This window comes from Dialister micraerophilus (assembly GCF_947090205.1).
Taxonomy (GTDB): Bacteria; Bacillota; Negativicutes; order Veillonellales; family Dialisteraceae; genus Dialister; species Dialister micraerophilus.
The window spans coordinates 1-56646 of sequence record NZ_CAMUNF010000007.1 but is presented as its reverse complement, the minus strand read 5'-3'; the positions used below and the strand labels follow the sequence as shown (position 1 = coordinate 56646).

The 56646-nt window shown below is 38.0% G+C and carries 46 protein-coding genes, 3 tRNA genes and 1 riboswitch; of the genes, 33 read left to right on the top strand and 16 right to left on the bottom strand.

Going from position 1 to position 56646, the window contains the following annotated elements:
- A partial coding sequence (locus tag P6922_RS04710) for a YadA-like family protein (protein WP_276874767.1) occupies window positions 1-3120 on the top strand: 3120 nt, incomplete at its 5' end.
- Between the two features lie 549 nt (window positions 3121-3669).
- Here P6922_RS04710 and P6922_RS04705 read toward each other — a convergent pair.
- The 9 genes from P6922_RS04705 to P6922_RS04665 form a co-directional block, all read right to left on the bottom strand.
- Entirely contained in the window at window positions 3670-3933 is a 264-nt protein-coding gene (locus P6922_RS04705; RefSeq protein ID WP_007554703.1) for a Txe/YoeB family addiction module toxin, read from the bottom strand.
- A complete protein-coding gene (locus P6922_RS04700; protein WP_007554711.1) occupies window positions 3933-4190 on the bottom strand; it encodes a type II toxin-antitoxin system RelB/DinJ family antitoxin in 258 nt (85 codons plus the stop codon). Before P6922_RS04700 ends, P6922_RS04705 begins: the two co-directional genes overlap by 1 nt.
- Window positions 4191-4291: 101 nt before the next feature.
- Window positions 4292-4681 (bottom strand): hypothetical protein, encoded by a 390-nt coding sequence (locus P6922_RS04695; RefSeq protein WP_276874765.1) that lies wholly within the window; start codon window positions 4679-4681, stop codon window positions 4292-4294.
- Window positions 4682-4693: 12 nt separating this feature from the next.
- The gene (locus P6922_RS04690; RefSeq protein ID WP_007554712.1) at window positions 4694-5617 is read right to left on the bottom strand and encodes a hypothetical protein; all 924 of its coding nucleotides are present in this window, start codon (window positions 5615-5617) and stop codon (window positions 4694-4696) included.
- Between the two features lie 63 nt (window positions 5618-5680).
- Window positions 5681-6910 (bottom strand): tetratricopeptide repeat protein, encoded by a 1230-nt coding sequence (locus tag P6922_RS04685; protein WP_276874763.1) that lies wholly within the window; start codon window positions 6908-6910, stop codon window positions 5681-5683.
- A gap of 124 nt (window positions 6911-7034) precedes the next feature.
- Window positions 7035-8435, bottom strand: coding sequence for an aspartate ammonia-lyase (locus P6922_RS04680; protein WP_276874761.1), 1401 nt, complete (start codon window positions 8433-8435; stop codon window positions 7035-7037).
- Between the two features lie 334 nt (window positions 8436-8769).
- Window positions 8770-8843 (bottom strand) — tRNA-Gly (locus P6922_RS04675).
- A 70-nt stretch (window positions 8844-8913) separates the two neighbouring features.
- A complete protein-coding gene (locus tag P6922_RS04670) occupies window positions 8914-9315 on the bottom strand; it encodes an OsmC family protein (RefSeq protein ID WP_276874758.1) in 402 nt (133 codons plus the stop codon).
- Window positions 9316-9368: 53 nt separating this feature from the next.
- Window positions 9369-10679 (bottom strand): helix-turn-helix domain-containing protein, encoded by a 1311-nt coding sequence (locus P6922_RS04665; protein ID WP_276874756.1) that lies wholly within the window; start codon window positions 10677-10679, stop codon window positions 9369-9371.
- A 163-nt stretch (window positions 10680-10842) separates the two neighbouring features.
- Between P6922_RS04665 and P6922_RS04660 the strand changes: the two genes are divergently transcribed.
- The 11 genes from P6922_RS04660 to nrdE all read left to right on the top strand — a co-directional run bounded on the left by P6922_RS04660 (window position 10843) and on the right by nrdE (window position 24927).
- Window positions 10843-11277, top strand: a complete 435-nt coding sequence (locus P6922_RS04660) for a Dps family protein (protein ID WP_276874753.1) — start codon at window positions 10843-10845, stop codon at window positions 11275-11277.
- 340 nt (window positions 11278-11617) lie between these two features.
- A complete protein-coding gene (gene nrdD / locus P6922_RS04655) occupies window positions 11618-13810 on the top strand; it encodes an anaerobic ribonucleoside-triphosphate reductase (protein WP_276874751.1) in 2193 nt (730 codons plus the stop codon).
- A 47-nt stretch (window positions 13811-13857) separates the two neighbouring features.
- Window positions 13858-14412 (top strand): anaerobic ribonucleoside-triphosphate reductase activating protein, encoded by a 555-nt coding sequence (gene nrdG / locus P6922_RS04650; RefSeq protein WP_007554696.1) that lies wholly within the window; start codon window positions 13858-13860, stop codon window positions 14410-14412.
- A gap of 251 nt (window positions 14413-14663) precedes the next feature.
- Window positions 14664-15731, top strand: a complete 1068-nt coding sequence (locus tag P6922_RS04645; protein ID WP_276874749.1) for an ADP-ribosylglycohydrolase family protein — start codon at window positions 14664-14666, stop codon at window positions 15729-15731.
- A gap of 149 nt (window positions 15732-15880) precedes the next feature.
- Window positions 15881-18229, top strand: a complete 2349-nt coding sequence (gene recQ / locus P6922_RS04640; protein WP_276874747.1) for a DNA helicase RecQ — start codon at window positions 15881-15883, stop codon at window positions 18227-18229.
- A complete protein-coding gene (locus P6922_RS04635; RefSeq protein ID WP_276874745.1) occupies window positions 18230-19021 on the top strand; it encodes a thymidylate synthase in 792 nt (263 codons plus the stop codon). It abuts the gene before it with no gap.
- Window positions 19018-19497 (top strand): dihydrofolate reductase, encoded by a 480-nt coding sequence (locus tag P6922_RS04630; protein ID WP_276874744.1) that lies wholly within the window; start codon window positions 19018-19020, stop codon window positions 19495-19497. The genes P6922_RS04635 and P6922_RS04630 overlap by 4 nt, the downstream gene beginning before the upstream one ends.
- Before the next feature lie 139 nt (window positions 19498-19636).
- A complete protein-coding gene (locus tag P6922_RS04625; protein ID WP_276874742.1) occupies window positions 19637-20968 on the top strand; it encodes an MATE family efflux transporter in 1332 nt (443 codons plus the stop codon).
- A 306-nt stretch (window positions 20969-21274) separates the two neighbouring features.
- Window positions 21275-22291, top strand: a complete 1017-nt coding sequence (gene nrdF, locus P6922_RS04620) for a class 1b ribonucleoside-diphosphate reductase subunit beta (RefSeq protein WP_276874740.1) — start codon at window positions 21275-21277, stop codon at window positions 22289-22291.
- Window positions 22291-22713 carry a class Ib ribonucleoside-diphosphate reductase assembly flavoprotein NrdI gene (gene nrdI / locus P6922_RS04615; protein WP_007555915.1) on the top strand — a complete coding sequence of 141 codons (423 nt, stop codon included), beginning with the start codon at window positions 22291-22293 and terminating at the stop codon, window positions 22711-22713. The genes nrdF and nrdI overlap by 1 nt, the downstream gene beginning before the upstream one ends.
- A 21-nt stretch (window positions 22714-22734) precedes the next feature.
- On the top strand, window positions 22735-24927 hold the full coding sequence (nrdE, locus tag P6922_RS04610; protein WP_276874738.1) for a class 1b ribonucleoside-diphosphate reductase subunit alpha: 2193 nt from the start codon (window positions 22735-22737) through the stop codon (window positions 24925-24927).
- Window positions 24928-25076: 149 nt separating this feature from the next.
- Here nrdE and P6922_RS04605 read toward each other — a convergent pair.
- Both P6922_RS04605 and P6922_RS04600 read right to left on the bottom strand, forming a co-directional pair.
- A tRNA-Arg gene (locus P6922_RS04605) sits at window positions 25077-25153 on the bottom strand.
- Between the two features lie 3 nt (window positions 25154-25156).
- Window positions 25157-25232: transfer RNA gene (locus tag P6922_RS04600), tRNA-Trp, on the bottom strand.
- A gap of 326 nt (window positions 25233-25558) precedes the next feature.
- Window positions 25559-25648, top strand: a riboswitch (glycine riboswitch).
- 94 nt (window positions 25649-25742) lie between these two features.
- Between P6922_RS04600 and P6922_RS04595 the strand changes: the two genes are divergently transcribed.
- From P6922_RS04595 to P6922_RS04520, 16 genes are all read left to right on the top strand, one after another.
- Complete coding sequence (locus tag P6922_RS04595) at window positions 25743-27098, top strand: alanine/glycine:cation symporter family protein (RefSeq protein ID WP_007554691.1); 1356 nt, start codon at window positions 25743-25745, stop codon at window positions 27096-27098.
- A gap of 311 nt (window positions 27099-27409) precedes the next feature.
- Window positions 27410-28648, top strand: coding sequence for a dicarboxylate/amino acid:cation symporter (locus P6922_RS04590; RefSeq protein WP_276874736.1), 1239 nt, complete (start codon window positions 27410-27412; stop codon window positions 28646-28648).
- Between the two features lie 161 nt (window positions 28649-28809).
- A complete protein-coding gene (locus tag P6922_RS04585) occupies window positions 28810-29760 on the top strand; it encodes a magnesium transporter CorA family protein (RefSeq protein WP_007553713.1) in 951 nt (316 codons plus the stop codon).
- Between the two features lie 112 nt (window positions 29761-29872).
- Window positions 29873-30499 carry a nitroreductase family protein gene (locus P6922_RS04580; RefSeq protein ID WP_007553577.1) on the top strand — a complete coding sequence of 209 codons (627 nt, stop codon included), beginning with the start codon at window positions 29873-29875 and terminating at the stop codon, window positions 30497-30499.
- 204 nt (window positions 30500-30703) lie between these two features.
- The gene (locus tag P6922_RS04575) at window positions 30704-32743 is read left to right on the top strand and encodes an McrB family protein (protein WP_276874734.1); all 2040 of its coding nucleotides are present in this window, start codon (window positions 30704-30706) and stop codon (window positions 32741-32743) included.
- On the top strand, window positions 32727-34484 hold the full coding sequence (locus P6922_RS04570) for a nuclease domain-containing protein (protein ID WP_276874732.1): 1758 nt from the start codon (window positions 32727-32729) through the stop codon (window positions 34482-34484). The genes P6922_RS04575 and P6922_RS04570 overlap by 17 nt, the downstream gene beginning before the upstream one ends.
- The gene (locus P6922_RS04565) at window positions 34485-34754 is read left to right on the top strand and encodes a DUF1294 domain-containing protein (protein WP_276874730.1); all 270 of its coding nucleotides are present in this window, start codon (window positions 34485-34487) and stop codon (window positions 34752-34754) included. It begins immediately after the preceding gene.
- A gap of 274 nt (window positions 34755-35028) precedes the next feature.
- Complete coding sequence (gene uraA, locus P6922_RS04560) at window positions 35029-36294, top strand: uracil permease (protein WP_007553774.1); 1266 nt, start codon at window positions 35029-35031, stop codon at window positions 36292-36294.
- Between the two features lie 148 nt (window positions 36295-36442).
- The gene (locus P6922_RS04555) at window positions 36443-36865 is read left to right on the top strand and encodes a GNAT family N-acetyltransferase (protein WP_276874728.1); all 423 of its coding nucleotides are present in this window, start codon (window positions 36443-36445) and stop codon (window positions 36863-36865) included.
- A 19-nt stretch (window positions 36866-36884) separates the two neighbouring features.
- Window positions 36885-37478 carry a TetR/AcrR family transcriptional regulator gene (locus tag P6922_RS04550; protein ID WP_276874725.1) on the top strand — a complete coding sequence of 198 codons (594 nt, stop codon included), beginning with the start codon at window positions 36885-36887 and terminating at the stop codon, window positions 37476-37478.
- A gap of 317 nt (window positions 37479-37795) precedes the next feature.
- Window positions 37796-38071 carry a hypothetical protein gene (locus P6922_RS04545; RefSeq protein ID WP_276874722.1) on the top strand — a complete coding sequence of 92 codons (276 nt, stop codon included), beginning with the start codon at window positions 37796-37798 and terminating at the stop codon, window positions 38069-38071.
- Entirely contained in the window at window positions 38068-38625 is a 558-nt protein-coding gene (locus P6922_RS04540) for a hypothetical protein (RefSeq protein ID WP_276874720.1), read from the top strand. Before P6922_RS04545 ends, P6922_RS04540 begins: the two co-directional genes overlap by 4 nt.
- A gap of 129 nt (window positions 38626-38754) precedes the next feature.
- A complete protein-coding gene (locus tag P6922_RS04535) occupies window positions 38755-39108 on the top strand; it encodes a hypothetical protein (protein WP_007555900.1) in 354 nt (117 codons plus the stop codon).
- A 127-nt stretch (window positions 39109-39235) separates the two neighbouring features.
- Entirely contained in the window at window positions 39236-40636 is a 1401-nt protein-coding gene (locus P6922_RS04530) for an NAD(P)/FAD-dependent oxidoreductase (RefSeq protein WP_007555899.1), read from the top strand.
- Window positions 40629-41921 carry an adenylosuccinate lyase gene (gene purB / locus P6922_RS04525; protein ID WP_276874717.1) on the top strand — a complete coding sequence of 431 codons (1293 nt, stop codon included), beginning with the start codon at window positions 40629-40631 and terminating at the stop codon, window positions 41919-41921. The genes P6922_RS04530 and purB overlap by 8 nt, the downstream gene beginning before the upstream one ends.
- 16 nt (window positions 41922-41937) lie before the next feature.
- Window positions 41938-43227, top strand: a complete 1290-nt coding sequence (locus P6922_RS04520) for an adenylosuccinate synthase (RefSeq protein ID WP_276874714.1) — start codon at window positions 41938-41940, stop codon at window positions 43225-43227.
- Between the two features lie 118 nt (window positions 43228-43345).
- Here the strand turns inward: P6922_RS04520 and P6922_RS04515 are convergent, their stop codons facing one another.
- Window positions 43346-43774, bottom strand: coding sequence for an EamA family transporter (locus P6922_RS04515; protein ID WP_007555896.1), 429 nt, complete (start codon window positions 43772-43774; stop codon window positions 43346-43348).
- Window positions 43775-43914: 140 nt separating this feature from the next.
- Window positions 43915-44211: a YerC/YecD family TrpR-related protein gene (locus P6922_RS04510; RefSeq protein ID WP_276874711.1), complete on the bottom strand. Its 297-nt coding sequence runs from the start codon at window positions 44209-44211 to the stop codon at window positions 43915-43917.
- 153 nt (window positions 44212-44364) lie between these two features.
- On the opposite strand from P6922_RS04510, the gene hisS reads away from it, so the two are divergent.
- The 4 genes from hisS (at window position 44365) to potE (P6922_RS04490) (ending at window position 51337) form a co-directional block, all read left to right on the top strand.
- Window positions 44365-45621, top strand: a complete 1257-nt coding sequence (hisS, locus tag P6922_RS04505; protein ID WP_276874708.1) for a histidine--tRNA ligase — start codon at window positions 44365-44367, stop codon at window positions 45619-45621.
- Between the two features lie 677 nt (window positions 45622-46298).
- On the top strand, window positions 46299-47648 hold the full coding sequence (potE, locus tag P6922_RS04500; RefSeq protein ID WP_276874704.1) for a putrescine-ornithine antiporter: 1350 nt from the start codon (window positions 46299-46301) through the stop codon (window positions 47646-47648).
- A gap of 73 nt (window positions 47649-47721) precedes the next feature.
- Window positions 47722-49938, top strand: a complete 2217-nt coding sequence (gene speC / locus P6922_RS04495; protein WP_276874702.1) for an ornithine decarboxylase — start codon at window positions 47722-47724, stop codon at window positions 49936-49938.
- A gap of 97 nt (window positions 49939-50035) precedes the next feature.
- A complete protein-coding gene (gene potE, locus P6922_RS04490) occupies window positions 50036-51337 on the top strand; it encodes a putrescine-ornithine antiporter (RefSeq protein ID WP_276874701.1) in 1302 nt (433 codons plus the stop codon).
- A gap of 1483 nt (window positions 51338-52820) precedes the next feature.
- Here potE (P6922_RS04490) and lpxA read toward each other — a convergent pair.
- The 3 genes from lpxA to lpxC form a co-directional block, all read right to left on the bottom strand.
- Window positions 52821-53633 (bottom strand): acyl-ACP--UDP-N-acetylglucosamine O-acyltransferase, encoded by an 813-nt coding sequence (gene lpxA / locus P6922_RS04485; RefSeq protein WP_007553595.1) that lies wholly within the window; start codon window positions 53631-53633, stop codon window positions 52821-52823.
- 104 nt (window positions 53634-53737) lie between these two features.
- On the bottom strand, window positions 53738-54172 hold the full coding sequence (gene fabZ / locus P6922_RS04480) for a 3-hydroxyacyl-ACP dehydratase FabZ (RefSeq protein WP_007553747.1): 435 nt from the start codon (window positions 54170-54172) through the stop codon (window positions 53738-53740).
- Window positions 54169-55017, bottom strand: a complete 849-nt coding sequence (lpxC, locus tag P6922_RS04475) for a UDP-3-O-acyl-N-acetylglucosamine deacetylase (RefSeq protein WP_276874698.1) — start codon at window positions 55015-55017, stop codon at window positions 54169-54171. Before lpxC ends, fabZ begins: the two co-directional genes overlap by 4 nt.
- A 234-nt stretch (window positions 55018-55251) precedes the next feature.
- On the opposite strand from lpxC, the gene P6922_RS04470 reads away from it, so the two are divergent.
- Window positions 55252-55659, top strand: coding sequence for an Hsp20/alpha crystallin family protein (locus P6922_RS04470; protein ID WP_276874695.1), 408 nt, complete (start codon window positions 55252-55254; stop codon window positions 55657-55659).
- Window positions 55660-56646 lie beyond the last annotated feature (987 nt).

The following is a 56646-nucleotide window of genomic DNA, read 5'->3' as shown; positions in this document are numbered from 1 at the left end:
GCGGCTGTCAGCGTAGGTGTGGACGGAGTCAATAAGGCAGGAAATAGAATTATTGGAAGCCGACAGATTACCCATGTAGCTGCAGGAAGTGAAGACACCGACGCGGTCAATGTGGCACAACTTAAAGCATTGAATACTAAAGTAGATAAAGGTTCAATACACTACTTCTCCGTCAACAGCACGGATAAAGGTGAAGGTTCGAACTGGAAGAATGACGGCGCGACAGGAAAAGATGCGGTAGCCATAGGAGTTGGAGCAAAAGCACAAGGGTACTATTCCACGGCATTAGGAAGTGGAGCACAAGCAAAAACGTACCATTCCACGGCATTAGGACATGGAGCAATAGCAAAAGGGGACTCTTCCACGGCATTAGGATATGGAGCAGAAGCACAAGGGTACTCTTCCATGGCATTAGGAAAAGGAGTAATAGCACAAGGGAGCTATTCCACGGCATTAGGAGATGGAGCACAAGCTCGGGTAGATGGAAGCGTTGCTTTGGGTGAAGGAACGGTAGCCGGCAGAGAAGCAGGAACAGTCGGTTATTTGGCATCTGCCGGTGGTACGACCTTTGATGATGTACTGAATGCACTGGGCAAAAAAACGGAATATAATAACTGGAAAAATAAAATCGATGAATCAAAAGCGGAATATAACAGATTAACAAACGCATATTTTAACGCAAGTGAAAGTGGCAAAGCTGCTGCGAAGACCGCTCTTGAAACATGGAAAGTAAATCATAAAGAATTCTTAGATGCTCTGGAAAAGAAGAGCAAACTGGAAGCGACATGGAAAGCCACCAAAGCGGCTGTCAGCGTAGGTGCGGACGGTCTGGACGAAGTAGGAAACAGAATTATTGAAAGCCGACAGATTACCAATGTAGCTGCAGGAACACAAGACACCGATGCGGTCAACGTGGCACAGCTTAAAGCATTGAATAGTAAAGTAACGACCAATACGGGAGATATCACGACCCTCAAAAAAGGCTGGACCTTAGAAGACGGCAATGCGACAAAAGGAACAAAAACCGTCAAAGCCGAAGATACCGTTAAAGTCACGGATGATGACTACATCACGGCGACCGTGAATAATGACGGTCTGAAGCTCGGAATGAACGAAACCAAGCTGAATGACCAAATCAATAACCAGATCAACAACAGTACCACTGTGACAAATAAGATGAACTCCTGGGTACTCAAAGCTGCTTCAGATAAAGACGCAGAAAAAGCCGGCAAAACAATTAATAACACGGATAATGACGTTACCTTTGACGTAGAAGCGGGCCAGGGACTTACCGTAGCGAGAGACGGCGCGACCATCAAATACGGTGTGAATAACAAGCAACTGGTAGGGAATATCAATAGCGGCGATACGGCAGTTACCAATATTTTCGCAAAATTCAGCGTCACCGACGGAACCAACACGAAAGCCGTCAACCTCGGAAAAGACAAAAACAACAACGTCAAATTCCTCGGCACAGCCGGTGAAACTACCGTGACCGTAGGCGGCAATGATGATGCACCGACCGTTACCGTAGGCTTGGATGCAAAGTTCAAGAAACAGGTAACGGATAACACGAGCAATATTGACGTGAACAAGAACGCAATCGCAAAGAACGCCGGAGATATTACGACTAACAAGAACGCAATCGCAAAGAACGCCGGAGATATTACAACGAACAAGAACGCAATCGCAAAGAACGCCGGAGATATTACAACCAACAAGAACGCAATCGCAAAGAACGCCGGAGATATTACGACTAACAAGAACGCAATCGCAAAGAACACCGGTGATATCACAACGTTGACAGGTCGTGTAGATACCACGGAAACGACTATCAAGTCGAATACAGATAGGATTACTACTGCAGAAACGACTATTAAGTCGAATACAGATAGGATTACTACTGCGGAAACGATTATCAAGTCGAATACAGATAGGATTACTACTGCGGAAACGATTATCAAGTCGAATACAGATAGGATTACTACTGCAGAAACAACCATCAAGTCGAATACAGATAGGATCGAAAAGAATGCGACAGACATTGCCGGTAAGATGACCTCGTGGACCGTAAAAGCGGGCGCAGAAGACGCAGACGGACAAAAGATTGACAATACCAATAATGAAGTTACCTTCAATGCAACCGGCGCAGGACTCACCGTAGAAAGAAAGGACTCGACCATTACATATGGTATCGACGGAAGCAAGATTGACCTTTCCAACAATGCGAGCGTCAAAAAACTAAAGACAGTGGTTAAAGCGGGAGATGGCGAGAAAAATATTTCCGTTGTAAAGGATTCAAATAAAGAAGAATACACTCTTACTCTTGCTAAAGACCTTAAGGGTTTGGATTCAGTTTCCGCTACGACAGTCAATGCCGGAACGGTTAAGGCTGATACGGTTGATACAAAGACGGTCACTGTAGGGGATAAGGTAACACTTGGTACGACCGGGTTTACCATCAAAGACGGCCCGTCCGTCACCGCTGCAGGTATTGACGCAGGCAATAACAAGATTACGGGAGTTGCTGCCGGAGCTGTGTCTGAAAAGAGCACAGAGGCCGTAAATGGCGGACAGCTCTTCGGAGTAGAACAAAAGGTTAATATCAATAATCAGAACATCGCCATTCTCGGCGGTAAAGTGGGTGAATTGGGTAACCGTGTGAACAGAGTCGGCGCAGGCGCTGCCGCACTTGCCGCACTTCACCCGCTCGACTTCGACCCCTACAACAGAAGTCAAATTATGGCGGGCGTTTCAACTTACAAAGGACAAGAAGCTATAGCACTCGGACTTGCGTACTATTCAAATGAAAATACTCTTTTACATGCAGGACTTTCATATGCAGGTTCAAGCGAACTCATGGCGAATGCCGGTATTTCCTACAGATTCGGCTCAAGTTACGATCGTAAATTTTTGGAAGAAAGAAATAAACTCATGCCGCAGTATAAGGGCGGAGTAATTTCATCGGTATATGTAATGCAAGATGAAATGACAAAACTTCAGAAAGAAAACGAAATTCTCAAAGAAAAGAATGCAAAGGCCGAAGCTGAAAACAAGGAAATGAAATCCGAACTTGAAATCTTGAAAAAACAAGTTTCAAAGCTTATGGAAAAAATATAAAAATAACGCATACTTCTGAAAAGGGGTATGCGTTTTTGATTGCGATAATTACGATAAAATCCAACAGTTTTTTGTGAAATGTTTTTGAAATAATTTATTTGTTTTTATTAATGATACGGTAAAATTAATTTGTCATAACTCCGATGACAACGAGGAAACATGGAAGTTCGATTTTTTTAGGAGCGTTAAATCGGGCAGTGGCGTAAATGTAAATTACGGTGTTTTCGATTTGAGTGTGTTACTTCGATATGAAGTCGGGTACTTGCACATGTCGAAGGACTTAAAGCGGTGGAGGATGCCGAAGTGGGTGCAACTTTCCGGCAGGCAAACGGAAAGGTCGCTCTTGCAAACAATATCGACCTGAAGGCTTACCGCATTTCAACTTTAAAGAAAAAATTAAACGGTCAGGATGTCTATAATTCTCGGAAAGTTTTGGTAAATTACAAGTTCCGATAAAAAAAGAAGGACTCTTTATGAGTCCTTTTTGCTTGTAAATCAATAGTGAGCATGTAAGTGAAAAATGGTTAATTTATCGGATTTTTGCAGAATTTATTTTTCTTGGTAATGTGTTCCGCATTGTATTATTTCTATATTGTCGTTAATTATTCTGAATACAATTCGATTTTTTGAATCAATTCGAATACTGTAATATCCGGATAAATTGCCTCGAAGGGGTTCTGTTTTACCGATGCAATTATATCCGTTTCTTTCTATATCTTTTAGAAGTTTATTTATTTTTTTTAAGGTTCTTTTGTCTTGTGTTTGCCAATATACATATTCTTCCCAGGCGTTTTCTTCCCATAGTTTTTTCATCAGTCTACCTCTATAAGGTCATGCTCTTTCAAGGTGCTTTTTCCTGATTTTAAATTTGCAATACGTTTTTCGAGTTCTTCAATATTTTCTTTACTGTAAAACGGATCCGCACGCAATTCAAACGGAATTTTGTTTTCTCTTACTACAGTTTTTAAAAATATGTTTATTGCAGTTGACATATTCAGTCCTATTTCATTAAATGTTATTTCGGCATTTTTTTTAAGATTGTCATCAACACGTAAACTTATTTGTGCCATGTCGCACCTCCTTTTGATTTCATTGTATATCTAATTGCTGATTAAAGCAAGTTTTTGTATTGCAATTGAATTACATATAAAAAGCCGCATAATTTATACGGCTAATTTATCGGATTTTTGCAGAATTTACAGAGTCTTGAATTTTTGTCGATCGGTTTTCTGCAGTACGGACATGGAATTGTATCTTTATTTTCTTTTTCATTTTCGTAGGTGTTTTTCTCGTTTACGTTTTCAAAGGGATTTGTTTTTTCTTTGTAGTTGTCGAAGTTTCCTTTGAACATTTTTTCAAATATTTTTTTTGCTTCCTGAGCTTGTTTGTCTTGTTGCTTTTTGAGTTCCGTTTTTCCGAGTATCAAAAGCAGAAGTATCGACAGAGGAAACGAGATTATTCCTACTATGTACCAAAGCAGAACGCTTCTTCCGTATCTGTATGCAAGGTATGCGGTGATGCATGCCAACAGCGGTGTCAACAGCAGCATATTTTGTTCCATTTTTTTTATCCTTTATAAATGTTTCAGCGGAGGATTTGCAAATTTTGTGAGTTTTGCTTTTTCTTCGTTTCTTATTTGTTCCGCCAATGCTTTTATTTTTTGTCGTATCCAGAGATCTGTCGTGGTGTTTTCTCTGTAGTCGGCTTCCGCATACATGTGTACTCTTCCTTCTCTTCTAAGTTGTTCAACTTGGTTCATCGCTTCGACATTTCCTTTCGGATAGACTGCAAAGGTCGATCCGTTGAATTGTTTTATTACCGAGAATGCCGGTATGTCGCTGGGGCCGTCCGCTATGTAAATCATGTTTTTGAAGTGGACTTTGCGTGATGCTTCCGGTATTTTCGTGTTTACGTTTATTTCGTTGTCGGGTTTTTCGTTCATGTGTGCCACTCCTTTGTTTATTTCAAAGAGTGCACGTGTTTTGCTTGTGTTGTCGATTGTGTATCCGATTTCCGAAATTGTTTTTTCTCCGTTTTCATCGGTCGTTTCTATAAATTCGCATGCCCATGCGTCTTTTATGTATGGAAATATATTGCAGCCTTTTATTATTTCCAACAGTCCCGTACTTACTACGAAGTGTTGTACTTTTATGTCATATTCGGAGTATCTCGGGTTGTTTTCCACTTCGTCTACAGTGCGTTTGAAAAAGTCGGGGAGTCCCGGATAGAATTCCAGTTCTTCTCCGAATTTACGCATTTTTTCGTTTGTAAGTCCTTTGAATTTTCCGCTTTTTACATAGTGCAGAAAGTGGTTCAGATAGATGGTGTCACGATTTACGTGTACGTTTTGCGTTTTCCAATATTTTTCCGGAAGGTTGTTTACTTCTTCCCAGAATGTATCTCCGTCTATTTGATAGTGTTTGAATATAGGGTCTTGCATGTATCCTTGAAGCAGTGTTTTGTCGAAGTCCCATATTACAGCAATTATGTTTGCCATTTGTCCTCCTAAGTTGTCAACATATTGTGTATAAATGTGTGAATAACTTCTTTTTTCTACTATCTATTGTATGGTTATGCCGAGGTATTCTTGTATGCTTTTTATTGCTTCATGTTCTCCGCCCAAGTATGCTTTGTAGAGCCAGAAGAGTGCTGCGTCTTTGTCTTTTTCCACTCCGGCACCTCTTGCAAAGCAAAGTCCCAAGTAGTACATTGCCGGTACGTATCCTTGTTCGGCACTTTTCATAAACCATTTTATTGCAGTTTCCATGTTTTCCATTATTTCTTCGCCCGTGTAATAAATCATTCCGAGTGAGTATGCGGCTGCGGATACGTGGTTTTCGTATGCTTTTTTATACCAGTTTATCGCTTCTTGTATATTTTTTTCGCAGCCCTGTCCTGATTGCAGGCATTCTGCGGTTTTGTACATTGCATCGGGGTGTCCCAGTGTTGCAGCTTTTTTGTGAAGTTTGAATGCTTTTTCCGGATTTATTTTTGTGCCTATTCCGTTTTCGTAGCAGTCGCCCAAGTATTTTATACCGAATACGTTTCCGTTGTCGGCGGAGATTTTCATGTATTTGAACGCTTTTGTTCCGTCCGGATCGTCTATGTATCCGTTGATGCAGAGAAATCCTTTTACATATGACAGTCCGATGTCGCCGTCCGCTATTGCTTCATTTATAAATTCTACGCCTTTGTGAAGGTTTTCTTCTTGGTCTGCTTTGTTCAGATAGTATATTCCGAGTGTAGCTTTCGCTTCTTTTATGTTCATTTCCAATGCACGGTTTAAGTATTCAAGACCTTTTTTCTCGTCTTTTTCTACCATTTCTCCAGACATGTACATTTCTCCGAGTTTGAATATCGGTCGCCAAAATCCTCGTTTTGCCGCTTGTTTGAGCCAGTAGAGTCCGTATTCGACATCTTTTTCCACTCCGAATCCGTATAAGAATTGATCTGATACTTCGTTTTGTGCAAATACGTCACCTTCCAATGCTTTCATGAGTATGTCTTTGTGACATTTTTTGCATAGTGATTGGTTTACTTTTTTTGTGTTTGTCGGGTATGCACAGTTGAGTGTTGCGAATATATCTCCTTTTTTGCGTCCTTCTTTACGCCAAAAGGTTGCTTTTTTGAAGTCTTGTTTTGTTGTTCCGTATCCGTTTCCGTAAATTTCTCCTAGAAAATACATGGCACGTCCGTTGCCGTCTTGCGCCAGTTTTTCAAATATCGGTAACGATTTGTCTATTTGTCCTGTAAGATAGAGTTCTTCCGCTTTTTTCAACTCTTCGTCCATGTAATCACCTCATTCCCTTATTTTACTATTTTTCCGAGTATTATAGCAAATACTTGATTTTTGTGATTTCGTATTCAAAAACCCCAAGTTATAATTCTTGGGGTTTTGAATATTTTGTGATAATTTATTTTTTCATTCCGCCGGCAATTCCCGGGCTTGTCATTTCGTATGGTGAGAGTATTTCTTCCATGCGTTCTTTTGTCATGAGTTTTCTTGCCATGAGTATTTCTTTTACCGGTTTTTTTGTTTTGTAGGCCTCTTTTGCAATTGACGAGCATTCTTCGTATCCGATGTGGGGGAGAAGTGCGGTGATTGTTCCGACGCTTCCGTCTACCCATTTTTGACATTGTTCGGGATCGGCTTGAAGGTCTTTCAAGAGTTTTTCCGTAAATGTGTCGATTGCTGCGGTAAGGTAGCGGAACGAGTTGAAGAGGTTGTATGCAAGTACCGGTTCCATTACGTTGAGTTCGAGTTGTCCGTTTTCAACGCAAAGTGAAATTGTAAGATCGTTTCCGATTACCTGGTAGCAGGTCTGATTTAAAACTTCGGCGATTACGGGGTTTACCTTGCCCGGCATAATTGAAGAGCCCGGTTGTCTTGCCGGAAGTATTATTTCACGAAATCCGCAACGTGGACCGGATGCCATGAGTCTGATGTCGTTTGCGATCTTTATGAGTGAGAGCGCACCTACTTTGAGTGCGGAAGATACTTCTGCAAAGCAGTCCGTACTGTGTGTAGTGTCAATCAAGTTCGGTGACGTTTCAAAACGGAATCCGACAAGGTCGGAGAGTATTTGAGGATATTCTTTGAGATATTCTTTTTCCGCATTTATGCCGGTACCTATTGCCGTACCGCCCATGTTTATATTTTGCAATGCGCCGAGAGATCTTGTAAGTCGCCAAATAAATCTGCGTGTTGCCGATGCGTATGCGTTCATTTCCTGTCCCAATGTAATCGGCACCGCATCTTGAAGGTGTGTACGACCCATTTTTACGACATCTTTGAATTCGTCACCTTTTTTTTCGAATGCTTGCGCCATTCGTATGAGTGCGTCCGTAATGATTTGCGCTTTACGAAGTATGCATACTTTGATTGCGGTAGGAAATACGTCATTTGTCGATTGCGCCATGTTGGCGTGGTTGTTCGGAGAAATAATGTCGTAACGACCTTTTTCTTCTCCGATTATTTCCAATGCACGATTGCTGAGAACTTCGTTCATGTTCATATTTATTGAAGTTCCCGCACCGCCTTGAATGGGATCCAAGAAAAATTGATCTACAAATTTTCCGGCGATAATTTCATCTGCCGCCTGTTCAAGTGCCGTTCCGATTTTTTTATCCAAACGTCCCGTTTTCATGTTTGTGATAAATGTAGCTTTTTTTACGGTAGCCAAAGCTTTTATGAAATCGTGGTCAATCGTGTCGCCCGTAATTTTAAAATTTTCTTTTGCTCTTAATGTCTGTACGCCGTAATAGGCGTTATCCGGAATTTCCAATTCTCCTAAAAAGTCATGTTCTTTACGCATTGTAAGCTCCTTTGGAAATCTATTTTATATAATTATTGATAGTATAAGGATAGCATAATTATGCTTGCAGTGCAATTATATATAACACGTAAAGATAATTTAATTAAAATAGTATATACTTTTTACTTATTGTAATATATATTGTATAAAACATATAAATACATTATTTTCGGTGAATTCTGAATATTTCAAAAACAAGTATACAGATTTTTATAAATATTTTTTCTTTTCGATGAGTTTAATGATGGGTTCTATATGGATAAAAATTTTTTCAATAATCTGTAACAAAAAAAGAAAAATAAAAAAGAGGTAAATACCTCTGTAGAAAATAAATTGGAGCGGATGATGGGAATCGAACCCACGTATCCGGCTTGGGAAGCCGGTGTTCTACCATTGAACTACACCCGCATGTTCTTTTATTATTTTAACTTATCGGCGATTTATTGGCAATGAGTAAAAGGCGGAGTGTCCGCCTTTTTTATATGTCGTAGAAAAATAAAAATTCTTTCTTTATGTCTTCTCTCAAACTTCTTGATACCGTACATTCTTCTTCCGTTTGATTTTCGATTTTTTCACGAAGCGTTTGCGGTGTGGATTGAGGAAGGTGGAAGTCTATGCAAATTTTTGATATGCGGTTGTTTTTATTGTCGTATTCTTGTGATGTTTCCGCATATGCTCCTTCGATTGCTTGACCGTTTTCATTTGCGATCATATTTATTACCGACAATGCGCAGCATGCCGTTGCCGCAGTTGCAAGTTCGCCCGGAGTTGCGGATTTCTTGTTTCCGTTTTCGTCCGGTATGTCTGTCGTTGCAATTACTTTGTCGTTGAAAAGAGTTTCGATTACATATCCTGATTTTTTTAAGATTTTCAGTGCCATAAAAAACCTCCTGAATATTAATAATATATTACGTATTTTACCGTAACTGCCTTTTAATTGGAAATGTCGTAGAAATATTTCATGTCACGAAGCATGTCGGGTCTGAAACTTCTTGATACCGTACATTGTTCTTCTACGGCTTTTTCAATTTGTATGCGTATATTTTCCGGTATTGATGACGGGAGATGGAATCTGATGAAAATTTTTGACAGTCTGTTGCGTGCTTTGTCGTAGTTTTGCGATGTTTCCGCATAGGCTCCGTCTATATTCAATCCTTTTTCTTCGGTTACAAGCGTAATTACCGATAATGCACAGCATGCGATTGATGCCACTGCAAGTTGTCCCGGTGTCGGCGCTTGTTTGTTTCCGTTTTCGTCCGGAAGGTCCGTGGTGAATATTGTTTTTTTATCGAATATACCTTCAATCTTATATCCGTTCTTTTTTACTATTTTTATCGGCGGTGTTTTCATTTCGACTTCTTCTTTCTTTGCTTTCAGCTTGAATGCACGTGGTGTTATATTGTATTTCTGTGTAAACATTTTCGTAAAATAACTTTGTGTGGTAAATCCGCAGGTGGATGAAATATTCAGTATCGAGTCGTTTGTCTTTCTAAGCAGCATGCAGCTCATTTCAAGTCGATAATCGTTCAAGTATTCTATCGGAGATTGTTGCATGTATTTTTTAAATATTACACAGCATTTACTTCTCGATACGTTTCCGGCTTTCGCTATTTCATTTAATTTTATTTTTTCTCCGTAGTTTGCATTTATGAATGAAATCATTCTTTTTTGCGATTCCATGTTGATATTGTCGAGTACTATGTTTCTGTCTTTTTCGGCCGGAGAAAGTGCGTAGACTCTTGAGAGCAATATGTGCAGGAGTCCGATTATTTCAAGTTCGTATGCGGGTGATTTTACACTGTTCAACTCGTATATATTCATCAAAATCTTGCCGGCTTTTTCGCCGAGTTCATGATCGTGAGGTATATAGAAAAAGTCACGACGGTTGCCCTCCATGAGAGAAAGCAGCAATTTGGTACGTATCGTATTGTTTCCGGTAAGTATTGCAGGGTGTATCCATAGACGAAGAAAACGACAGTCGTTTCCTTTGTGCGGCGCCACACGATGCATGACTTGGGGATTTACTATGAATGAATCTCCTTTTGTGAGTTTCGTGACATTCATTCCGCAAAAAATTTCCATTTCACCGGTGAGTATGAATAGTATTTCCATATCGTCTTGCCAGTGTGAGAGTTTCTGCAATCCCGGTTGTAAATTTATTGTTTCAATAGATGAGTAAATTGCAGATTTGTTTTTTGAAAAATTTGATGAAGAATTATTTTTTACAAAATTGTTTGCAACCATGTATAAAACCTCTTGTTGAACTATTTTTATAAAATGTAATACGATTTTGCTATATAAAAAACTTTTTTTGTAATATTATTATAACATAAACATAGAAGAAATTGAATATGCTTATATTTTGTTATATAATGTTATTGAAGTAATAACAAGGGAGGATTTTAAAATGTTGCAAAAAGAATTGAATCAGTTGTTGAGTGATTTTTATGTTATGTATCACAAGCTCCAGAATTACCACTGGTATATAAAGGGTTATCATTTCTATGATGATCATGAACAGCTTGAAAAGTACTACGATGAAATGGCTGAAAATGCCGATGTAGTTGCAGAGCTTATGATGCAGATTGAAGTTCATCCGGAAGCTACAATGAAGGGCTGGCTCGCTTTGACAAAGATTGAAGAACCGACAAATGAAGAAATCAGTTCCGAAGATGCTTACACTCATGTTTTGAAGGATTACAAGTACCTTCTCGAAGAAATCATAAGCGTAAAGAGAGCTGCGGAAAAGGTTGAATGCGATCTCGTTGCAAATACAATGGATGACTTTATCGGTCAGTTCAGCAAGAATATCTGGATGCTCAGACAGGTTGTAAAACAGTAATTTATAATAAAGCCGATGTCGAATTGTTTCATTCGATGTCGGTTTTTTATTTTGCAAAAAAATAAAAAAATTTTAAATTTTTAAATATTGAGAATGTATTTGTAAATGTCGTATTTCGGGTATTTCATATTGAGAATTATCTCTTTGCATGCAAAAAAGGTATAGATTTTTTACAATTTTTATATTTCTTTTTTCATTTATATAGTGTATTATAGTTAAGGCATTATACTATATGTAGTGTAGAGATGTATATAAACAGCTATATTTTGTAGTAATATCGAATATTTTAAAACAATGAAAAGATAGATTGAAGTACGGTAAATCGTGAAAGGGGAGCATTATGGAGGATATTGTCGTAAGTAACAAGGTAATAAAGCGTAACGGTGAAGAGGTTACTTTTGATATTTCCAAAATTGTTGCAGCTATAGAGAAGGCAAACAAGGAAGTGGACGGAATTCATCGCATGAATCATTATCAGATTTGCGGTGTTGCGGAAACTATTGCCAAGTTTGCGGATAAATGTTCTCACGCCGTTCATGTCGAAGATATTCAGGATATGGTGGAACGTGGAATTATGGAGATGCGTGCATATGAAGTGGCACAGAAGTATGTGCGTTATCGTTATAAGCGTGAAATTTCACGTAAGAGCAATACGACCGATGACGGAATTCTTTCTTTGATTGATTTGAACAATGAAGAAGTAAAACAGGAAAATTCAAATAAAAATCCGATAATAAATTCCACTCAGCGTGATTACATGGCAGGTGAAGTCAGTAAGGATTTGACAAAGAGATTGCTTTTGCCCGAGGAAATCGTTCGTGCGCATGAAGAGGGTATTATTCACTTTCACGATGCGGATTATTTTGCACAGCGTGAGCATAATTGCGATCTCATAAATCTTGAGGACATGCTTCAGAACGGTACCGTAATCAGTCAGACTTTGATTGAAAAGCCGCACAGTTTCTTTACGGCTTGCAATGTAACGACTCAGATTGTCGCACAGGTCGCAAGTAACCAGTACGGCGGACAGTCTTTCACCTTGTCGCACTTGGCACCTTTTGTAGATATAAGCCGTAAAAAGATAAAGAAACAAGTTCTCGAAGAACGTGAACTTACCGGTGAAAGCAATGATGAAGATATTGTAAATAAAATTGTCGAAAAACGTTTGGATAATGAAATAAAGAGCGGTATACAGACAATTCAGTACCAACTTATTACACTCATGACCTGCAACGGACAGGCTCCGTTTGTAACTATGTTCATGTACCTGGATGAAGTTCCCGAAGGACAAATTCGTGATGATTTGGCGAAAATTATAAAAGAAGTTCTCGTTCAACGTATGCAAGGGGTAAAGAACGAAAAAGGCGTATGGGTAACACCGGCATTCCCAAAGCTTATTTACGTACTTGACGAGGACAACATACATGAAAATTCCAAGTATTACTACTTGACGAAAATTGCAGCGGAATGCAGTGCGAAACGTCTTGTTCCCGATTACATTTCAGCAAAAATAATGAAGGAAATGAAACAGGGAGATGTATATACATGTATGGGATGCCGTTCATTCTTGACAGTTGAAGACAGTCAGAGAAATCCGGACGGATCACATAAGTATTACGGAAGATTTAACCAAGGGGTAGTAACAATAAACCTCGTGGACGTTGCATGTTCTTCCGATGGAGATATGAAAAAGTTCTGGGAAATACTCGAAGATCGACTTGAACTTTGTCATCGTGCATTGCGTTGTCGTCATGAAAGACTTCTCGGCACCGTTTCGGACGTTGCACCGATACTTTGGCAGTACGGAGCATTGGCAAGACTTAAAAAAGGCGAAACGATAGATAAACTTTTATATAACGGTTATTCCACAATATCCTTGGGATATTCCGGACTTTGTGAAATGTCTTACCGCATGGTAGGTGAATCTCACACAACTGAAAAAGGAAGAGAATTTGCACTCAAAGTAATGCAGAAACTCAATGACAAATGCAGTGAATGGAAAGCCAAAGAAAATATAAGTTACTCCGTTTACGGCACACCGATGGAATCGACAACATACAAATTTGCAAAAGCATTGCAGAAACGTTTCGGTATAATCAAGCATGTAACCGACAAAAACTATATTACAAACAGTTACCATGTACATGTAGCGGAAAAAATAGATGCATTCAGCAAACTTAAATTCGAATCGGAATTCCAGAAACTTTCACCGGGCGGTGCAATCAGTTATGTGGAAGTTCCGAATATGCAAAACAATTTGCCGGCAGTTCTCATCGTAATGAAGTACATATATGAAAATATAATGTATGCGGAGCTCAATACAAAGAGCGACTACTGTGAAGTGTGCGGATATGACGGAGAAATAAAAATAGTAACCGATGACAGCGGAAAATTGATTTGGGAATGTCCGTCTTGCAAAAATCACGACCAGCATAAAATGTCGGTAGCAAGAAGAACATGCGGATACATAGGAACGCAATTCTGGAATCAGGGAAGAACTCAGGAAATAAAAGACAGAGTGCTTCATTTGTAAAAGAAAACTCAAGAAGCGAAGATTATTGAAAGTCAAGAGGAAGAAATATGAATTACGGCGGCATTAAGGAATACGATATAGCAAACGGACCGGGAATAAGATTGAGTCTGTTCGTTTCCGGTTGCCGTCATCATTGCAAAGGTTGTTTCAATGCAATGACATGGGACTTCAACTACGGTGAACCGTACACAAAAGAAGTCGAAGACGATATACTGAAAAAACTCGGGCAAGAATGCTACCAAGGACTCACACTCTTGGGCGGCGAACCGATGGAACCGGAAAATCAAAAATGTATACTTCCTCTTGTAAGACGCTTTAAAGAAATGTATCCGAAAAAAGATTTGTGGTGTTTTACCGGTTTTCTTTTCGACAAAGACCTCTTGGGCTGGATGTCGGAAGAACTCTATGAAACGCCCGAACTTTTGAAATATATAGACATACTTGTGGACGGGAAATTCATACTCGAAAAAAAAGATGTCAGACTCGTATTCAAAGGATCGTCCAATCAAAGAACGATAGACGTACAAAAATCTTTGAAAGAAGGGAAAATATGTTTCTGGAATCCCTTCGGAGTCGCAACTTCAAAAAGCGCAAGAATATAAAATCAAAACGCAAAGACCTGAAAATCTTTGCGTTTTTTATTGAATGTTTATTTAATAAAAACCGAAATTTGAATATTGAAATTTAAAGTTATGATATTTAAGAGTTATTTATTTTTTTTTATGAACGTGGTAAAATATATGTAGTCATAAATTTTACATTATATCAGAAAATTTATTCATGGTAAACAGCTTCTGTGAAATTTTTTGCAGAGGTTTTTATTTACAAGGCAAATGTATTGAGGAGTGATACTGTGTTGGAATTGAAAGAAGTTCGTGGCGCCTTGCTGGGTGAAGCGTGTGGCGATGCACTCGGGTATCCGCTTATACATTTATCGCAAGAAAAAATTTTGAGTATTTTCGGGCAATTCGGGTTGCGCTTGCTTGTTCGCACAAAAAAGAGTATAAGCAAATCCGCACCGGTTACGGAACTTACCCAACTTATGCTTTCAACGGTTGACGGACTTTTATGGTCGGATGCAAAGAAAATTGATGTCACCGAGGGTGTTTATAAAGGTTATATGCGTTGGTACTACGGACAAACCGGTGAAGAACCTCGCAGAGGGCAGAAGTCATGGATGCGACGTCAATCACATGAGCATGAAATCTGTTTGATACATAAAAAATTTATGCATGAAAGACGGGAAGGCGATGAAGATTGTCTGAATGCGCTTTCTTCAGTCAAAAGAGGTACGAAGAAACATAAATTGAACGACAGTGAAAGTTCAAGCGTTTTGACACGTGCGATACCTGTGGGACTTTTGTACTCGGACGATTTCAAGCTTGCATTTGAAAAAGCCGTTGAAATTGCGTATCTGACACATTCATCGGATATTGCTGTACTCTCGGCCGGAACGCTTGCGGCATTGGTTTCACTTTCGGTTTCGGGAAGTTCCATTCCGAAAGCTTTGGAAACCATATATGAATTTTTGAATAAAGTTGATAATTCCGATTCGATTATATCCTTGCTTTCTGCAGCACAGGAACAATCCGTTAAACATCCTGCCGGCAAGGGCGGTTCTTGGGATTATATCGACAGTATAAACTCACTCGGCAGCGGAGAAAAAGCGAATGAAGCGCTTGCTATGGCGGTATTTTGTTTTATGACCATAGACGATCCTTTCGAAGCGGTTATTGCAGCTGCAAATCATGGCGGAAATTCATCTGCAGTGGCATCGATTACAGGAGCGCTTGAAGGCATTCGTCATGGAGAAAAATTTTTACCGAATTATTGGACGGACATGCTCGAAGGAAGAGAAAGCATAGAACTTTTAGCGGAAAAGTTTTGCCATATGTGCGAAAAAAGAATTTTAAGAAAATAGTGAAAACGGAGTTGTATTTCAAAAGTACAACTCTTTTTTTATTTGAAAAATATGAATTTATATTTTGAATTAAATACGGATATATTTTTGAATTTTGGAAAATATATTTTTTTAAATGCTATAATAAAAAGATGTGGAAAGGAGAATATATGACACGTGAGCAAATATTGAAAAAATATTTCGGCTATGACGAGTTTCGTCCCATGCAGGGTGAAGTCATAGATGAAATATTAAGCGGTAAAGACGTACTTGCAATCATGCCGACAGGTGCCGGAAAGTCACTTTGTTTTCAAGTGCCTGCTTTGATGTTTCCTTACGGCAGCGTCATTATTTCTCCTTTGATTTCACTTATGAAAGATCAAGTTGAAGCATTGAACGAACAAGGCATTTCCGCCTCGTACGTAAACAGTACGGTGACATATGAAGAGTCGATAGAACGTTTGCGTGAATTATATAGAGGACATATAAAACTTCTGTACATGGCGCCGGAAAAACTCGAGGCATCTTACTTTACACATTGTCTGTCGCAAGTTCCGCTTTCAATGGTTGTTGTGGACGAGGCGCATTGTGTATCGCAATGGGGGCATGATTTTCGTCCGAGTTATCGCAAAATACGTAACTTTATAAATACACTTTCGAAAAAACCGATAATTGCAGCATTTACGGCAACGGCAACACAAGCAGTGGAAAAAGATATGCGTGAAAGTTTGGGACTTTCGGATGCACGACTTTTCAAAACGAGTCTTGACAGACCGAATTTGTCTTTTACGGTAATAACGGATACAGACAAATATTCTTTTTTGAGTAAGTATATTTCCGCACACAAAGAAGAAAGCGGAATAATTTACTGTGCGACACGCAAAGCGGCCGATGAAGTATACGAGTATGTAAAAGCTCAAGGTCATTCGGTCGGAAAGTATCACGCCGGAATGGACGATGACGAAAGAAGAAAAGCTCAAGAAGATTTTTCATTCGACAGAGTGCAAATCATGGTTGCGACAAATGCGTTCGGTATGGGAATAGATAAAAGCAATATACGCTACATAATTCATTACCAAATGCCGAAAAGTCTTGAGGCATACTATCAGGAAGCCGGACGTGGAGGACGTGACGGAGATGATGCCGAATGTATATTGCTCTACAGCGGACGTGACAGCGGAATACAGAAATTTTTGATTGAACAAAGTTTCGGTGATGAAGACAGGAAAAAGAAAGATTACAGAAGATTGCACGCAATGATCGACTACTGCAAAACCGGAGAATGTTTGCGCAACTTCATTTTGAAATACTTCGGTGAAAAACCGAAAGAGAATTGCGGACATTGCAGCCGATGCCTTACCGAATGTGCAAAAGCGGACGTGACGGACATTGCCGTATTGGCATTTCGTACGATAAAAATCGTAAATGAACATTTCGGAATGTCGGTTATAGCGGATATTTTGAAAGGGAGTCGTTCAAAATCGGTTATCGAACGAAAACTCGACAAAGTACCGACCTACGGAAGACTTTCATTTGAAAGTGCGAAACATATAAAATCCATGCTTGCACGATACATGGCGGACGGATATTTAAGACGTGAAGGCGAACCGTATCCGGTATTGAAGCTTACCGAAAAAGCACAGGAAGTACTTGACGGAACAAGGAAGGTAATGTCGATTGCAAGTGCGGCAAGTGACGTAATCGAAGATACGATAACGGAAAAGAAAGTAAAAATAAAAAATAAGGGAGCATTCTTTGAAATATTGCGTAAACTGAGAAGAGAAATAGCAAGCGAAGAAAAAGTTCCTCCGTTTGTAATATTTTCAGATGCTACACTTACGGATATGCTCATAAAAATGCCGACAACTGAAGATGAACTTGCAAAAGTAAAAGGCGTGGGAGCATTCAAATTAAAAAAATACGGAAAGCGTTTTATCGAACTTTTAAAAAGTGTAAAAGACAAAAAAGTAAAAAGCGATGAAGAAAAAAGCTTTGAAAATTTGAGAAACGACTCAAAAGAAATAAAAACAACGACAAGACAAAATAAATATGAAATGTCGGCAAAACTTTTCAAACTTCGTAAAAATATTTCCGAAAAAGAAAATATAAAACCGCACTTGATATTCAGTGATAAAATTTTGGAAGAAATTGCAAAAAAAGCTCCGAAAACTCTTGACGAACTTTCGGCGATAAAGGGGATAGGTCCTCGAAAAATCGAAAAGTACGGAAAAATATTTTTAAAGGAAATCGAATTAGTCGGAAATATTGAAAATACGGAATTTTCAGAAACCGACAAACAGGCATTTTTGTTGTATATGACAAAAGTATTGGAACGCATCGGAAGAAAAATTCATGTAAAAAAAGAATTGTACAGAATAGACGAAGATTTGATAAAATGCTTTTATTCGGATGAAAATCCGGAGAAGTATTTGAATGATGAGCAGCGAAAGCACAAGGAAGAAATAATACGTGCGATAGATGCTTATCGCAATATAGTAAATATGAGAGTGAGGAAGTAAATGAACGCAGACAAACAATATCTCGGTATTGTAAAAAATATACTGGAAAACGGTTCTTTGGGAAACAATCGTACAGGAATGCCGGCATATAAATTGCCGCATCAAATAATGCAATTTGACCTTGAAAAGGAATTTCCCATACTTACAACGAAGTTTGTAGCATTTAAAACTTCTATAAAGGAAATACTTTGGATCTGGCAAAAACAGTCCAATGACGTTCGTGAACTTCAAAAATGGAATTGCCATATTTGGGACGAATGGATGCTCAATGACGGTACAATCGGAAAAGCATACGGATACCAGCTTAAAGAATACAAGCAGGTAGATACATTGCTCGATTTATTGAAAAACAACCCCGAAAGCAGAAGAATGGTTGTAGATCTTTGGAATGTAAAAGATTTACCGGAAATGGCACTTTATCCATGTGCGTTTCTTACCATGTGGGACGTGACAAGTGACGGCAGACTCAACTGCATGCTCGTACAAAGAAGCGGAGATATGGGCTTGGGTGTACCTTTCAATATGGCTCAATATGCCGCACTTACTCATATGATTGCGCAAGTGTCCGGACTTAAAGCGGGACTTTTTACACATGTAATAAACAATGCTCATATTTATCAAAATCATGTAGAAGCACTCAAAGTGCAACTTGCAAGACTTGATGAAGCATATGAAGCACCGAAAATTGTTTTGAATAAAGACGTAAAAAATTTTTACGACTTCAAGCCGGAAGACATCGTACTGGAAAATTACAAGCATCACGGTAAACTACCTATGGCGGTGTCGGTATGATATCTATAATTGTCGCAAGAGCTAAAAACGGAGTAATCGGGAAAGACAACAAACTTATTTGGCACATTTCAGACGACCTCAAATATTTCAAAAAATGTACTACGGGTCATCCGATTATAATGGGAAGAAAAACATTTGAAAGCTTTCCGAAGTTACTTCCCAATCGTACTCATTACGTGCTTACAAGAGATAAAAATTACAAAGCGCAAGATGAAGTGAAAGTTTTCAATGATGTGGAAACTCTCGTGAAATCATTGCCGGAAGGCGAAAATTTCGTAATCGGCGGCGGACATATTTATAAAGCGTTTTTGGAAAAAGCGGACAAACTTTACATAACGGAAATTGAAAAAGAATATGAAGGCGATACATATTTTCCGGATTTAGACATGAACAAATGGGAAATAGAAAAAGAAATTGAAAGCGAAGACAAAACGATTCCGCACAAGTTTGTAGTGTACAAAAGAAAAAATATATAAATTTAAAAAGTACGAAAATGAATTCGTACTTTTTAAATTTGGAACGGAAATATTATTTATAAATTAAAACAAAATATAAAAAATATTACTTTACATATTTTTGTATGATACTATTAATATATTGAAAAGGAGGTGTAGCATGACCGTACGTGAAGAAATTTTGACACAAACACCTTTTGAACTCATGATGAAATTGTCTTTGCCGGCAATTTTGGGAATGGTTGTAATTGGACTTTATCCGCTTATGGACGGTATTTTTGCCGGACGTATTATAGGCGAAGCCGCACTTACAGCTTGCGGTATTGCAGTACCTCTTTTGATGATAAACAGCGGAATTGCGACTCTGATAGGAGTGGGATCGGCATCCGTTCTTTCACGTGCGTTGGGTAGAGAAGATTACAAAACCGTAGATTTGATTATGGGGAATTTACTTTTCTGGTCAACAGTCACTTCACTTATAATTACAATTGCCGGAATTTCGGTAAGTTCATACTTCTTGGATATGATCGGTGCGACCGGAATAATAAAAGAATACGGTATAAGATACCTGCGTGTGCTTTTCATAGGTTCTTTATTTGCAAATTTTTCACAATGCTCAAACATGGTAATGCGTGGCGAAGGACTTATTCGGCGTGCAATGATTATTATGGCGGGCGGTGCGATATTCAATATAGTTTTCGATCCGATACTTATGCTCAATATGGGAGAATACGCAATCGAAGGCGCTGCAATTGCAACGGTGCTTGCAGAAATTTTACAGGCGATATTCACATTGCACTACTTTATGAAAAAAAGTGAAATCGTACAAATAAAAAGTTTTTTGCCGGACACGGAAATAACGAAAGAAATGTTTTCCGTCGGAGTTTCCGCAATGCTTATGTCGCTTCTTTTCATGGTACGACAAATATTTTTATACAAAGCGGCATTTCAATACGGCGGAGATATGCATGGAATACTTATGTCGGCGGTACTTCGTGTTTACGGATTTGCATTCATACCCTTGTGGGGAATGAGTCAAGGACTTCAACCGATAGTAGGTACGAACTACGGTGCAGGAAAAATGGAACGTGTAAGAAAAGTAATGTACACATTTCTCGGTGCATCCACACTGCTTGCAGCGGTATTTTGGCTGCCGATAATGATATTTCCGAAAGAAATACTTCTCATATTCGGAGTATCGGAAAGTTTGGCAAGTGTCGGTGTACATTACAGCAGAATATTTTTTGCGGCATACGCATTGAACGGAGTCATGATAACCGGTATGACCTACTTCCAATCAATCGGTGACGGAAAATCCGCAACATGGTTTGTAGTGGCCGATCAATTGCTGCTCTTTATCCCGATGGTGCTGGTACTGCCTTTGTACATAGGCATAGAAGGAGTGTGGTCGGCATCTTCGATAGTTGACTTTTCGGTAATATTCATATCACTTATATTCATACTTCGCTCGCTGAAAAAATTGAAAGTTTGAAAAATAAAATTTAATGAAGAAATAAAATATATTTACTTCAGCAGAGATTTGTAAAATGAAAACAACGCATACTTTTTAAAAAGAGTGTGCGTTGTTTTATTTCCTATGCTTTTTTGTAAAAAATAAATAAAATTTTTATATGCAAAAATTTATGAAACTGCAAAAAGTACGATAATTCATGGATATTTTAAAATTATTTCACTACTATATATAGATTTATGGTATTTGATTTGTACTATATATTGTGTTAATCTAAATGTATCGAAAATAAGCGATAAGGTTTGAAAAGCTTTTATGAGGTGAAATATGTCAAAAGAAAATTATTACATGAAATCGCAATCTCCTGTCGAATATGCGTATGCAAAAGACAAGAAAAATATGCGTTCAATAAATTGGAATGTAATGAATGACGATAAAGATTTGGAAGTGTGGAATCGTGTAACTCAAAATTTCTGGCTTCCTGAAAATATTCCCATGTCGAATGATATACCTTCTTGGAATACTCTTTCCGACGACTGGAAACAACTTGTTACACGTACATTTACCGGACTTACATTACTTGATACCGTTCAGGCGTCAATCGGAGATATAGCTCAGATAAAAAATTCTGTAACCGATCATGAGCAGGTTATTTATGCAAATTTCGCTTTTATGGTAGGTGTGCATGCACGTTCGTACGGAACGATTTTTTCTACACTTTGTTCAAGCGAGCAAATCGAAGAGGCGCATGAGTGGGTTGTAAATAACGATGCACTTCAGGCACGTGCGAAGTTGCTCATACCTTACTATACGGGTGACGATCCTTTGAGGTCGAAGGTTGCGGCGGCTCTTATGCCGGGATTTTTGCTTTACGGAGGATTTTACTTACCTTTCTACTTGGCGTCACGTGCAAAACTTCCGAATACTTCCGACATGATACGTCTTATATTGCGTGATAAAGTCATACATAATTATTATTCGGGCTACAAGTATCAGCAAAAAATCTCAAAGGAAAACGATGCAAGAAAAGCGGAAATGAAGAAGTTCGTATTCGACTTGATGGAAGAGGAAATAGAACTTGAGAAAATATATTTGCGTGACCTTTACAAGGGATTCGATATTGCGGATGACGCTATAAGATTCAGCGTGTACAATGCCGGAAAATTCCTTCAGAATTTAGGTTACGATTCACCTTTCAGTGAAGAAGAAACGCATATCGCACCGGAAGTATTTGCACAACTTTCGGCAAGAGCGGACGAAAATCATGATTTCTTCTCCGGCAGCGGCTCATCGTACGTTATCGGTACAACTGAAGAAACAACAGATGAGGATTGGGATTTCTGATGAAACCATATGTAGTATACTTTTCGACAAAATCAAACAACACACACAGATTTGTAGAGAAACTTGATTGTGAGAAATCACGTATACCGATAGAGCTTGACGAGGAACTCCATGTAAATCGTGATTATGTGCTTATAGTACCGACTTACGGAGGCGGCGGACATACGAAAGACGGTAAAGTCGACACTCACGGTTCGGTAAAAAAACAGATTATACATTTTTTGAACAATGAAGAAAATCGTAAACATTGTTTGGGTGTAATAAGTTCGGGAAATACGAATTTTGCAGAATCATATGCAATAGCCGGTCCGATAATAGCGAACAAACTCAAGGTGCCGTGGCTTTATAAATTCGAGCTTTTAGGCACGAAGTACGATGTGGAAAAAGTACAGAATATTTTAAATGAAATGTTTAAAAAATAAAAAGTAAAAACGAGGGAAAAAATGTCAAAAACATCATCCGAAAAATATATTTCCTTGAATGCACTTACAAAGTTCAAGGACGAAGACGGCAAGTACCACTTTCAGTCGGACAAGGAAGCCGTTCAAGAATACATAAAAACTCAAATCGAACCTTCAATGATGAAATTTTCTACACTTGAAGAAAAATTGAAATACTTGGTTGACAACAACTATTATGATGAAGAAATATTGAACCGATACAGTAAGACTTTCATCCGTGAAATATATGCGATAGGTAAGGAATACGATTTCAAATTCAGAAATCTCATGGGAGCGATGAAGTTTTATACGTCATACGGACTTAGAACGGACGATAAAAAATATTATCTTGAAACATTTACCGAACGTGCGATAATGAATGCGCTTTTCCTTGCAAACGGTAGTGAAGATCTTGCAAAAAAGCTTGTCGGAGATATACTTTCAAACAGATTTCAGCCGGCAACTCCTACATTTTTGAATGCGGGTAAAAAACGTAGAGGTGAATATATTTCCTGTTATCTTTTAAGACTTGAAGACAATATGGAATCTATTGCAAGAGGTGTGGCTACAAGCTTGCAACTTTCAAAAAGAGGCGGCGGAGTTGCGCTTTGTCTTACAAATTTGCGTGAAGGACAAGCGCCGATAAAGGGTATAAAAAATCAGTCAAGCGGAGTTGTTCCGGTGATGAAACTTCTGGAAGATACTTTTTCCTATGCGAACCAGCTCGGACAAAGACAGGGTGCCGGTGCAGTATACCTTTCCGCACATCATCCCGAAATTTTGAAGTTTTTGGATACGAAACGTGAAAATGCGGATGAGAAAATACGTATCAAATCTTTATCTTTGGGTGTGGTAATACCCGATATTACATTCCAACTTGCACAAAAGGGTGAAGATATGGCACTTTTCTCACCTTATGACATATACAAAGTTTACGGAAAGCCGATGACGGATATTTCCATAACAAAAGAATATGAAAATCTTTTGAGAAATGACAAGGTAAGAAAAACGTACATAAATGCACGAAAATTTTTCCAAACTTTGGCGGAAATACAGTTCGAGTCCGGTTATCCGTACATTCTTTATGAAGATACGGTAAACGAAAGAAATCCTCATAAAAAAGCCGGACGTATAGTAATGTCCAATCTTTGCAGCGAAATAGCACAGGTATCTACTGCAAGTACATACACCGAAGACATGAGTTACTACCATGTAGGTCAGGATATTTGCTGCAACTTGGGTTCGATAAATATTGCCGAAGCGATGAAAGACGGTAAAAATTTCGGAGAAATGATCGGACGTGCGGTAGAAGCGTTGGACAGAGTGTCACGTGCATCCGATTTGAATTGCGCACCTTCGATAAAAAGAGGCAATGAGGAAAATCATGCGATAGGCTTGGGAGCGATGAATTTACACGGATTTTTGGCAACACATCATATTTACTACGATACTCCGGAAGCTGTAGACTTTACCGATATGTTCTTCTATGCAACGGCATATTACGCATTCAAGGCATCACATTACATGGCGATGAAAAAAGGTGCGTTTACCGGATTTGCGGACTCCGAATATGCGGACGGTTCATATTTCAAAAAGTACACCGAAGAATTGAACGCACCGAAAACCGAAAAGGTAAAAGAATTGTTTGAAAAGTACAATTTTTACATACCTACACAAGAAGATTGGAAAGTGCTTGTGGAAGATATAAAGAAAAACGGACTTGCAAATGCGCATCTTTTGGCGGTAGCGCCGACCGGTTCGATTTCTTACTTGTCATCATGCACACCTTCATTGCAACCGGTAGTATCTCCGGTAGAAGTACGTAAGGAAGGTAAACTCGGAAGAGTATATGTTCCGGCGTATGAGATAGATGATGAAAATTACAAATATTATGAAAAAGGTGCATATGAAGTCGGTCCCGATGCGATAATAGACGTGGCGGCAGCGGCACAAAAACACGTGGATCAGGCGATAGCTATGACACTCTTTGTCACATCGCAAGCAACCACAAGAGATTTGAATCGTGCATACATCAGAGCATTCAAAAAGAAATGTTCATCGATTTATTATGTGAGAATAAGACAAGACGTTCTTGAAGGAAGCGAAAAATTTGAAGAAGATTCAATAATCAAAAACGAAAACAAAGAAGTACGAAATTGTGACGGTTCCGAAGAATGTCAAACATGTATGATATAAAAAATAGGGCAACACTCGGTTGCCCTTTTTGCATGCATTATGAAATTTTGCAAATGCTTATAACTGCAAAAAGACCTTCATTAGAAAGTCTTTTTACAGTGTTTGGGGTTTTGTGACAAAAAAAGAACGGTACTATAGTACCGTTCTTCTGGTGACCCAAGAGAGATTCGAACTCCCGACACCTTGATTCGTAGTCAAGTGCTCTATCCAGCTGAGCTACTGGGCCTCATGGCAGGGGCAGAGGGACTCAAACCCCCAACCTACGGTTTTGGAGACCGTTGCTCTATCAATTGCGCTATGCCCCTGCGCCGTAGGTAAATACCCACGTGACTTATACATAATAGCAAATAAAAATAAAAAAATCAAGTCTTTTAAATGAAAAATTAAAATCTTGAAAGTAATGCAATTAAAATTTGTAAATTTGTAAGAACTTCGATTTGGACTATAAAAACATTCGGTAATTTTTGAATTTAATTTGCATAAAAAATAAAAAATGCTTGCAAATTTTTTTATATAGCGTTATAATTATTCTCAACAATTTAACATAGTGGATGAAGGTTACGTGAGAAAGCGAAAGCTTACCGAAGGAGTTACACTCTCAGGTGTCTTGAAAAAGATGGGTAACGTATCCGGACACGTCTCTGGAGAGTCCCGACGGGCGCCGAAGGTGTAAAAGGTCGTAAGGCTTTAATCTCTCAGGCAAAAGGACAGAGCAATTTACAGGATATTTTTATATTTGTGAAAATTTCCTTTAAATTCTTTTGAATTTTTACTCCGGAGTTGTGAACATCCGGAGTTTTTATTTGGAGGTATGTATGAATTTATTGGAAATATTGAGCAGTATAAACTCATTTGTCTGGGGACCGCCGCTTTTGATTTTGCTGGTGGGAACAGGTATATTTTTGACTTTGCGTCTTAAACTTTTGCAAATACATAAATTGCCGAAAGCGTTGTCACTGATTTTCTCGGCGAAAAACGAAGGCAGCGGAGATATAGATTCGTTTAAAGCACTTTGCACCGCACTTTCGGCTACTGTCGGTACCGGTAACATAGTAGGTGTTGCGACAGCGGTTCACGCCGGAGGCCCCGGAGCGATTTTCTGGATGTGGATAGCTGCATTCTTCGGTATGGCGACAAAATATGCGGAAGGACTTCTTGCGGTGAAATATCGTGAAGTCGATGCAAACGGTCAGATTGCCGGAGGTCCCATGTACTACATAAAGAACGGTTTGGGAGAAAAGTACAAGTGGCTCGGTGCATTGTTTGCAGTTTTCGGTATCGGTGTAGCTTACTTCGGTATCGGTACATTCGCACAAGTAAACTCAATTCTCGACATGACAAGCATGACATTGGGAGTAAATCCGATTTGGACATCGGCAGTTGTAACAATACTTGTAGCGGCAATTACATTGGGCGGACTTCAATCAATAGCGAAAGTTGCGGAAAAGATTGTTCCTACAATGGCGGTTATTTATGTAATTTCAACTTTCGGAGTTTTGATTTACTTTGCGGACCAAGTACCGGCGGCAATTGCACTTATTTTGAAATCCGCATTCACTCCTACAGCGGCAATGGGAGGATTTGCCGGAGCAAGCGTAATGCTGGCAATACGCAGCGGTGTTGCGAGAGGTGTATTCTCCAACGAATCAGGTTTGGGATCGGCACCGATAGCTGCGGCGGCTGCAAAAACCGAATGGCCCGCCGAACAAGGACTTATTTCCATGACAGGTACATTCATAGACACAATAATTATTTGTACAATGACAGGTCTGACACTTGTAGTATCCGGATTTTGGACAACCGACTTGAACGGTGCCGCACTTACACGTGCCGCATTCATGGAAGCATTCCCTATTTACGGAAGTTACATGCTTATGATAGGACTGTGCCTGTTTGCATTCACAACAATTCTCGGCTGGAACTACTACGGTGAACGTTGCATTCAGTACCTCGCCGGAGTAAAAGCGATATTGCCCTACCGTATAGTCTTCATTTTGATTATTGCAAGTACACCTTTCATGAAACTTGAAGAAATATGGGTACTTGCCGATATAGTAAACGGACTTATGGCAATACCGAACCTTATAGCACTTATAGCATTGTCCGGTGTAGTTGTGGTGGAAACAAAGAAATACATGGATCATCTCGCCGAAAAGAAAAAATTGAAATAATGCTATAAAAGTTTTTAATAGAAAAATCAATAAATAGTTTATAATTAAAACAGTTCATGCGTACCATTATTGAATAAAATTGAAAACAAGTATCTAATTATTAATAAAAAAGTTAGTAAAAATGCGATATTTTTAAAAGTATCGCATTTTTTTATTAAATAAATTTTTCCGGGAAAAAAGTTGAAAGAATAAAAACAATTAAAAGAAAAACTCATAGAATTATGAAAAAAACTCAATTTACTATTGAAAACATACTTTAGTCTAGGTATAATATAGTAAATTTTTTATTTCTACGAAAAGAGGAAGAGTATATGAACTTATCAATTCAAATCTTTTTATCTCTCGTACTGTCCGTAATTGTAGGACTTATATTGGGAGAAGGTGCAGCGGCTCCGGTTCAGATGTGGATAGCTCCGATAGGTACCATGTTCATCAATTTGATTAAAATGATGATCGTACCGGTAGTATTCTGTTCATTAGTTGTCGGAATGACAAGTATGGGTGATTTGAAGAAACTCGGTCGTATAGGTATAAAGACTTTGGGTATATACCTTGTTACAACTGCAGTGGCAATCGTTATCGGGTTTGCAGTTGCAGGAATAATTCAGCCGGGTGTGGGCATTACAATAGCGGCAAACGCTGCAGCTCAAAAAGTGAAAGAAGCTCCGAGCATTATGCAGGTAATTTTGAATATGATACCTGCAAATCCTATAGCTTCAATGGCAAAAGCCGATATTCTTCCTGTTATTATATTTGCACTTTTCATCGGTGCCGGAATTATTTCCGTCGGCGGACAACGTGCGGAAACTTTGATTAAATTCTTTGATGCATTTGCGGAAGTATGCTACAAAATCATCAACATGGTAATGAAATTATCTCCGATCGGTGTGTTCGCATTACTTCTTCCGGTAGTTGTAACAAACGGACCTAAAGTATTGTTGCCGTTGCTTTCCGTAATTTTGTGTATGGCAATAGGAAGTATAACTCAAGCGGCGCTGGTATACGGAGGACTTGTTGCGACATTCGGTAAAATGAATCCGATAAAATTCTTCAAAGGAATGTCCGAAGCGATGGCAATTGCATTCACAACATGTTCATCTGCAGGTACACTTCCGATAAATATGAAAAACACCGAAGAAAAACTCGGTGTACGTCGTGATATAGCAAGCTTCGTACTTCCGCTCGGTGCAACGATGAACATGGACGGTACAGCACTTTACATGGGTATTTGTTCGATATTTATCGCAAACGCATTCAATGTACCGCTTACATTCGATCAGATGATTATGATAGTATTTACGGGAACACTCGCATCAATCGGTACTGCAGGTGTACCCGGAGCAGGACTTATAATGCTTGCAATGGTACTTCAATCGGTACAACTTCCGATCGAAGGTTTGGCACTGGTAGCCGGCGTGGAACGTATTATGGATATGTTCAGAACATGTATGAACATTACAGGTGACGCAATGGTTGCGGTAGTTGTAAACCAATCTGAAGGAAAAGAAATAGTAAAAAGCAATATAGAAATATTTACGGACGAAAAATAAAACATAGAAATAAAAAAAGCCCTCCGTCGGGTGTATTCGCAAAACGGATACAACATCGAGCGGAGGGTTTTCAAATGTAAAAACCGAAAAAGGTTGACATAATCTCGAAGACTGTCTATATTAATTATGCAAGTAATAAAAGACAGATCGGAGAACGTGACATGCTCAAAGCGTATAAACACGATGAAAATCATATACTCTGCGAAATACAACCGGAAAAAGCGGAAAAAGGCTCTTGGATAAACTGTTCAAACCCAGATATGGATGAACTTTTGACATTAAACAGATTGACATCCATTCCGATTGAAACGCTCAAAATGGCACTTGACCGTGAAGAACGTGCGCACGTTCAATTGGAAGAAGGATACATATTTGTAGTTGTAAATACTCCCGTAGTACTGGAAAAAGACGCATACGATGCACTTCCGCTCGGTATATTTATCACACCGAAACTTTTTGTGACTGTATGCCTTGAAGAAAACGGAGTTATAGAAAGATTTTTAAACGAAAGTTTTTTGTCATTTTACACTTACAAAAAAACACGTTTTCTCTTTCAGATACTTTTGGAATCGGCATCGACATTCCTTTATTTCTTGAAGCACATTTACAAACAGACCGAAGAAGTGGAAGATGAAATAAAGAAATCTTTGCAAAACAAAGAACTTTACAGATTACTCGAATTTCAAAAATCACTCACATACTTCAACTTCGCACTTCACTCAAATGAAAATGTAATGGAAAGACTGATGCGACTTCGCAGAGGACGCACACCTTCATTACTCAAAATGTATGAAGAAGACGAAGACCTTTTGGAAGACATAATCATAGAAAACAAACAGGCATTGGAAATGGTAAGTATATACACCAACATACTTATATCTACAATGGAATCGTTCTCTTCGATTATCTCGAACAGATTGTCGCAAATAATGAAATTTTTGACATCGGTGACAATTCTTCTTGCGGTACCGACAGTTATTTATAGTCTGTGGGGAGTAAACGTGCCGCTGCCCTTCCAAAACTCATCCTTGGGATTTACGGTCATGGTGGTATCGGGAATTATAATAACCGGACTTTTCGCACTTGTCCTATGGTGGAAAGATATGTTATAAACAACTCGAAAGAGTTGTTTTTTTATTTACGAAACAATACGGAAAAATAAACGGTTGAAAAATAAATGCGAATAATATTATAATAAAAATCCGATGCACAAGGAGGAGAAACATGATAGAAGCAATTGAAAAAAGACGAAGTATACGAAGATTTATAAAAAAACCGATAGCAAAAAAAGATATTATGGAAATAATTGAAGCGGGAACTCTTGCACCGTCCGAAAAACATGCACAACCTTGGAAATTTATAGTAATCTCGGGAAGCGGAAAAAAAGAACTCGCACGCAGAATGAAAGCCGGAATAGAAAGAAACAGAAACGATTTGCATGCGACATTCGGAAAAAGCTACGAAGCATTGATACCATCGGCAATTTACACGATGAGAATTTTACAACAAGCCGACACTATAATATTCGTAATGAATACAAAAGGTAAACCCTACAATGAACCGCTCACAATGGCGGAACATCTTCTTGAACTTACGGACGTACAATCGGTATCCGCCGCAATAGAGAATATGTGCCTTGAAGCGACACAAAGAGGTATAGGAAGTCTTTGGACATGCAATATTTATCTTGCATACGAAGAAATCAAAGAATGGCTCCAAACGGACGGTGAAGCGGTAGCGGCAATAGCATTCGGATACACCGACAGAGAAGCGAGAAAACCGGCAAGAAAACCCTTGGAAGAGGTAATAGACTGGACAAGGTATGAAGAAGCGGAAGAAACAAGTGAATAAAACTGAGAGAAGGTAAAAACGATTACCTTCTTTTTTTTATTTAAAATACAGATAAATAAAAATAAAATTATGATAAAATAAAAATATAAAAGGAGGTGGAGATTTTCGTTTTTTAAAATAAAAACACACAAATTAAAAGACACAAAGTCTTGCGTGATATGGAAAATATTCACCATATCATCAATTAAAAAGAAAGGAAACATGATGGCATATGTAAACGAACCCTTTTCGGGCGAAGACAATAATTTCGCCATAGTAAAGCAGGCACAGGGAAAAGTGCTGGGAAGATTGAGGTATGAAGTAAAAAGTTCCATGCCGTCGGCCGGAGTAAAAGATTATCGATTTTTCGCAGATCCTTTATCTCCCGTACCGAGCGAGTATGAAAATGCCGTAAAATTCGGATTTACAGGATTTATGAGCAGACTCGACTGTAAATTCGACGAAATTAAAAATGAAGAAGAAGCAGTACAATTTTTAAAAGAAAACTACAAGGACTGTCTGGTGACATTTACACCGGCATTGAGAAACAACAAATTTTTCGTATTGGACGATTTGCAAAAAGAAGGCAAAACATTATTTATGGATACGGATAAAGACTACGTACCCGTACCTGTATTCGGTACGGTCGAGCATCCGGTATTCGGTGGAAATATAAATAAATTTTGCTTTCACATGAAAGAAGGAAAGCCTTTACCCGGGCTTTCAAAAAAATATTGGGATAATGAAATGGAACCGGAATTTGTCATTGCGACAATGAAAACTTATGAAGGGAAAATAGGACCCTACATAATATTCGCACCGTTGTACAATGACGTGTTCAACAGCGAAGTAATAGGAGAAGGCGGAGCGTACTTCAAATCAAAAAGAAATTCTGCACTTGGATATGCACTATACGACATGCAAAATACGGAACTTAAAAATCACGTATTACGCTGTGCAAAATCTCCGTTATGGTTCATACCTCGTGAATACCTGCCCGAATTCAGAAAAAATTTAAAACCCGTACCTCAAGACGGCGACATATTAAAAGACTTGGGAATAGAAATAATACACGATCCGATATTTTTACCGGCAAAAGAAAATGTTTTAAAAATAGAGGAAACTTTGGCGGATATGGTAAAAAACAATCATAAAGAAAATGAAATCAAAACTGAAGACAAGAAATACGACGAAAAAGATTTCATCAAACATTTAATAAAATCATCCAAAGACATGGGCTTTTTATACAGTGAAAAAGATCTCATAAACTTCCATATATCCATGAAATCTTCACGACTTGTCATATTGTCGGGAATGAGCGGAATAGGAAAATCCGGACTTGTAAGAACATACGGAAAAGCACTCGGACTTCCCAAGGAAAGAACCGTACTCATACCGGTAAGACCCTCATGGATGGATGACGGAGATTTACTCGGATATGTAGATATGAAAAATATGATTTACAGACCGGCGGACACCGGACTTTCGGAACTTTTGATAGATGCGGAAAAAAATCCCGAAAAACTGTACATCATATGTTTTGACGAAATGAATTTGGCAAGAGCCGAGCACTACTTTGCTCAATTCATATCCGTACTTGAAAATGAAGAAGAAATGAAAATACGTTTGTACAACCCCTCATTGGCGACACGTATTTACAACAGCAATCAATATCCTCCGGAAATAACAATCGGAAACAACATAATGTTTGTCGGAACGGTAAACGTAGACGAATCGACATATAAATTCAGCGACAAAATACTCGACCGTTCAAATGTAATAACACTCAAACAAGGAAAATTTGTGAACCTTTCGAATGTACGAAATTCAAAAGATATAAATTCAAGAGAAATAAGTGCAACGGAATTCAATACATTCAGAAAAACCGGAGATATAGAACTTACAGAAGAAGAACTTAAGTTCTTGGACGAATTGAACGACTCCTTCTACGAAAGCGGAATAATGTGCGGTATAGGATTTAGAGTGGCAAAACAACTCGACAACTATTTGAAAAACATACCGGACAAAATAAATTTCACACGCAAAGAAGGCATAGACGTACAAACGGTACAGCGTATACTGACCAAAATACACGGATCGTCACAACAACTCAAAACGCTCATAGACAATGACGAAGAAGGAAACCTCACCGGAAAAATCGCACAAGTACTGGATAAATACAAAAACATATCCATGTTTGAAGAAACACGCCGAGTACTGAAAGAAAAATCCGGAGAGTTGAAATTCTATGACTACACACTCTAAAGAATTCGGACTTACATTCTATACCGGAAACGGGCAAATAATCGAATATCCGAAAAAAGCGTGGAAAAAAGATGTAAAAGATTTTATGAAAGACAAAGTCGAAGCAGGTATAACGATAGCGGAAAATCAGGATATATTCGTGAAATTTCTGGCAAACGAAAAAGACCGCATGACAATGGACGGCCTTGACGTTGCCGAAAGTGAAAAACTCGAGAAAAAAGACGGAGAAATATATATAAAACCGCAGCTAAAGAAAGAAGCGCCGTTGCGTATATTCTCCGGAAAAGATTTTCCCTTGGTACCCGGATACTATGTAATAACCGTATACCATGAAAACGAAACATATTACGGACTTTTGGAAATAACACCGAAGTTCATGGAAAAACAGAGTTGGCAAAATATGAGAGAAGAACTTATATCCGAAATAAAAACACTCTCATTCGACTTCATGAAAAGAAACATACAAATCACAAAAGCCATGGAAAGTGCATTGGGACTTAATGTGGATATGCTTTTGAGATTTTACATAATACATGAAGAATGCGACTACGTAATATCGGTACTTGACGAATTGGCGAAAACTGCCAACACAAGACTTGTAATAAACAAAAAAAGAGTATACGACCAAAACAAACAAAAAAGCGACGTGCATATAAAACCTCAACACATAAGATTCAGAGAAGGTTCATACTCGCAAACGATAGTATACATGGAAAACACGCTTGACGTGGAAGAAAACAGATTTGTAAAAAGAATAATAAAAAAACTTCACGCTATACTGAAAACATTTATAGAAGAACTCGACAAAAATGCGACAAGACTTGAACTTAGGCAAGAGGAACTCAGAGAATTTTCCGAAAACCGTGAATATAAAATGGGTAAAAAAGCATTGATACACTTTGACGACTTTCGTAAAAGTGCGATGCAACTTTTAAACATTATAAAAGAAGTCGAAAAAACGAATTGGTTTATACAAACAAGCGACACAAACGAAAAAAATATACCGATGACGGTATTTCTGGATCCACGCTACTCCATACTCTACAAATTGCATAAAAATTTGAACAAGCCGGAAGAAAGTCTGTCGGTATCGTCATTTTACAGATACCAATGGAAAAGAACGGATAAACTTTATGAACTGTGGTGCTTTTTGCAATTCATAAAAGCACTTACAAAAAACGGATGGGAAGTAAAAAAAGGTCCCTCGGTCGAAAAGAAAGACGGTAAATATCGACTGTCAAGCCTTGAATCCGGAACGGTAATATGTCTGAAAAGAGAAAAGAAAGAAGTATATGCGGTATATGACGGATTCATACCGGAAACATCGAAAGAAACAAGCAGAAAAAGAAATCCTATATACACAAACAATCCGCACAGACAACCGGATTTGCGACTGGACTTCTACAGCGAAGAAAAATACTGCGGCTCACTCATCGCCGACTTCAAATACAGAGATATTTACTACCTTTGGAAAAACGAAGAAAAAAGCAGATTGCTCAGAAGACAATTCAATGCATATCGAGATGTAAATACGAAATATTACAAAAACTATGAAGAAAAAAGATCGCTGCAAGACATAAGACCGGTAAAAGAAGTGTGGGCAATATTTCCGAAAGAAATACCGACAACAAAAGACGAAGACTACAATTTGAGATTTATATCGCTGGCACCGTCACTGGCATCAAATGCGACACTCTCAAAAATGCTTGAAGAATATACGAAAAATATTTATAAAAGATAAATGGAAAAAATATTTCTCACATACATACTCTTCATAAACCTTGTGACATTCGCTCAATTCGGTATAGACAAAAGAAAAGCGATAAAAAACAAAAGAAGAATAAAAGAAAAAACGCTCCTTCTTACGGCAATGGCGTTCGGAGGAATAGGGGCATACCTCGGAATGCAGGTATTCAACCATAAAAAGAACTATTGGAAATTCAGTGTCGGACTTACAATTATCGGAGTAATTCAAACAGTCGCAATATACTTCATTATCGTGAACATGTAAAAGCACAATCGAAAAAGGTTGTGCTTTTTCAATGTGAAAATATTTCATAAATAAAGAAATATGAAAATACGATATGTAAAATTTGAAAAATGAAAAGAAAAATATAAATTAATTTAAAACTGACTTGATTTTATAGAAATAAAATTGTATAATCACAAGGATAAAATTTTATAAAACGAAACGAAAGGAGGAGTCGCACCGTGCGATTCCTTTTTTCAAAAATCGGGAGTCTTGAGAAAGACTCTCTTGTTACGAAAAGAGCGAGGAGGACTTTATGGAAAAAAGAATTATTCACGTAGAAGAACGATTACCTTTATTACAAACTGTACCGCTTAGCTTGCAGCACTTGTTTGCAATGTTCGGTTCGACGGTATTGGTACCGTTTCTTTTGAACGTGGATCCGGCAACCTGTCTTTTTATGAACGGAATAGGTACGCTCATATACCTTGCAATCTGCAAATGGAAACTTCCGGCATACTTGGGATCGAGCTTTGCATTTATATCACCCGTACTTGCAGTATGCGCTACAAACGGAATGAGCTATGCGGATGCACAGGGAGGATTTATAGCATTCGGACTTTCATTTATGATACTGGCACTTATAGTCGATAGAGTAGGAACGAAATGGATAGACATATTGTTTCCGCCGGCGGCTATGGGTGCCATTGTTGCGATAATCGGACTTGAACTTGCACCCCTTGCGATGTCGATGTCCGGATACATGGGTCAAGCTCAAGGAATGACAAACGAAACCGCAATGATAATCTCCACATTCACACTCATAGTGACAATACTTGCAACGGTATTGGGAAGAGGATTTATAGCAATAATACCGATACTTATCGGAGTAGTGTCCGGATATATTCTCTCTGTCTTCATGGGAGTTGTAGACTTCACACACGTAGCGCAAATGCCGTGGTTCTCATTTCCGACATTCTACAGACCTCACTTCAATGTCAGTGCGATAATGATGATAATGCCGGCACTCTTCGTAGTATTTGCAGAACACTTGGGTCATCTTTTCGTAACAAGCGACATAGTAGGAAGAAACCTCATAAAAGAACCGGGACTTCACCGCTCGCTCTTTGCGGACGGATTATCAAACGTACTCTCAGGACTTCTGGGATCCACACCGAACACCACCTACGGAGAAAACATGGGCGTAATGGCGATGACGGGCGTATACAGTACATGGGTAATAGCAGGAGCGGCGGTATTTGCGATAATATTCTCCTTCGTAGGAAAAATAGCCGCACTCATACACGGAATACCCACACCGGTAATGGGAGGCGTATGTATACTTCTTTTCGGATTTATAGCCGCAAGCGGAATAAGAATGCTTATAGAGAAAAAAGTAGACTACACAAACTCCAGAAACCTCATACTGACAGCGGTAGTAATGATAACGGGACTCTCCGGAGCGACAGTAGTAATCGGCCCCGTACAACTCAAAGGAATGGGACTTGCGACAGTGGTAGCAATTATATTATCACTTGTATTTATACTCTTCGACAAACTCAAAATATCAAACGGTCAATAATTAAAAAAACTCTCCGAATACGAAAACGGAGAGTTTTCAATTTCTACAAATTCGGACAATTTGAAAAGAGACATATATGGTGATATATTAATAAAGGTGACTCGGAAAAAAAGTAAAGTCAAAAAGGCATAAACAAGGAGAGATACAAATGATACAATTTAAAACAATACAATCATTGACCGGTGACGAAATAAAAATCAGAACCGAAGTATTTATGCACGAACAAGGATTTAAAAACGAATACGATGAAATAGACAAAATTGCATACCACACGGTACTCTACAAAGACCACAAACCGGCAGGATGCTGTCGTATGTACTGGAATGAAGAAGAAAACTCATACGTAATAGGAAGACTCGCAGTATATAAAGAATACAGAAAACAAGGACTCGGAGCTGCACTTATAAAAGAAAAAGAAAGAATTATAAAATGGAGACTCCACGGAAAAACTGCAAAACTTCTCGCACAAGTTGAGAAAAAAGGTTTTTATGAAAAATTAGGATACAAAGCATACGGAAAAGAAGTAGATGACGAAGGATGCCCGCACATCTGGATGGAAAAAACCTTATAAGCGAAAACGAGGCGATAAAATGACACCTAAAGCAAAAAGAACAAAAGCCAAACTGCTTGAAACCGCAAAGCAATTGTTCAAAGAAAAAGGATACGAAAACGTATCCGTAGAAAAAATAACAAAAGCCTCACAAGTAGCAAAAGGAACATTCTACCACTACTTTACCAAAAAAGAAGATATAGTATTGGAACTCATATTCAAGTCGATAAAAAACAAGCAAGAAGAAGTACTTGCAAGTGAAAACTCCATCGACATGAAAATATGTGAATACATGAAAACAGTGTTTGAAGAAATTGATTATATGCCTAAAGAACTTTTGCGTAATTGGGTATGCGATTCCATACAGGGAACCGAAAAATACCCGCAAGCCACTATATTTCCGAAAAATATAAAAAAATTTATATACGAACTTTTTACAAAAGAAGTAAAAGCAAAACGATTAAAAGAAACAATACCCGAAGAAAAAATATCCGATATATTCGTAACACGAATATATGGATTTATAGCTACATGGTGCATATTGGGCAAAACTGAAAGTCTGTCGGAATACGCACTGCCCGTAGTAAATTGGGAGGTCAAAAAAATACTCGACTCATATGAAAATAAAGTATGAATCGGTAAATGAAATAAAAATACGCATTCTCGAGATGCGTATTTTTTATGCGGAAAAATTGAAAATAAAATAAAACTAAAATTGGTGAAAAACCCGAAACGGCCGGACAAAATCAGTTACGAAAAATCAAAGACACTTGACGGTGTCTTTTTTTGCTGAAAATGTAAACATAAAAATGTAACGATAAATTTTAAATAAAAATACTTTTAAAGATTAAATTTTATAATCGCTTCTGACTGTTTTTTTATTTTCTTTCGGGTTATAATTTTACTTTCTTTTTGCATTTATGTTGTAGAGTTATAGAAAGGAGAGTTATTGTGAAGGAATTTATAGCTGTTTTGTCGTTTATGACTACTATTGTTGCCGTTATTGCCGGGTATATCGTTCGTCCTTATATACAAAATGATCGTGAAAAGACGAAGATTACTTTGGAGCGCATGGCTTTTTTGAGTAGCGATGTCGACAGTTTGCGTGCGGAGCTTCGTAATTTGACGGAGTCGGTTTCTCGTTTGCATGCTCTTCTTTGCAGGGAGTTTACTTGTTTTTCTCATGACGGTAAGTTTATTTATAGTGAAAAGGGGCGTGTTTCATGACGGATTTCAGATTGGCTTCTTTGATTGCAGACGGGCTTGTTTCTACCGGTATCGAGGGTGATTTCGGCAGTGTGTGTTGTTCTACCGGAGGCGATTATCCTTCTATCGGGTGTTCTTCTTGGGAGGGGGAGCGTGCGGATGATTTGCTTTTGCGTATAGAGGGCGGTGAGCGGTTTGCTCATCGCAGTTACAGTGATTTATTGATGTGCGGCGATTTGCCGGTTTTGAGTGATATTTTAAGAAAAAATTCGACAGTTCAGATTGAGAAGCTTTCGGAGGATTGTATTTCTTATGTAGATGCTCTTTCTTCCGTTGAAACGCTTTTTGAGCCGAGGTGTATTATTTATGCCGGTATGTGGTGTCCTACTTCGGTGTCGGTGGTGCTTTCGTTTTTGAGAAGGTATGAAGGTTTGATTGATTTGAATGATATTGCTTTGCTTAATGATATGTTTATCAAGGGGTATGCACGATATGCGGATTGCAGCGAGTATGCTGCAGGGTATGAAAATCGTGCAAACGGTACGTATCGTTATGTGCTTTCGGTTGAGGTGTGATTTGTTTTTGTAAATAATATTTCATTCAGGAAACGTTGTGCTGAAAAATTCTTTAGAATTGCGCTTGTTTTACATTAAGTTGTAAAAAGACTATAATGAATACAGGTGTTTTACAAAGGGGGGCACAGAATGAATCTTATCGGTAGCATGGTAGCGCATAAAGTTTTCGGGATAGGATCTATTACTGATTTTGACGGCACGTATTTCAATGTCAAATTCGATGACAGAGTGATAATGTTTTCATATCCGGATGCGTTTGAGAGTTTTTTGTCGTTTTGTAATGAGAATGAACCGACGGAAGTAGCCGAAGATGTCAGACGCCACAAGGTAGAGCAGAAGGAACGTAAGGATAAAATAATAAGAAAGAGAAAGAAAGAGGCCGATACACGTAAGCGTCTTTTGGCGGAGGCGAGAAAGCCGAGACGCGGCAGGAGAAGGGTAAGGAAGGCAAAGAAGAAAAAGGTTGAGGCCGAGTTGAATTAGAAAAAGTTCAAAGAAAATAAATATTTTTATTGACATTTATTATATATATTTGTATGATTAAAAGGGACATAAAAGCATTCCCCCACAATCGTGGGGGTTTTTTGATGCCCGGAAAAGGGGGATTTTCTTGTCTGGAATTTATGATGTAATTATTATCGGAGCCGGTCCGGCGGGTATTTTTACCGCATTGGAATTGGCGAAAAGTAATTTTTCCGTTTTGATTGTGGAAAAAGGTCATGATATACGGGAACGCGTAAAAATTAACAAAGATAGAAATGCGCCTCCTTCTGAGAAAAGGAAAAATATCGTATGCGGTTGGGGCGGAGCAGGTGCGTTTTCTGACGGAAAATTGACACTTACTACCGAATACGGCGGTAATCTTGACGATTACATGAATAAGGGTGAACTTTCAAAGCTTATTTCTTATGTAGATTCGATTTATTGCAAGTTCGGTGGAGCTAATCGTAAGGTTTACGGTGACGAGTTCCAAGATGATTTGCATGAGCTTAAACGTAAAGCCGCTTCAGCAGATTTGGCGCTTATTCCGGCACGTATCAGACATTTGGGTACCGATGTGAATGCGGATATTTTGGCAAATATGCGTGATGCACTTCCGAGTAATGTGGAAGTTCTTTGTGATACCGAGGTTGAGGATGTATTGCATCCTAAGGAAGACGGTACATTGGGAATTATTGCAGGCGGTAAGACTTATTTGTCCAAGTATCTTGTTGCCGCTCCGGGACGTGAAGGTGCGGAGTGGTTCAACAATTCCGTACACAAGATGGGTATACATACACGTGCCAATGCGGTGGATATCGGTGTGCGTGTAGAAATGCCGGCGGAAACGTTTGAACCGATAACGAAGATTTGCTATGAATCGAAGCTTGTTTATTTCTCGAAGTCTTTTGATGACAGAGTACGTACTTTCTGTATGAATCCTTACGGATTTGTCGTTACGGAAAACAACGGCGGACTTCAGACGGTAAACGGACATTCATTTGCATATAAGAAGAGTCAAAACACCAATTTTGCAATATTGGTTTCAAAGAAATTTACAAAACCGTTCAATGAACCTATTGCATACGGTAAATATATAGCAACATTGGCAAATATGCTCGGCGGCGGCCCGATTGTACAAAGATTGGGAGATTTGCGTGACGGCAGAAGATCTACCGAAGAGCGTATCAAGAGGGGTCTTGTAAATCCCACAATGCCGTCAGCTACACCGGGAGATTTATCGCTTGTACTTCCGTATCGTTTCCTTAAAGATATTGAGGAAATGTTTGAAGCATTGGATGTGGTTGCACCGGGTGCAAACTCCAGACATACATTGCTTTACGGTGTAGAAGTTAAATTCTATTCATCAAGGCCGGAACTCAGTGATAAACTTGAGACGGCAATACCTAATTTCTTTGCAATCGGTGACGGTGCCGGTATAACAAGAGGACTTGTACAGGCAAGTGCTGCCGGCGTGGTAGTTGCAAAAGAAATATTAAAACGTGAAGGGGTCGACAGCATTAATGATTGAAAGATATACAAAAGAAGAAATGGGCGCCGTATGGAGCGAAAAGAATGAATGGCAAATGATGCTCGATGTGGAAATCGCCGCATGCGAAGCGAATGCAAAGCTCGGACGCATTCCGAAAGAAGCAGTTGAAGTAATAAAGAAAAAAGCGAAATTCGATGTTGAACGTATACATGAAATAGATCGTGAAGTAAATCACGATATTATAGCTTTTCTTACCTGTGTAGGTGAAAACGTAGGCGATGAAGCCAAGTACATTCATATGGGACTTACATCTACCGACGTAAAAGATACGGGAATAAATCTTCAAGTGAAAAAAGCATCTGAAATACTTTTGAAAGACCTTGAAGAATTGAAAGAAGTCCTGAAAAGAAGAGCGATAGAATTCAAGTACACACCTTCAATCGGAAGAACACACGGTGTACATGCCGAACCGACAACGTTCGGATTGAAAATACTTCTTTGGTACAGTCAGACACTCAGAAATATAGAAAGAATGAAATGTGCAGCCGAAGATATGCGTGTAGGAAAATTATCCGGCGCAGTAGGTACATATGCAGATATAGATCCGTTTGTAGAAAAATATGTATGTGAAAAATTGGGACTTAAAGTGGAACCGGTATCCACACAAGTCGTACAACGTGATCATCATGCACAATACGTAACTACATTGGCCATTATTGCATCAAGCCTTGCACAAATTGCACTTGAAATAAGAAATCTTCAACGTACCGAAGTACGTGAAGTGGAAGAATATTTCAGCAAGAAACAAAAAGGCTCATCGGCAATGCCGCACAAACGCAATCCCGTAAGAAGTGAACGTATTTGCGGAATGGCAAGACTTATACAAGGATACGTTGTACCGGCGTTGGAAGATGTACCTCTTTGGCACGAAAGAGATATATCTCACTCATCGGTAGAAAGAGTAATACTTCCCGATGCAACAACGGCACTCGACTACATATTGAAAGAAACGACAAGGCTTATCGACAAACTTCTGGTATATCCGGAAAAAATGAAAGAAGACTTAAATCTTACCGGCGGACTTATATACAGTCCACGCATACTTCTTGCACTCGTGGAAAAAGGTGCATACAGAGATACTGCATACCGTTGGGTACAGAGAAATGCAATGAAGAGATGGATAGACGGGGAAGATTTTTACGAAAATCTTTGCAAAGACGAAGACATAAAGAAATATTTGACAAACGAAGAAATAAAAGCATGCTTTGATGAAAAACCGATGCTTAAACATGTCGACACAATTTTTGCGAGATACGGTTTATAACGAAAGAGGAAAAAATATGGCAACAGCTATGGTAATCGGCGCACAATGGGGCGACGAAGGAAAAGGTAAAATAGTCGACTACTTGGCGGCAAAAGCCGATGTAGTAGTAAGATCACAAGGCGGAAACAACGCAGGACACACAGTAGTGACAGGCGGAAAAGTATATCCCCTAAGACTCATGCCGAGCGGAATTATGTACGAAAACACAATTTGCGTAGTAGGTACGGGCGTAGTAATAGACCCGAAAAGCCTTATCGAAGAAATGAGAAGCTTGGAAGAAAAAGGTGTAAAAACACACCACCTCCAAATATCTACACGTGCACAAGTAGTATTTCCGTACCATATAAGACAAGATGAAGCTGAAGAAGCTATGAAAGGCAGCCGTAAAATCGGAACGACAAAAAACGGAATCGGACCTTGCTATGCAGACAAAATCAACCGTATAGGCATAAGAATATGCGACCTTATGGACAAAGAAGTATTTGCGGAAAAACTCAAATACAACCTTGAATACAAAAACAGAGTACTTGAAAAACTCTATGGAGTAGAAGGATTCGACTACGAAAAAATGCTCAAAGACTACCTCGAATATGCGGAAATTTTGAGACCGTTCGTACAAGACACAAACTACAACGTAGACAAATTCATAAAAGAAGGCAAAAACGTACTCTTTGAAGGTGCACAAGCATCAATGCTCGACTGCGACAACGGAACATATCCGTACGTAACGTCATCACACCCGACAGCAGGAGGAGCGTGCATCGGCGCAGGAATCGGACCGCACAATATGAAAAACATATTCGGAGTAGTAAAAGCATACAGCACCAGAGTAGGCGAAGGCCCGTTCCCGACCGAACTTCATGACGAAACAGGCGACTACATAAGAAACCTCGCACACGAATTCGGTACCGTAACGGGAAGACCCAGAAGAGTAGGCTGGCTTGACGCAAGAGCGGTAAGATATGCGGCACAACTCAATACATTCGACTACCTTGCAATTACAAGACTTGACATACTCGACCAAATGGACGAAATAAAAATTTGTGTAGGATACGAATACGAAGGAAAAGAAATAAAAGAATATCCCGCAGATCTGAACTTCCTTTCCAAACTCAAACCGATATACAAAACATTTGAAGGCTGGAAAGAAAAAATTTCCGACATAAGAGAATATGACAAACTTCCGCAAAAAGCAAAAGAATACGTAGAAGCAATAGCGGAAATCACCGGAGTGAAAATCGGAATAGTATCCGTAGGCCCGACAAGAGAAGAAACAATAGTAGTAAAAGATGTATTTAAAAAATAATATTTGAATATATTTAAAAAGAAATATCCGTAACAAATCGAAAGTAGAAAAAGTTACGGATATTTTTATTTAAGAAAAATGCAATAAAAAAGTCCCTTGAAAGGGACTGAATTTGAAACTACCTCATGACGAAAAACAAACCCACGAAGCAAAGAATTGCACCGAAAGCTTTCGTCAAAGTGAAAGTTTCATGGAAAAACAAAGATCCGGAAATCATCAGAATAATTGAAACGATAGTACTATAAACCATTGCTGCGATATTAATTTGCCAACCGGCCTTGTACATATAATAAGCACCGGCCTCCAAACCGATCAGACAAAAACCCAAAATGAAAGCAATCCAATTAATTTTTGTATACTGCCCCAAAAACTCACCGGAAGGAGAAGTATACCAACACAGAGCCAAAGCTGCAACAGATGCAAACAAGTAAGTAACGGTTAAAGACGCAAAAAGATTTACTGAAGCGGGAATCAACTTAAAACAAAAATGATAAGTCAAATTAGCCAAAACCAAAGCGCCGATAGGCCACCAAAACGCAAAATTCATAATACCAACCTCTCAAAATTTACTATGATAAAGAAATACAGAATAAAAAGTTAAAAGCGCTCTGAATATTTATACAGAACGCTTTCGGTTAGATTGATATTATAGATAAAATAAGAATAATTATTTTTTTGTAAGAATAATTATTTTTTTGAGATTGATTGGTTTAATTTTTCAAATACTAATTTGTATCCGTCGTTACCATATTTAAATGTACGATTTATTCTTGAGATTGTACCCATACTGCATCCGGTAAGTTTTTGTATTTCATTATATTTCTTACCTTGATAAAGCATTTTTGCAATACGGAAACGATTTGTCATTTCTAAGAGTTCATCAACAGTGCATAAATCTTCAAAAAATGAATAAAATTCGTTTTCTGTTTGTAATTTTGAAACAGCCTCAAATAAAGCTGACGTTGTAGGATTTTTTATATCCATAGTAACACCTCTTTGTAAAGCATCATTATTATAGTTTAGTAACCATAAAGCATTATATCATAATATATTTTAAAAAAAATGAAAATATAATTTATATTTACACGTTAAAATGTTATAATTATAAATAAGTAAATGGGTAAAGGAGGAGTAAATATGAAAAAAATTAGAGGAACACAAGATATTTTGCCGGAAAATATTTATAAATGGCAATATTTGGAACGGGAAATAAGGCAAATTTGTGATTTGTATGGTTTCAAAGAAATACGAACTCCTATATTTGAAGCGACAGAACTGTTTCTTCGAGGTATAGGAGATACAACGGATGTAGTAACAAAAGAAATGTACACCTTTAATGACAGAGGCGGAAGATCCATAACATTAAGACCGGAAAATACTGCAGCCGTAGTAAGATCGTATCTTGAAAATAAAATGTATGCGGACAATACAACACATAAGCTGTTTTATATAGGTTCGATGTTCAGATATGACCGTCCGCAAGCCGGAAGATACAGAGAATTTCACCAATTCGGATTGGAAGTTTTAGGTTCGGATAATCCGTATGTAGATGCGGAAGTAATAGACTTAGCAGTACAATTCTTCAAAGATTTGGGACTTAAAGAATTGAAGCTGCACATAAATTCCGTAGGACACATTGAATGCAGAAAAGTATTCCATGAAAAACTCATAGCATTCTTGGAACCGAAAAAAGACGAACTTTGCGAAGACTGCAACACAAGACTATATAAAAATCCGCTCCGTGTATTGGACTGTAAAAACACCACATGCAAACGAATAATTGATGGGGCACCGAATATAGTTGATTGTTTATGTGACGACTGCGGCGAAAAATTTGAAAAACTCAAAACCTATCTTGACGAACTTGGAATAGAATACATCGTAGATCCGCTTTTGGTAAGAGGCCTTGACTATTATACAAATACCGCTTTTGAAATAATGTATGAACCTTTAGGCGCACAAAGTACAATTTGCGGCGGCGGAAGATATGACGGACTTGTAAACGAAATCGGCGGAATACAAGTACCTGGAATTGGTTTTGCAATAGGTATGGAACGCTTGGTACTTGCACTTGAAAAGCAGAATTTATTCCCCGAAGTGAAAAACGAAAATCAAGTATTCATTGCAACGGTAGGTGAAAATGCAATAATAAAAGGTGTAGGAATTGTAAAAGCACTAAGAAAAGAACAAATTCATGTAGGAATCGCAATGCAAGGAAAAAGCCTGAAGTCATTGCTCAAACAAGCCGATAAAGAAAAGTATCAGTTCGTTTTAATCATAGGCGAAGACGAACTTCAAAAAGGTAAAGCGATACTTAAAAATATGGAAACAAAAGAACAAAAAGAAATTGATTTTGAAAGTATTGTTGAAGTTGTAAAGAAAATGGTTAAATAATTTAAGTAAAATTGGGTATTGGGAAAAGGAACTTCATTTTAGGAAGTTCCTTTTTTACATAAAATATTTTTTTAGTATGGTATAAAACCGTTTTTATTGTAATTGTATAAAATAAAAACTGATTTATTTTGTGCAATACTCTCTTTATAGGTAAGTTTCAAAGATAAAATAGTAATAATAAGTAAAAAGGTATCTATTTTAAATACAATTAATTTTATAAAATTTAAGTTATGATTTGCATGTGATGAATGCAAGTTTTTTTTATTTTATAGAATTGAAATCGCATTATTTAAAAAAAATAAAATTTTATATTATGTTATTGATGAGTAGTTTGTATTTAAATTACAAAACAGATACATTTAGCTTTATTTTTTTTCACGTTTAAGAAATGTTATGAATTTTATGTAAGTGCTGTAAGGATTGGTTGGTGATTATTACTTTTTGTTGATATGTAGTAGTTAAACATTAGACGCTGATGAGAAACATGCTTATACTGTATGCGTCATGAGATTGTTTCCGGTATCTGGAAGTAATCGTCTTGGGAATTTTTCCAAACATACAGGTGTGAAATGCAATTTTATTAATATGTTTATGGAATGTTTGGAAAGGCGATTGGAAGGAGGGCAGTAGGTACGGAAACATAGTTTCACAATGACGGGACAACATTGGAGGTATATATGTCAAAAGTTAAAAAGATGAGTGTCTGGGAATTAACTCTCTTGGTGCTCGTAAATATGATGGGTTCCGGAATTATTCTTTTGCCGACAAAGTTGGCATCAGTCGGAACTATTTCCGTTCTCAGCTGGGTTGTTACCGGTGGTGCGGTTACATGCTTAGCATACGCATTTTCAAAGTGTGGTATGTACAGCCGTCGTGGTGGCGGTATGGGTGGTTATGCTGAATACTCTTTCGGTAAAGCCGGTGCATTTATGACAAACTACACCTATTCAATCACAGCAATTCTTGCGGATGTAGCTATTGCTCTTACGGCTGTAGCTTATGCGTTGCAAGTTGCCGGTATCGAAGCAAATGCAACAACAATTTGTATCGGTACTTTGATTGCAATATGGCTTGCGACGGTGTGCAGTTTGGGAGGACCGAAGTCTGTAGGTCGTATTACTTCTTTTACAGTATTGGGTGCGATTATTCCGGTAGTTGGTATCAGCATTATCGGCTGGTTCTGGTTCAGTCCTTCTTTATGGGCAGATTCTTGGAACCCGCATAATCTCCCTGCTTTCCAAGCAATAAGTGAATCAATTGCATTGACACTTTGGTCTTTTGCAGGTTTCGAATCTGCGGTTTCAAATTCAGATGCAGTTGAAAATCCGGAAAAGAACGTTCCGATTGCAGTTCTTGGAGCAACAATTATTGCTGCAGTTATTTATGTAGTATCTACAAACGTAATTCAGGGTATCGTTCCAGGTGCAGATTTGGTTAATTCCAATGCTCCGTTCGGTGTTGCATTCTCAAGAATGTTTAATCCGACTGTGGGACAGGTATTTAATGCATTCTTCGTTGTAAGCTGCTTCGGTTCTTTGATGGCTTGTCAGTTTACTGCTGTACAGTGCCTGAAGTCGGGTGCGGATGCAGGATATTTCCCGAAGATTTTTGCAAAGGAACTTAAGAACGGACTTCCTTTGATGGACATGATTATTGTAGGTGTAATTCAGTCAATATTCGTAATTATGAGTGCAAGTCCGGAATTCTTCGAACAGTTTGAAGCTGCGGTAGATTTGTCCGTAATGACAAACATCATTCCGTTTATTTATTCAATGGGTGCATTGGTTGTTATTCAGAAAGCCGCACTTAAAGGTAAAACTGCAATTGCAACAAATATTTGTGCGATTATCGGTTTGATTTACAGTTTCTATGCTTTGTACTCCTGCGGAGAACAGGCTATGGTTTGGGGCTCACTCGTTACATTCTTGGGTGTCGCTCTTTACGGTTTGGTATCACCGAAGTTCGATCTTGAAAGTGCAAAAGAATTTAACGATAAGGTTGATGCTGAAAAAGCAAGTAATGCTTAATAATTTAGGTAATAAGCGCAATAGCGTTTTATTATAAATATAATTTGTGTCGATTTTTAAGGAGGCATATTTTATGAATTTCTTTAAAGTAGGATACAGTCCGTTGGCAGAACAGTATTTTAATACTGTAGGTGTTCGTCAAAAGGTATGTTTGGACAATGCCGATCTGACAAATATCGGTGCTGCAGTAATTACCGATCAGGAATTGGAATACATTGATCGTGTGTATGAAACAGGATTTGAGACTCCTATTTTCTTGGTAAACACATTGCATCAGGAACTTCCGGAAGAAGTTTTAGGAAAAATCAATCACGTAATTGATACAGATCCTAGTGAAGTTTCTAAAGGTCTTTACGATCGTGGAATTGAAGAGGCTGTAGTTGCTTTTGATAAAAAGGTTACTCCGGCATTCTTGGACACTATGATTAAGCATGTTGAAAACGGTACATTTGAATATTCCTGCCCCGGTCATCATGGTGGTAACTTCTATAGAAGGACTCCTGCAGGTGCTAAGTTTGTAGATTTCATGGGAGAAAACATTTTCCGTTCAGACTTAGGACATGGTGCTGCTCTTGATATGGGCGATTTGCTTTTGCACAAGGGTAAAGCAAATGACGCAGAAGTACTTGCTGCAAAGGTTTTCAATGCAGATAGAACATTCTTCGTTTTGAATGGTACATCTTGCTCGAACCATATTGTATGCAGCGCATTGCTTGCACCTGGTGATGTTATTCTCTATGACAGAAATAATCATAAATCAATCGATCATGGTGCATTGATTTTAGCAGGTGCTACACCGGTATTTATGGAAACTATTCGTAATTCTGCAGGACTTATCGGTGGTATACCGGCAAAATGCATGAATGAAGAATATGTACGTGAACAGATTCGTGAAAAATGTCCGGAAAAAGCTGACGAAAAACGTCCGATTCGTTTGGCAGTATTTGAAATGTCAACATATGACGGAACAATTTACAATGCACGTCAAGTATTGGATAAGATTGGTCATCTTTGCGACTACATTCTCTTTGACTGTGCATGGACAGGTTATGAACAGTTTATCGATATAATGAAGGACTCCAGTCCGCTTCTTATGGAACTCGGACCTGAAGATCCTGGTATTATCGTTACTCAGTCAGTTCATAAGCAGGGTGCAGGTTGGTCTTCCGCTTCTTGGATTCATAAGAAAGACAGTCATATTAAGGGTCAGAAACGTTACTGCAACGACACGGTTTTCAATAACTCATTCTTGCTTCACTACAACACATCTCCGTTCATGCCGATGTGGGCAAGCATCGAAGTAAATGCTAAGATGCATGAAGGAAGACAGGGTAAGATGATTTGGAAGAAAGCTCTTTGTGACATCATTGATGCACGTAAGAAGATTTTCAAGGTATGCAAGCTTTTGAAACCGTTTGTACCGCCGGTAGTAAACGGAAAACCGTGGGCAGATGCTGATACGGAAGAAATTGCAACAAACCTTGATTACTGGAAATTCAATCCGGAAGAAAAATGGCATGGATATGAAGGATATGCAAAAGATCAGTATGTAGTAGATCCTATGAAACTTATCCTTGTTACACCGGGAATTAATGTAGAAAATGATACATTCGAAGATTTCGGTATAAATGCATCTATTCTGTTTGCGTTCTTGCGTGAAAATAATATTACACCGGAAAAATCTTCACTGTACACATTGGAATTTTTGATTACACCGGCTGAAACCAAGGTTAAACTTGATAATCTTATTGCTCAGCTTGTACGTTTTGAAAAATTTGTTGAACGTGATGCACCGCTTCGCGAAGTATTACCGACAACATATAAAGAATACTTTGACAGATACGGTGATTACACAATTCGTCAGTTGTGTCAGGAAATGCACGATTTCTATAAAGGTGCAAATCTTAAAGAAGTACAGAAGGATCTTTTCAAGAAGGAAACATTGCCTAAACAGGGAATTAGTGCACAACAGGCTCATAATGCATTGGTTCGTGGTGATGGAGAACTTGTTCCGATTACAGAAATTGAAGGACGCATTGCACTTGATGATGCACTTCCGTATCCGCCAGGAGTTGTATGTGTAATGAGCGGTGAAGAATGGTCTTCAACTGCATGTACATATTTTAATGCGTTGGTTGATTGCATCAATGCGCTTCCCGGCTTTGCACCATCAATCCAAGGTGTTGTAATGGATAAGGATGAAAAAGGAAATACTGTAGTGTACGGATGTGTTCTTAAGAAAGAATTGGAAGCAAAGTATAAGAGCGAATACGTAGGTATTACAAAATAATAAGGCATATTCATTGAGTATGGTTTAAAAAATGTAGCAGGGAATAAAAAAAACCTGCTACATTTTTTTACCGGTTTTATTGATAAGGAATAAAACTATGGAAAAAAATAAATTAAACTTGTTTCAGCTGACCATAATGACTGCTGTAAATATGATGGGATCTGGAATAGTAATGTTACCGGCAAAATTAGGACAAATTGGTGCAATTTCAATATTTTCCTGGATTGTAACGGCTATAGGGTCGGTATGTTTAGCTATTGTATTCGGAAAATGCGGAATGTACTCACAAAAAGAAGGCGGAATGGTAGGTTATGCTGAGTATGCTTTCGGGCATTCCGGTAATTTTTTAGTAAGTTATTCTTACGGTATTTCATGTGTTATAGCAAATACAGCAATGGCACTTTCGGGTGCAGGATATTTGGCTGAATTGGTAGGGGTATCTCTTACGTCTTTTGAAACAGCTATATGGACTGCGGTTATTTTATGGGCATCAACAATATTAAATTGGAGAGGTCCTGGGTTTACAGGTAAGGTATCAAGTTTTACAGTATGGGGAGTTATTATTGCATGCGGACTTTTATGTACTTTGGGGTGGTTTTGGTTTTCTCCAAGTCTTTATTTATATAATTGGAATGTCAGCGGATTACCTTTTGCTGGTGCAGTTACAGAGTCTATAACAATGACATTATGGGCGTTTTTAGGACTTGAAACGGCATGTGCAAATGCTGAACGTGTAGAAAATCCACATAAAAATATTCCAAGAGCGATACTTCTTGGAATTACATTGGCAGCATTATGTTATATAGTAACAACAAATATAATGTTCGGTATAGTACCTGCAAGTGAATTGGCAAACAGTTCCGCACCTTTTGGTTTTGTATTTAAACAAATGTTTAATGGATATGTAGGTAATATAATTATATTACTTATATTGATTAACGATTTTGGTGCATTGGTAAGTTGGCAATTTACAGCTGCAAATGTATTTTTAGCAGCAGCAAATGCCGGACATTTTCCTAAAATATTTAAAAAGCTTAATAGTTTTTCAGCTCCTGTATTAGGCATGATTATTTTAACATTAATTCAAACTGCATTAGCGTTTATGACGGTAAGTCCTACCTTGATAAAGCAATATGAAATATTGGTAGATTTATCGGTAATTACAACTATTGTGGCATATCTTTTATCGATGGCATCTGTTAGAGTGTTGATGCGTACCGCAGGATGTGATGAATATGAAATAAAATATATATCTATGCTTGCAATGATTGGATCAGTATATAGTTTATACGCTTGCTATGCATCAGGGATTCAAGCAATGGCATACGGAGGTTTGGCGATATTCTTAGGTTGGGTACTTTACGGTCGTGTAGCGGATAACGGAAAGCGTGAAATATAAATTAATTACATTATGAAATAAAAGAGTTTTGTTTTTGAGTTTTAGAACAAAACTCTTTTATTTTTGAGATAAAATTTTACTTTTCATATAGAAAAATAGAATATCATTATATAGTTATATTTAATATGAAAATAAGTGATTCAGTTATGGCATGAATAAAAAATGTTGTTAAAAAATTAAAATTAATTCTATACATAAGTAGTATGTTATATTTTAAAAAAAATAACATAAATATACTTTTTGTATATTGTTTATGTGCATAAAATTAGTGTTTTATGTGATTGTTTTTTTTGAGTTTTCAGGGTTGATTAGCATGACGATTGATATATTTTATAATGATAAGTAGTATTACATCTGTTAAGAATAAATATGTTTAAGATTATATATTATAATTTATATATTTTTGTTTTTAATTAAAAAATATTTTTTATGTATATTTTAAATTATATTATCATATGCTAGTATGACGTAGCTTGGCAATGGAAATAAATGTGAAAACGTATATACTGATAACGTAATCAAATTTTAATTGTATTTAGTTAGAATTTATTACATTTTGAGTTATTAATTTCGATAGTCACTATGTATATTTTCGGGAGCATTTATGCAGGTGCATTGATTTTAATAATAGCGTTACATTTTGAAAGTATGTGGAGCTTTCGAAGTGTTTGCCATATGTAATGTATGGCAGTGGTATTTTATACTCCTTGTAGTAAAACACTATACAAAAAGCATGTTATCGGGTGACCTCCCGGGTAATGTGCTTTTTGTATTTTACAGCGTAAAAAATAGTATAATATTTGTAAGTAAATGATGTATAAATTTTTTGCAATGCTTGATTGAATAGGGTGCATTTTTATGGTGTTTTTTGTTTTATTTATTATTATTGCGATGTATTTTTTGGGCGGTTTTGATTGATTTGTTTTATTTTATGCTGTTTTTGTCAAAATCGTATGTTTCATGGCAAAGTGTCGGTTCGGTGTTGAAAAATTAGTGTTGATGGTATATAATTTAATTACCCTTTTAAAATATTTTAATATTTGAACAGTCTTGCGAGTGATTGTTTTTATTCATTTTACTTTTACTTGCGAGGCCTTGAGAAGATATATACTTTGTATATATCTTTTTTAAGTTGTTTTTTTATGTAGGAAGTAAAATAACGTTGTTTAAGGGTGTTTTTTTGTGTTCAATCGGTAAATATATCTGATGCACTTGGTTATATATTTGTTTAAGCGTATCCGATTATATAGGGCGGAATGGAATTTTGCTTTATGTTTGCGTTTTATTGCAGTGTGTGGTTGAAGTGTTCGGTGTGTAGAATTTTGAGTGCGGATGTGTTTTCAGGGAAATGATTGTGTATATTTTCCGTTTTCAAGCAGCTTAGATAGGTAGTTTGCTTAATATGTCCAAGATGTGTCGATGCTATGTGCGATTGATAATAGGGCAAGCAAAAAGGCGGTAACCTTTTTTCGGGTTACTGCCTTTATTTGTTTCTTGTTCTGCACAGTCCACGGTTGCAATTTCTCAAAAATCTCAAGAGGTGTTCCGTTTCGGGTGTGGAACGTATTTCTTCTTCTATTTTGTGTATTGCGTCGTTGAGTGTGAGTCCTTGTCTGAATATTATGCGGTATGCTTTTTTCAGGTCTTTTTTGAGTTCGTCTTGTACGTGGTTTCTTGAGAGACCTACGTTGTTGAGTCCGATTACTCTTGCGGGGTTTCCATCTGCGATTACGTAGGGGCATATGTCTTGTACTATTTTTGTCATTGCTCCTACCATTGCGGTGGATCCTATTTTTACAAATTGGTGAAGTCCCGCCATTCCGCCTATTACAGCTTTGTCTTCTACCGTTACGTGGCCGGCAAGACCTGCGAAACTTGAAATGATTATGTGATTTCCCAGTGTACAGTTGTGGGCGATGTGTACGTATGCTTGAAGCATGTTGTATGAGCCTATGCGTGTTTCGAGGTTTTCGCCCGTTGCACGGTGTATTGTACAGAATTCACGTATGAGGTTTCCGTCTCCTATGGTTACCGTGCTGTATTCTCCGGTGTATTTCAAGTCTTGCGGATCGTCTCCGATTACTGCGTGCGGATAGATACGATTATTTTTTCCCATTGTTACGTTTTTACGTATTACTGCGTGTGCTCCGATTTCAGTTCCGCTTCCGATTTCGCAATTTGGTCCTATTACTGCATAGGGGCCGATGATAACGTTTTTATGTATTATGGCATCGGGATCGATAATGGCGGTTGCGTGGATTTGCGGTTCTTTTTCTTCTAGTATTTTTAATTCCATTAGTCCCATTCCTCCTGTATGGTGTAGCTTCATGTTATATATGTTAATATAAAGTTTACAAAAAATAAATATTTTTTACAAATTTTATATCGACAATATTTTTTTTATTCGTTTTCGGTGATGTAAAACATAAATTCCGCTTCCGTTTTGACTTGGTCGTCTACGGTGCATTTGCAGTGTACTTTTGCTACACGTCCCTTTACTTTGATTACTTGTGCGTCTGTAATCATTACGTCGCCGGGTACTATCGGCGATCTGAATTTTACTTTGTCCATGCTTGCAAACATCGGTATTTTTCCTCTGTTTTCATCGGTGTATTGCAATGCTATTCCGGCTACTTGCGCCATTGCTTCGCATATGAGTACTCCCGGCATGATCGGATGGTTCGGGAAGTGTCCTTGGAAGAATGCTTCATTCATCGTCACGCATTTGAGTCCTTTTGCGTATTTCATCGGTTCTACATCCAGTATTCTGTCTACCAACAGCATCGGATAACGGTGCGGTAGGATTTTCATGATTTGTTCAATGTTTAATTTCATTGTTGTTCCTCCGTTATTTGTGTTTTGAGCTTTTGAAGGCGTTCCGACAGTGCCGCATTCAGTTTATGACTTCCAAGTACTGCTATTATGTGTGCATGGAGCGGGCCTACGAGTGAGATGTCTCCAAGTATGTCCAATATTTTGTGTCTTACGAGTTCGTCATCAAATCTGGGTACGGAAAGACATTCCGTTTCGGAATATACTACCGCATTTTCGGTTGTGCCGCCTTTTCCAAGTCCCATTTTTCTCATGGCTTCGAGTTCTTTTGTAAATCCGATTGTTCGTGCCGATGCGATTTCTTTGTCGTATGAATCGGGATTGATTGTTATGTCGAGTATTTGTGTTCCCAGCATCGGGTGCGGATTTATCGATGTAAATGTTATTCTGAGTCCGTCATAGGGGATTGCAACGATGAATTTGTTTTTGTCGTAGAATGAAACGCTTTGCGGAAGTTCGAATATGTCGATGTCGGCATTTTGCGTAAGTATTCCGGCTTCGTTTATCATATTTACGAATGTGCGTGCACTTCCGTCACCTACCGGCGGTTCGGGTGAGTCCATTTCTATGATGCAGTTGTCTATGTGCATTGCATAGAGTGCGGACAGTACGTGCTCTACGGTGAAAACTTTTCCGCCGTTTTTTTCAAGTGTTGTTGCACGATGTGTGTCGGTTACGTTTTTGATGTGTGCCGGTATTTTCGGAGTGTTCGGCAAATCAGTTCTGCAAAATATTATTCCGCTGTTTTCTTTTGCAGGTTTCATCGTCATCGTTACCGCAAGTCCGGAATGAAGTCCGTTTCCTTTGTAGGTAACGTCTTTTTTTATTGTACGTTGTTTCCTTTTCAAGTTAAACACCTTTCTGCTTTCTTATAGTAACTTTCGATTAATTATAACATGATATATGTGAATACAAAATATTTATATAATTAAAGATTTAAATTTAAGAGAAATATACGTTATTAGCACTCACTTGACACGAGTGCTAATAACGTATATAATAACTACAGAAGGTGAGATGAAGATAGATAAAAAGTAAAGGTCTTGATTACATATAACGATTTGGAGAAAGGGGCGGCGTTTATGCGTAGTTTAATGCCTATGTTTGATAACGGTTTTTTGAATGATGCAGGTTTTTGGGATGATTCTCGTGAGTTTGCTTTTGTTCCGAAGGTTGATGTAAAGGAACTTTCCGATTCGTATGAGGTCGTTTTCGATCTTCCGGGTATGAAGAAAGATGATTTGAGCATTTCTTACAGTGATGACGTTTTGACTGTGGAAGCCAAGAGTGAAAAATCTTCGGATGAAAAAGAAGGAGATGTTTATTTAAGACGTGAACGTTTTTCCTATTCGTTCAAGCGTCAGTTTGTTATAAGGGGTGTAGATGAGAAAGTTGTGAAGGCGTCTTTGAAGGACGGAGTTTTGCGTATTACTCTTCCTAAGATTAAGGAGAGTGCGGACGGTTCTGTAAGACGTATTCAGATTGATTGATTTGTTTTGAGTTAAGGTGAATTCTCTTTGTTGCTTCGGTGACAAGGGAGTTCACCTTTTTATTTTTACACGTACTCTCAGGATTCTTTCTTAAATCAAGAAAGAATTTGAAATGACATCTACGATACTCAACTGTCGTACCTTTGCCGCAGACACAAAAATACTCTTCCTATACACCGAAAAGGAGAGTAAATTATGCTTACAGGTATTGTATAAAATATAAAAATTTATTTGTAATTATATGGAATTAATTTTCTTCATCTTTATAATATTCGATAAATTCAGCCATAAAATTACGAATTAAAACAGCCGAGTTATATCCTTTTTTTGCACAAACATCAGAACAAATTTTATATGTTTTTTCATTAATCCAAAATTGATAACTCATACAAATCAAGGTATAATAATACAGATGAAATACCTATGAAATACCTATGAAATACCCACGGCATCAAAAGAAAAAGAAGAAAGAAACAACACGTAAAATATACACAAGAAACAAAACATCGGCAATAGACAGCATACTGGGCAAATAAAGGAGGAAAAGACATGAAAAAAGAAAGCTTTAAAGACAAGATGATTGAAAGAATTAAAGTTTCTATATTTTTTATTCCCTTTATATTAGGTATTTATTGGTTATTGTTTGTAATATAAATTGTTCGGCTAAGCAAGAAAATAACAAAAGACACCATACCGAAGCAAAAGAAAAAGAAGAAAGAAACAACACGAAAAACATACACAAGAAACAAAGCATCGGCAATAGACAGCATATTGGGTAAATAGCATATGAAGGTGATAAAAATGAAAGAAAAAAGCTTTAAGGATAAATTTTTTGATAAATTAATACTTTGGCTGTTTTTATTAACTTACTTAGGAACCGCTATATGGTGTATATGCGTGTTTACGGTTGACCTTTAACAAGAAAATAAAATAACAAAGATATAGAGAGGTAGAGAAACAAAAACTCTACTTCTCTTTTATTTTTAC

Coding starts and splice junctions, on each gene's coding strand:
- P6922_RS04705 (WP_007554703.1), bottom strand. CDS start 3,933: ATGAAAAAACTATGGGAAGAAAACGCCTGGGAAGAATATGTATATTGG.
- P6922_RS04700 (WP_007554711.1), bottom strand. CDS start 4,190: ATGGCACAAATAAGTTTACGTGTTGATGACAATCTTAAAAAAAATGCC.
- P6922_RS04695 (WP_276874765.1), bottom strand. CDS start 4,681: ATGGAACAAAATATGCTGCTGTTGACACCGCTGTTGGCATGCATCACC.
- P6922_RS04690 (WP_007554712.1), bottom strand. CDS start 5,617: ATGGCAAACATAATTGCTGTAATATGGGACTTCGACAAAACACTGCTT.
- P6922_RS04685 (WP_276874763.1), bottom strand. CDS start 6,910: ATGGACGAAGAGTTGAAAAAAGCGGAAGAACTCTATCTTACAGGACAA.
- P6922_RS04680 (WP_276874761.1), bottom strand. CDS start 8,435: ATGCGTAAAGAACATGACTTTTTAGGAGAATTGGAAATTCCGGATAAC.
- P6922_RS04670 (WP_276874758.1), bottom strand. CDS start 9,315: ATGGCACTGAAAATCTTAAAAAAATCAGGATATGTAATCGAAACTCTT.
- P6922_RS04665 (WP_276874756.1), bottom strand. CDS start 10,679: ATGGTTGCAAACAATTTTGTAAAAAATAATTCTTCATCAAATTTTTCA.
- P6922_RS04660 (WP_276874753.1), top strand. CDS start 10,843: ATGTTGCAAAAAGAATTGAATCAGTTGTTGAGTGATTTTTATGTTATG.
- nrdD (WP_276874751.1), top strand. CDS start 11,618: ATGGAGGATATTGTCGTAAGTAACAAGGTAATAAAGCGTAACGGTGAA.
- nrdG (WP_007554696.1), top strand. CDS start 13,858: ATGAATTACGGCGGCATTAAGGAATACGATATAGCAAACGGACCGGGA.
- recQ (WP_276874747.1), top strand. CDS start 15,881: ATGACACGTGAGCAAATATTGAAAAAATATTTCGGCTATGACGAGTTT.
- P6922_RS04635 (WP_276874745.1), top strand. CDS start 18,230: ATGAACGCAGACAAACAATATCTCGGTATTGTAAAAAATATACTGGAA.
- P6922_RS04630 (WP_276874744.1), top strand. CDS start 19,018: ATGATATCTATAATTGTCGCAAGAGCTAAAAACGGAGTAATCGGGAAA.
- P6922_RS04625 (WP_276874742.1), top strand. CDS start 19,637: ATGACCGTACGTGAAGAAATTTTGACACAAACACCTTTTGAACTCATG.
- nrdF (WP_276874740.1), top strand. CDS start 21,275: ATGTCAAAAGAAAATTATTACATGAAATCGCAATCTCCTGTCGAATAT.
- nrdI (WP_007555915.1), top strand. CDS start 22,291: ATGAAACCATATGTAGTATACTTTTCGACAAAATCAAACAACACACAC.
- nrdE (WP_276874738.1), top strand. CDS start 22,735: ATGTCAAAAACATCATCCGAAAAATATATTTCCTTGAATGCACTTACA.
- P6922_RS04595 (WP_007554691.1), top strand. CDS start 25,743: ATGAATTTATTGGAAATATTGAGCAGTATAAACTCATTTGTCTGGGGA.
- P6922_RS04590 (WP_276874736.1), top strand. CDS start 27,410: ATGAACTTATCAATTCAAATCTTTTTATCTCTCGTACTGTCCGTAATT.
- P6922_RS04585 (WP_007553713.1), top strand. CDS start 28,810: ATGCTCAAAGCGTATAAACACGATGAAAATCATATACTCTGCGAAATA.
- P6922_RS04580 (WP_007553577.1), top strand. CDS start 29,873: ATGATAGAAGCAATTGAAAAAAGACGAAGTATACGAAGATTTATAAAA.
- P6922_RS04575 (WP_276874734.1), top strand. CDS start 30,704: ATGGCATATGTAAACGAACCCTTTTCGGGCGAAGACAATAATTTCGCC.
- P6922_RS04570 (WP_276874732.1), top strand. CDS start 32,727: ATGACTACACACTCTAAAGAATTCGGACTTACATTCTATACCGGAAAC.
- P6922_RS04565 (WP_276874730.1), top strand. CDS start 34,485: ATGGAAAAAATATTTCTCACATACATACTCTTCATAAACCTTGTGACA.
- uraA (WP_007553774.1), top strand. CDS start 35,029: ATGGAAAAAAGAATTATTCACGTAGAAGAACGATTACCTTTATTACAA.
- P6922_RS04555 (WP_276874728.1), top strand. CDS start 36,443: ATGATACAATTTAAAACAATACAATCATTGACCGGTGACGAAATAAAA.
- P6922_RS04550 (WP_276874725.1), top strand. CDS start 36,885: ATGACACCTAAAGCAAAAAGAACAAAAGCCAAACTGCTTGAAACCGCA.
- P6922_RS04540 (WP_276874720.1), top strand. CDS start 38,068: ATGACGGATTTCAGATTGGCTTCTTTGATTGCAGACGGGCTTGTTTCT.
- P6922_RS04535 (WP_007555900.1), top strand. CDS start 38,755: ATGAATCTTATCGGTAGCATGGTAGCGCATAAAGTTTTCGGGATAGGA.
- purB (WP_276874717.1), top strand. CDS start 40,629: ATGATTGAAAGATATACAAAAGAAGAAATGGGCGCCGTATGGAGCGAA.
- P6922_RS04520 (WP_276874714.1), top strand. CDS start 41,938: ATGGCAACAGCTATGGTAATCGGCGCACAATGGGGCGACGAAGGAAAA.
- P6922_RS04515 (WP_007555896.1), bottom strand. CDS start 43,774: ATGAATTTTGCGTTTTGGTGGCCTATCGGCGCTTTGGTTTTGGCTAAT.
- P6922_RS04510 (WP_276874711.1), bottom strand. CDS start 44,211: ATGGATATAAAAAATCCTACAACGTCAGCTTTATTTGAGGCTGTTTCA.
- hisS (WP_276874708.1), top strand. CDS start 44,365: ATGAAAAAAATTAGAGGAACACAAGATATTTTGCCGGAAAATATTTAT.
- potE (WP_276874704.1), top strand. CDS start 46,299: ATGTCAAAAGTTAAAAAGATGAGTGTCTGGGAATTAACTCTCTTGGTG.
- speC (WP_276874702.1), top strand. CDS start 47,722: ATGAATTTCTTTAAAGTAGGATACAGTCCGTTGGCAGAACAGTATTTT.
- potE (WP_276874701.1), top strand. CDS start 50,036: ATGGAAAAAAATAAATTAAACTTGTTTCAGCTGACCATAATGACTGCT.
- lpxA (WP_007553595.1), bottom strand. CDS start 53,633: ATGGAATTAAAAATACTAGAAGAAAAAGAACCGCAAATCCACGCAACC.
- fabZ (WP_007553747.1), bottom strand. CDS start 54,172: ATGAAATTAAACATTGAACAAATCATGAAAATCCTACCGCACCGTTAT.
- P6922_RS04470 (WP_276874695.1), top strand. CDS start 55,252: ATGCGTAGTTTAATGCCTATGTTTGATAACGGTTTTTTGAATGATGCA.